The sequence below is a fragment of the Legionella sp. D16C41 genome (assembly GCF_048541585.1).
Lineage (GTDB): Bacteria > Pseudomonadota > Gammaproteobacteria > Legionellales > Legionellaceae > Legionella_C.
The window spans coordinates 57,672-115,342 of record NZ_CP183304.1 but is presented as its reverse complement, the minus strand read 5'-3'; the positions used below and the strand labels follow the sequence as shown (position 1 = coordinate 115,342).

Sequence of the window (57,671 nt, the reverse complement as noted above, 5' to 3'; positions counted from 1 at the left end):
ATATCATGATTCTAGATAGTCTTTTAAATTGAACTAAGATAAATAAATGATGAAAACTAACCGTCTTATTATTCGCCCGCCAAATAAGGTGATGCTAACAGCAAGGATGTATTTTTGGAGAGTGTAGTATTGCACTATTTATATAGTTTTAGACGTTGCCCTTATGCAATCCGGGCGCGTATGGCACTTAAATATGCCAAAGTAGAAATTGGAATACGCGAAGTAAAGCTCAGTAATAAACCTATAGAGTTGATTATGGCATCAGAAAAAGCCACAGTTCCAGTACTAGTAACAGATTTAGGGAGCGTTATTGATGAAAGCCTTGATATTATGCTGTGGGCACTTGAACAATCTGATCGTGATAATTGGCTTAAGCCTGATTTGCAAAAACCAATTCTTAATTTAATTCAACAAAATGACGTTGAGTTTAAGCCTATTTTAGATAGTTACAAATATCCTCACAACTCTGAGGTTGGTGATCCACTTTTTTATAGAAAGCAGTCCTTAACCTTTATTAATGAATTAAATGCAAAATTATTAAATTCTCAATTTCTACTTTCTGACACACCTTGTCTGGCAGACATTGCTATTTTTCCTTTTATCCGCCAATTTTGCATGGTTGATAAAGATTGGTTTATGCAATCAAAATTTAAACAACTAATCTCCTGGCTCGATTTTTTTTTAGAATCTCCTCTTTTTCTAAGTGTGATGAAAAAATATTCGCCGTGGAAAGTAGGAGACAAAGAACCTCTTTTAAACTATTAAAGAGTTTTGTTTTTGGGGCATTTTTTTAATTAGATAAATATTAAGAGTAAACTTTTATAGGTTAATAACATACCTGAAAACAATACTCTCATAGATTATTTTTAAACCCTTCAGTCAGAGCTAATTCAAATCAAATCAATCACATTGAACCCAACCAGAGGGAATTTGCTCGCCGGCCTTTATATATCTTCTTTGTTCACGAATTACATTGTGATTATTATTAACTGGACAATAATAATTTCCTGTTTCTTCATCGGCACCAATGGTTAAACTAGTTGGTTTTTCTTTTTTTTCAAAAATTTATCGAAATCCATAAATACCTCTCCTCTTCCATATCTATAATAATTATAGTTTAGAAGTAGAATTGCTTAGGCCTCTAAATTATATAGGCCTTACTGATCTAATGCTGACATTTTTTACATGTGTTTTTGGGGCAGTTTAAAATATTACTTGATTAAACCTTAGTTATTTTCTTTCATAAAAATACCTTATATCAACTTTTTCTAATGCTAAGTACATTTAACTTAATTAATGTACTACTATAGAAAATTAATTCACCAATAGTAATTATCACTAAATGTATCCAAAGCACCTTGGACTAAGACATATTGCATTAAAAGTAAATAACCTTGAGCAATGTATCGCGTTTTATCAAAACATTCTCGGTATGAAGTTAGAGCTTCAAACAGAAAAGTATGCCTATTTTACTTCAGGAAAAGATAATATTTCGCTTCACGAAATAGACCCAATTGATTTTTACCCAGAACAAAGATTAGAGCATTTCGGATTTGCATGTGAGACTCCAGAGCAAGTTGACGAATGGTATAACTACTGCAAAGCGCATCATGCCGCACTCCAGAGTTTGCCAGTAACATTTGGTATAGGGACTAGAGCGTTTAGCATTTTTGATCCATCGGGTAATGAAATTGAATTTACCTATCATCCTCCAATGGTGAAATAGAACTATTCAATTAGAATGTGTTTTTGGGACGCTTTTAATATCCTTCACCCTTATAGTCGTTTTATGCAATAACTAAGTTTAATGTACAATATAGAAATTAATATTAGAAATGTAGCCTGGGTGAAACAAAGTGAAACCCGGGTTTCGGCCCTGAAAGCCTGCATCAAGGCTATGCTTGTTGATAAGGAAGTAGAGATAGCTTCTATATAATCGGTGTTTTTATTTCTAAGACAGTGCATAAATAAATTACTTAACAAGTGAACAAATCAAAAATGAACAATTTAGGTAGTATAGATGAAAAAGTCGACTTAGTTCCTTCCAATCCTAGATGGTGTCAGATTACATCGGAACTAATACACATTATTACTAAATTTAATAATATTAGCATTACATCTGCTCAGCACTTCCCGCTTTATTGCAGCAAAGTCGCTAAAGGATTTCCTTCACCAGCTAAGGATTATCTCATATTAATGTTTGATTTGAATGAGTACCTAATCAAACGTCCTGCCGCAACATTTATAGTAAGAGCACAATGTGATTCGATGAAAGATGCAGGAATTCTTAACGGCGACTTACTTATTGTTGACCAATTTAACCAATACTTATATGTAAGCATAAGTCTTAGCATTTCAAACTCGTTTTTTGTTTTGTCACAATTACAACGCTATGAGTTTGCTAGTTTATATCAATAGATAGTTTTTAGCTAATCTTATACTTTTTTATAGTTATTTTAACTATTTGTTGCTTAACTTTAATGAAAAGTTATTTACTTTTTCTTAACACTGTCTTCTTTATGAATTGCTTCCTTGCCGGATTTATTGCTTTTGACTTTTACCTTAGGATTATCCTTAGATGCTCTATATGTTTTATTACCTAATTTGGTGTCTTTGGTTAGTTTTTTTTCAACAGTTCCGCTGGTTTTCCCTTGAGGAGAATTCCAAGTTACTTTATCCCCTTCTTTAAGTTTACTCATATTCACCTCTTAATTTATCAGTTAAAGGCAAGCTTTTTTAATAAAATAGTTTTGTTTAAGCGCTAATCTTTTTCTGCTTGTAATTTCTTTTTTGACCATTCATACCCTGGATCACCACCCCATAAAAGCCAAGCAATGTATCCTGCAGACGGATTATCATCATTACCAAAATCTTTTGCTTCTTTATCTATTTCATGTCGTTTAAAATAACGTAACATGCGTTGTACTACATCGTAACTTAACTGTTCTTGATTTTTTAATTGATGTGCTCGTGTAACGCCAATGCGAGTCCCACCACGCTTAAACTGTTCACGAAACTGTAAACCTTTTTCTGCAGCTTTTGACATAGCTTAAGTTGGCGTAAATGTTTTATCCTTTGTCATTATCCATTTCCCAGTTTTATCGATATAGTTAATGATTAATTGAATACCGTTATTTAATGTGCCAAATTTTTTCTTTATAAATTAAGTAAACGTTAAATATTTCACCTTGCATTAATTTTTTAAAATTATTATTTTTAATATCAAGCCCCCCTGTATAACTACCAAAAGACGGCATAATAATTTTATTTTGATTCACTAAAAAACATTTAGCACTAATTTTTTTAATTTTCAACTTAGGATGATAATGGCCTACTATTTGGTAAGGCGTATCAGGTAAGAAGTCATGCGTAAAAGTAATATTTTCTAATTTCCAATTTGTACAAAAAAAAATATTACTTGCAAAGCTAAGTGTAACCTTTTTATCATGATTACCCATCAACCAAATCCATTTATCTAGCTGAGTAGAAATATGTTCAAGTAATTTCCGTGCTGAATTATTTATACGTAAAAAAGCATTTGAATCATGAACATTATCACCTAAAGATAAAAGTATTTTGGGCTTGAAATGATCAACTACATATTCAAGGCGTTTAAGCGTATCCCATGTATCATATAAAGGTAGTGGATTTCCACGCTTAGCATAATAAGAGCCTTTCTCTAAATGCAAATCAGCAACAATCACTAATTGTTGCGCTGGCCAATAGATGACCCCTAAGCTACTGAAAATTACTGGGTGATCAGCAAAAATTATTTGCACTAACTTTTTTTCACTATCATTAATTAACAATTTTTTTAACCTCATTAATTAATTTAACGGCTGTAGCTTCAATTTCAGCATAGGTTAATACTTCTTCTTCCGCCTCACCGCTTAATCTTTCAGTCACATAGGTAGACAAAATAGGAATAGCGAAAGGAGAAGGACGACTAAGTAAATTTATATGAACATTATCATGAAAGCGTTTTAGCAGCTTAGTTAATCGTTCAATATCTAGTAACAATTTATCAACCTCATCACGCGTAATTTTTAGTAAAATATGTTCAGGCTCATAACGCTGTAATACATCATAAATTAAGTCTGTACTAAACGTGACTTGTTTCATTGATTTGTGTGTAGAGGCTATTTGACGTTCTGTTAAGCCACTGATAATAGCAATTTGTCTAAAGGTACGTTTTAATAATGAAGAGTTAGATAACCATACGTCTAACTCTTCATATAAAATCTTGCTAGTAAATAGCTCAGCAATAGTGTGTGATTCAAGTATATTAATTGTGCTGATAGCTAAACCATAATCGATAGCCGTAAAATTAATAGGTTTTAATTTTAAAGCTTCTAGACGTTGAGTTAATAACATCCCCAAGCTATGATTAGCTCGTCGGCCTACAAAACTATAGATAACCAAATAATTTCTTTGTTTATACCTAAATTGCTCAACTAAAACAGCATTGTCATTTGGAATTAATGAAAATTTCTGTTGCAGTTTTAGCCATTCATTAATTTTGGGGGGGAGCTTTGTCCAAGCTTGGGGCTGATTAAGTAACTTAAGTACTTCATCCGCTAAAAAGGTCGATAAAGGCATGACTCCGCCACGATAAGAGGGTAATTTGGGTTCAAGCGCCTTTATTTTACGTGTTTCAACATACATATCATGTATGCGTACATATTCTAAAACTTCACCCGCAAACAGAAATGAATCGCCTGCCTTTAATTCCTGAATAAAAGACTCTTCAATATCTCCTATATATTTATCTTTCCTTTTATTAATAACTTTTACACGTAAACGAGCCGCTTCAATAATTGTTCCAATATTTTGACGATGACGCCTTACCACCTTAGGAGAACTGGGAATATACTGATAGTTTTCTTTTATTAATCTATGATATTGCGGGTAATGCTGTAAGGTATAACCGCCATCAGTAGCAAATTGAAATAACTTTAAAAAAATAGCTTTTTTTAAATAACGGTAAGGATAGGCGCTACGAATTGTTTTAAATAAACTGGTTTTTTGAATAGGCTGACTACAAGCACTATTAATAATGAATTGTACCACTACATCCAAAGCGCCTGGATGCATTTCCTCGTCATCTAATTTACCTTTAGCAACAGCATGAATAGCTGCTATAGATTCTAAGGCATCGAAAAAATTAGTAGGCACAATATACGCTAGACTAGCTTTATTAAATTGATGATTAGAACGACCAATTCGCTGTATTAAACGACTAATACTTTGAGGCGCGCCTACTTGAATGATTGCATCGATATCTCCCCAATCAATTCCAAGTTCTAAAGCTGAAGTTGCTATTATTGCTTTAATTTTACCTTCAATAATAAGTGCCTCTGTTTTTAAGCGTTGTTCTTTACTAAGTGAGCCGTGATAAATTGCAATGGCTAAATTTGCTTCATTACACAGCCAAAGCTGATGAAATAAATACTCAGCCTGAGCGCGAGTATTAACAAAAACAATAGTTAATTTATGTTTAAGTAATAATTCATAAATACTAGGAATAGCATATTTAGCTTTAAAGCCACTATAAGGAATTGTACTAGTGCTTAGTAAATGCACTGAAGGTTTGTGATGTGATTTGATATTTAAGATATCTACTTTACTTCCTACAGGAACAAGCCAATCGGCTAACTTTTGTGGTTTTGCTATTGTGGCTGATAAACCAATGCGCATCGCTTGTGGCGAGTATTGGTGTAATTGAGCTAAAGCTAAGCTAGTAAAATCACCCCGTTTATTAAACGCTAGGCTGTGAATCTCATCGATAACAATTAACTTTATCTTTGCAAAAAAAGTTTGTGCATTAGTATAACTTAATAAAAGCATTAAGGATTCTGGCGTAGTTAACAAAATATTAGGAGGTTTTTTAAGTTGTTTTTGTCGTTGATAAGAAGAGGTATCACCTGTACGAATAGCCACTTCAATAGCAAGGCTCATCTCCTTTATAGGTAAAAGTAAATTGCGATGAATATCTTGTGTTAATGCCTTTAAAGGCGAAATATAAAGCGTATGTAAACCTCGTGGTTGATTTAAGTGTATATCAACCAAAGCTGGTAAAAAACTTGCTAGTGTTTTACCACCGCCTGTTGGTGCAACTAATAAAGTAGACTTATTTTTAGCAAAAGCAGCAAACATTTCTTGTTGAAAAGAGTGCATAGTCCAGTTTTTTTGCTTAAACCACTGTAGCAAAAAGCTTGGAATTAAACGGTTAACATCCGTTAAAGGCATTATTATCCTATTATGCAGGTTGTTATTTCAAATTAAGATCTTATACTTTAAAAAAGTTTAAAAGAAGTAATTAAGGTGCATCCCAAAAAATGGCTAGCAGTTAAAAAAGAAGGCTTATACTGTATTCCCGGTCAATTTTACATTGACCCAGTTTGCCCTGTCGATAAAGCTATCATAACGCATGCTCATGCTGATCACGCCCGCTCAGGTCATCAATTAGTTATTGCGCATACCGCAACAATTGACATTATGAAAGTCCGTTACACTGACAATTGCGCTAATCAATTACATGCATTATCTTATCACGAACGCTTAGTAGTAAATGATGTAGAGCTTTATTTATTACCAGCAGGACATATTCTAGGTAGTTCACAAGTGGTCATTGAATATCAAGGTTCGCGTTTAATCATTTCAGGTGATTATAAACGAGCATTTGATCCTACCTGTGAAAGTTTTATTGTTGAACCTTGTGATGTTTTTATTACAGAAGCAACTTTTAGCTTACCGATATTTAAACATCCTCCTATTGAACTTGAGGTAAATAAATTACTTCATTCTATAGCTATTTTTCCAGAGCGCTGCCACCTTGTAGGTGTTTATGCTTTAGGTAAATGCCAGCGATTAATTAAAACGTTACGTATACTTGGCTATGTTGAAACTATTTATATTCATGGTGCACTTAAAAAATTATGTGATTATTACGAATCGCAAGGTATTAATTTAGGTCTTTTAGAGCTGGCTAATACATTAGATAAACATAACTCACAAGGAAAAATTGTTTTATGTCCGCCTAGTGCTTTACACGATAAATGGAGTCGACGATTTGCTCAAGTCATGACTTGTATGGCTTCTGGATGGATGCAAATTAGAGCACGGGCAAAACAAAAAGGTATAGAATTACCCTTAATCATTTCTGATCATGCTGATTGGTATGAATTAATTCAAACTATTCACGAAATTAATCCTAAAGAAATTTGGGTAACGCATGGACGAGAAGAAGCTCTAGTGCATTATGCTACTCAACAAGGTTATCGGGCTCAAGCTTTACATTTATTAGGCTATGATGATCCTGAGGATTAATAATGAAAAAATTTGCCCATTTACTAAGCACACTTTATTTTACTTACAGTCATCTAGATAAGATGACTGTAATTCAACAGTTTTTTAAGGAGACACCTGATCCTGAGCGTGGTTATGCTTTAGCGATCATGGCTGACACATTGGTCTTTCCAACGTTTAAACGTGCTTTAATCAAAGAGCTAATGCAAGAAAAAGTTGATCCCGTCTTATTTGAACTATCCTATGATTATGTTGGTGATATGTCTGAGACAGTTGCCCTGCTCTGGCCTGATTCTATAAAAGACGATAACAAAGAGGATGAATTACCGCCGCTATCAGTCATTATTTCTAATTTTAACTCATTATCGAAAGAACAAATTAAAACTTATTTAAGTAAGCTACTAAATCAATGCAATGCCACAGAGCGCTGGGCTCTTTTAAAGTTAGGCACCAGTAGCTTACGCATTGGTATTTCAACACGCTTTTTAAAAAAGACCTTAGCCCAATATGGCCAAGTGACTATACAGCAAATAGAAAAAATTTGGCATGGATTAGAACCTCCATACATTGAGTTATTCGCATGGTTAGAAAAGAAAACACCTGAGCCTATAGTTAGCGAAAATATCTTTTTCCATCCGATTATGTTATCTCATCCCCTAGAAGAAAAAGATATTGAATCAATCAATCCGCAAGAATTTTCATTTGAAAGAAAATATGATGGTATTCGTGTACAAGTAGTCTCAACAAAAAAGGGTAAAGCCGTGTTTACTCGTACTGGAGAAAATATTAGTTGTACTTTTCCAGACCTTCTTGAATTAATTCAAGGAGAAGTTGTTTTAGATGGTGAATTAATAGTTCACACTTCTACAGGTATTGGTAGTTTTAATCAATTACAACAGCGCTTAAACAGAAAAACACCTTCAAAAAAGTTACTTATCGAGCTTCCGGCCGGTCTTATTGTATATGATATCTTAGCCTGGAATCAGGCCGACCTCACGCCTTTACCTTTTAAAGAGCGACGAGAAAAATTAAACGAATGGGTAGAGACTTTTCCATCTAATAAAATTTTATTATCAGAACTCTTAACTATGCAAAATAATCAAACTCTACATCAATTAAAAGAGCAGGTTTTAGCTGAAAATCATATAGCAGTTGAGGGTGTTATGATTAAGCGTAATTTAAGTCCTTATATTGTAGGGCGTCCTAAAGGTCATTGGTTTAAATGGAAGCGCAATCCTTATATTGTAGATGCGGTACTTATGTATGCACAACGAGGTCATGGCATACGCTCTTCTTTTTATTCTGATTTTACCTTCGGATTATGGCAGGATGAAAAACTTTTACCTATTGGTAAAGCTTATTCTGGTTTCACAGATAAGGAATTAGTACAACTAGACCGTTGGGTTCGCCATAATACTATTCAACGCTTTGGGCCTGTACGTGAGGTAGAAAAAAAGCTTGTTTTCGAGGTTGCTTTTGATGCTGTTAATTTATCAACACGTCATAAGTCAGGTTTAGCACTACGGTTTCCGCGTATTAACCGTATACGTTGGGATAAGCCAGCTGCTGAAGCTGATCAATTAGATACCTTAATGCAACTCCTTTAGTAAAATTTAGTAATTAATACAATCGTCTGTAAAATAGCTATTATCTTTGCATAGTCAGCTCATCAACGTAACTGGCTTGAATCTGTACTATCAAAAAGATTCTTATACTTGCCGTAATTTAATCCGCTGCTCAAAGCACTTTGCCTCATTTAAATCAATTTCTAACATCAAAAGAGCTTGAGCTGTTGTTGGGTATTTAATAAAACATTGCCCTGCTTCTTATAGATTTTATTAAGAATAAGGCCGTACTTTTATTCTTTTTTGAGAGTCAATATTTTTTAGCTAGCTTTGCGATGAAATTAAGATAACGAGAAACAATTTATTGTGGACTATTTACAATTTAATAAGGTGTCACTTACTGTAATTCCTTTTTTCTCTATAGAAGCATAGGTAGTATTGTGACTAGATTTAAAAAAGGTTAATTCATTAGCTATAGCATTAGAAGTTTCTGTGTTTTTTGGTTTTGATCCATCTACTAAAGGAAGAGATGGCACACAAAAAGTATTTTTAAAATGCTCAAGATATTCAACAAAACCTGGACCACCATAAGTGAAGTCTTTAAAGTACAATAGAGCTTTATCTGAAGTAGGATGCTGCGGCTCGTAAGATGACTTGTCTATGCCCAGGATTTTTTGATAACACTGAAGGGCGGGAGTGCTTTCAAAATAAGTTGATAATTGGTCAAAGTCAGTAGAATATAAATTCAATAATATTGAAGGCAAATAAGCTTGAAGTTGACTTTCTATTTTCTGCCAATCATTAGCTTCAATCGCTGCTATTGGACTATCGTCCTCTACATGAGATATTAAAGATAAGGCTGTATGAGTACCTGCTTTTTCTGTTGGAAATTTCCAATAGCTTCCCAAAAAATTTAATGATGGCAAGTGCGATAAATCATCAGAAAAAGTTACCTCAATCACAGCGCGCCCAGTTGGTCTATAGACATCCTCTTTATATTTAATTTCTTTTGAAGGACAACATTTTTGTAATAGTAAAAAGTGATTTCCCTTTTCTAAAATAATGTGATTCCAGATGGATAGGTCTTTAAAATTGTTTAAAAAGCTGTAATTTATAGCAGAGCCATTTGCAATTGTTTGCAATTTTTTAAAAAACTCAATGACTTTATCTGATGATATAATCTCCACTCCCCTTCCTAAAGACATGTTTGTCGGTTTAATAACATAATGTGAGGATGAATTTACACCTATAAATTGCATAATGTCATTGAGGTTAACATTGTTTAAATCAATCAGCATCGTTGCTGGGCAAAAGCCTGTTGCAGCAGTAAATTGATGAAAAACCACCTTATCTTGACATGCATCAATTAGAACACCTGAGGGGTAATTTAAAATATTTAAAGTATTTTTTTGGCTTTTTAGTAGCTTAGATAGAGGTGAACGAAGCCAAGGTGCAAATCCACTAGTTTGAAGCGAAGCAAGGACAGGCCGGTCAAAAAAGTGTTCTGCACCTAATAGAGCTCGTGAATATAATAAATTTGGAATTAATTCATATCCTTTAAAGTTACATCTCGCTTTAAATCCATTTGAAAAATCATGAAATTGCACTGCAGATGTCCAACTTGTTGATTCATCTTCTAAATAAATTGCAGTAGGGTATCTTTGACGAAGTATATTATTGTATTCATCATGCAAGGTTATTTGATTTTGTTCTTTACGCAGTCTGTTTAGCCCTTCCACACCAGACTTGAAAAAATCACCCATTTCAAGAGCAAATACTTTTTGGCCATCATAAGTAAAATCAAGTACAAAAGCGAATGATTTGGGCATAATTTTTAAACTAAGTGACTTAAAATTATGTAATTTTAATATATAACTACCTTTCTGTATATACAAAATTTACTTAAATTAATTAATAGTTGATTAACTAGAATTGGCTTTTAGATATTACTCTTCACAAAACGACCGTTCATAAGGTTGTATATATATTTCACTTCAGAAATCAATGTTATTAACCCTTTAAAGGAGCGAAGCTAAATCTTAAGCGGTTTTCTGTCAGAAAGCGGGTCTTTGTCTAGCAAGTAGTTAAATTTAAAGACATACAGAATGAATTCATCAGTTTTAATCAATTAGAATATTTCTCGTATCCTATTATTTTTTATATCTTTTTGGCTAATTTAAGCTTTAATTCATTGACAAAATTTTACGATATCAAGGCTCTTTCAATTCAGTTTAATTGTATAAAAAAGTCTTTTTAAGCTACGTAAGCTAGATAAGGCAATAGTCTTATTAAACCCTGAAAAGCAGCTTATCAAACATCCTTGCTGTCATCAGTCAAATTAGTAAGCGCGGTCAATATTTAGGCTAGTCACTGTGAGTAAAGCGGAACAAGCCAACAAGGCTAATCCTTGGGCCGTGTTTTGGCGAATTTCTTTATACGAATCCTTAAATTGGGCCCTCACAAAATTATTAAATCATAATTTGTATAAATTTTATACTATACTGAGTAGTAAATTTAATCAAAAGGAGACAAACACGCATGTTTATTGTTATTACCACAGCAGTTGGTACCGGCCCAACTGAAATTGCAGCTTTCGATCACGCTTTATCGCTAGCTGGAGTTAACAATTATAATCTACTTTGTCTTAGTTCTGTAATCCCTATCAAATCAAAAATTATTAAGCAGGAAGGTATCATTACGGAAAGATTAGGTAGTTGGGGTGATAGATTATATGTTGTGATGGCCAAAGAAATAACTAATTCAGTCAATGAGGAAGTTTATGCTGGAATCGGTTGGATGCAAGCTGAAGATGGCAGAGGGTTATTTGTAGAACATCATGGTAACAGCGAAGCTTCAGTAAAGCTGGACATAAATGACTCTCTGACAGCTTTAAGGAAGCATCGTAGTCACATTATTTTCAATGAAGATCAATTTGTCCTTCAAGGCGCTAGATGTAATGGCTCTTACACTTGTGCTTTAGCAATTGCAATTTACCAAGTCTCTGACTGGGACAACAATTCATTTTATTACAAGTAATTTGCTAAAGAGCACTTGCCCATCTGTAAGTTCAATTTCACTGGGAACTTAGTTAGGAGGTATCATGGCTAAGCAACTCGAAAAAAGTTTACTGAGTCAACAGGAAATCAAATTTCTAAGCCATTTATTCTTTGATGATAAAAAATTTTCTATGCAATATTTCCTTGTTAACAATTACCAATATTTTCTTAAAAAAGCTCTACAATTTGAGCAAAAAATATGGCATCAATGTAAGTATGGCGATTTAGAGGCTGAAGGTTATCGCGATTTAATTGATCAAACAAAATTTATAGGCGGATTTGATAATCATGGCGATTGCCATGCTGTCACATGTTCTTTTATTAAAGGAAAAGAATTGCCGCCCTTTTTAGCACGATTTGAATTTTTTTCTCAGGAATTAAAAAATAAAATAATACAGCAATTTAATTCTGGTCTTATTGACGAAGTTGGTACTGTCGCGGTGGACTACCGCGGAATTAAATCTGGATCTGCACTTAGAATGTGGGCATTAGTCTTTCTCGATGGCAGTCTACGTGGAGTACAAGCCTGGGGAATTATTATGGAGCCTGAGCGGGTTGAAAAAATTATAAATAAATATAATTTACCTTTTAAACAAGTAGGCCCGCCTATAAATTACCAAGGCGCGTATTGCGCACCTCATCTTATTACAATAGATGGAGTAAGACAAAGTAATGTTGCTAGGTTTGTACAAAATATTTAATATTAATTTAGATTATCAAAAGAATCCACTTATAAAAGTAGCTATTTTTTATAGTGCTATTATAAAATAAAACTGGTGCTTATGCTCAAGGCAGATATTATGGAATGGTTTTATTTGGTGTTGGCGGGTGCTTTTGAGGTTATATGGGCAGTAGGATTAAAATATACAGCAGGTTTTACTAGACTTTATCCTTCTTTACTAACACTTGGTGCAATGACTTTAAGTTTTTTATTACTTTCGCAATCATTAAAGGTGTTACCCCTTGGCACAGCTTACGCAATATGGACAGGAATTGGCGCTTTTGGAACAGTAATTTATGGGTTATTTTTTCTTGGTGAGCCTGCTACTTTTGTCCGTCTAACTTGCATTTTGCTAATCATTATTGCAATTATCGGTTTAAAATTAACTCACCATACTTAATTTGGCTGCGTTGCAAAAAATAAAAAGCTAGCAAAAATATGTACAGACTGTAGTTTAGCTATAAACATAAACTAATTTTTTAATTAAAAAACTCTTCTCAATATAAAAATTGGTATCTTTCCAAAGATATAATAAATTTTCCTTCAAAACTCTTATATCAATTATGGAAGCTTTAATTCTTCTTTCAAGAATTCTTCTGCTTTGTTTTTAAGTGTCCGACTTATATTATTTAGACATAATGCAGTATATATCATCTATTTCTCTCTAAATTTTTATGCATTAATCCTAGTAGCTTACGCTAAGTTAAATGCTTTAGTTCTGCATTAATTTTTTTCAAATAATAAAAATCAAGATCATATGGACTAAAAAAATATAAAACATACAATTACCTTTTTAATTTTTAGGCATTTTAATGAGATTTTTAAATAATGTAGGCCAAAAAAGTAGTGTTGAACTAGTGAAAATGATGGCCACTATTCCTAACAGTGCCACTACCCTTGATCTAAGCGTCAATGAACTGGGCCAAAAAAGCGCGACTGAACTAGCCGAAATAATAACGGCTATTCCTAAAACTATCACTACCCTTGATTTAAGTGTCAATGGCCTAGGCCAAAAGAGTGTTACTGAATTAGTTCAAATATTAGCTGCTATTTCCAAAACTATTACTAGCCTTGATTTAAGTAGGAATGGATTGGGTCAAAAGAGCGTCGCCGAGTTAGTCCAAATCATGGCTGCTATTCCTAACAGTGTCACTAACCTTAATTTAGGTTGGGCTGAATTTAGCCAAAAAAGTGTCGCTGAGCTAGTTCAAATCATGGCTGCTATTCCTAACAGTGTCACTAGCCTTAATTTGAGTTGGAATCAACTGGGCCAAAAAAGTAGCGCTGAACTAGTCGAAATAATAGCTGCTATTCCTAAAACTATCACTACCCTTGATTTAAGTGAGTATGGGCTGGGCCAAAAGAGTGGAACTGAATTAGCCCAAATGTTGGCTGCTATTCCTAATAGCGTCACTAGCCTTAATTTGAGTTGGGCGGAATTTAGCCAAAAAAGTGTCGCTGAACTAATCCAAATCATGGCTGCTATTCCTAACAGTGTCACTAGCCTTAATTTGAGTTGGAATCAACTGAGCCAAAAAAGTAGCGCTGAACTAGCCGAAATAATGGCTGCTATTCCAAACCGTGTTACCAGTCTTAATTTGGGTTTTAATAATCTTGGCGAAAAAAGTAGCGCTGAACTAGCTGAAATAATGGCTGCTATTCCTAAAAATATCACTACCCTTGACTTAAGTACAAATGACCTGAGCCAAAAGAGTGGCGCTGAATTAGGCCAAATAATGGCTGCCATTCCTAACAGTGTTACCAGCCTTAATTTGGGTTTTAATAATCTTGGCGAAAAAAGTAGTGCTGAACTAGCCGAAATAATAGCTACTATTCCAAAGACAGTGCGATCTATTAATTTAAGTGAGAATGACTTATTTTATAATAAGACTTCGCTAGAGCGTGATAGATTATTACAGGTATTATCTCCGTTCAATAAGTATGGCCGGCTTAATTTAAACAATAATGGTGAAAGTGATTTTGCACGTGCCCTAACAACTGACCTACCTTCTTATCTGACTAATGTGTTATCTAGAGATGTTGCTAACTATATCTTCTCCTTTTTTACGCCCGGAAAATCTATCCAAGCGGTTAATCAACGCCTAGATAATCATTCTATATTTATTAAAACTCTTAAAGAAAAGCAAAAAAAGTACTTTATTTCACAGGTGACTAACAACAAAGATATTAATGTAGAAGAAGAGAACGATAAGAAAAAATATCGATCAAATGTACCTAGATAATAAGCTAGAGAATCAGTCTCGAAAAACACCTGTTTTCGAGACTCTTTTATCAAAAATTACACCATATTTTTTATGTCAATTTGTATTACATGTAATACGTCTTATACTTATTTTACAATTATATTATCGAGAGGCCCCATGTTAGCTGTACGTTTACCTGAAACACTTGAACAACGATTGCCTGAACTGGCAAAACGAACTCAGCGTTTTAAACGCTACTATGTGAAACAAGCTATTTCAAATTTTCTTAATAATCATGAAGATCATTTATTAGCGCTCGCTCGCCTTGAGGAAAAAAAATCCAAGATTAACACTAAAAGAAATGGAGCGTCCCCTTGGTTTGGAGGATTGAGTTGATGCAGGGGTTGAAAAAGACTTAAGAAAGCTAAGCTACACAGCCTAAAAAAGACATTTAATTATATTAGAGAACACCTTTTAAAGGTAGGTAATTAGATCAGTTGGAAAACCATTATCAGGAAAAGGAGACAGGACTATGCGCAATACATTTACCACTAAAAATGCTGCTATGTTACTAATTGATCACCAGCAAGGCACAATTAAGCTTGCTAAAAACATTAATTATGAAGAATTGTTGCATAATACTCGCGCTCTTTGTCGTCTAGCAGTAGAGACCAACATGCCTCTGGTTCTTACTTCAAGTCAAGAGGAGCGTTTTCAAGGCGCGCTTTTGGAAGATATTCAAAAAATAGCTCCAAGCCATTATGCTAAGCGAATTAAACGTCCGGGTGTTGTGGATGCGTGGATGTATGATGAGTTTAAAGAAGCTGTATTGGCTACAGGTCGTAAGAAATTGATTATGGCTGGACTGACTAATGATGTTTGTATCGTTTATCCTGCTATTAGCGCCACGCAGGACGGATTTGAGGTTCAAGTAGTCGTTGATGCAGGGGGCTCCCCGACTCAAATAGCTGATGAGATTGCTACTCGCCGCATGGAAAAACACGGTGTAATACTTACTTCTACAAATCAGGTAATGGCAGAACTTGCAATAGATTGGGCAAGCGAAGCAGGAAACAACATCCAGAAAATCATGTATGAAGAAAAACTGAAACAACTTATAGACGCTTAAAAGTTTTTATTGGTACTCTGTCATTAACTGAGCGTTAGTTTTAAAAAATTGTTTATAAAATAAGATAGGTAGGTTATACCCGCCCTTTCTGAATTTCAGCTTTATATAAACAGGTATTTAATGAAATATTTTTTGAGCTTATATCTAACGCAAAAGTTGTATAAGTGACAGAGATCAAACTAACGGTAAGTAATTTTTGATAAAAAAGTACATCCTTAACAATCTCATATTGTAAAGATATTTTAGTTAATTAACTTTACAATAAAAATGCAGAGTTTCTCTAAAATAGAAGAATCTTCAAGGCCGCTATAGTTGATTTTTGTAAAATTTCCCATCTTTTAAAATGGCAACTAAATGCTTTCCTTGATTTTGAAGTAGTGTTAAATCTTGAAGAGGATTACCATCCACCACTAATAGGTCGGCAAAAGCATCTGGTGCAATCACGCCCAGCTTGCCAGTAAAGCCCATCATTTCTGCATTTGTAACCGTTGCAGCATATAGACATTCCGCAGCTGATAAAACATTTGCTTTCAAGGTGAACTCTTCACTTTGATAAGGATGCATATCACCTAGCAGATCACTACCATGACCTATTTTTACTCCAGCTTTTTTACACAATGCCAATGCTTTTAGACCGGCGTCTTTCACTTCTGTTAATTTATGAATGCTTTCTGTTGGTAATCCTAGTTGAGTGCCAAAGCGTGAAAGCATTTCATAGGTTGCTAAAGTAGGAATTACGTATGCCCCCTTGTCGGCGACAAGTTGTGCAGTTTTTGCATCAATAAGATTGGCATGTTCAATAGAATGCACGCCGCACATTACAGCTCTTTCAATTGCCTGAGGAGTGTAAGCATGAGCCATAACGTACGTATTCCAGTTACTTGCCTCTTCGACAATAGCGCGTAATTCCTCAAGAGAATATTGAAGTGTTCCAATTGGGTCACTTGGTGAAGCCACACCACCTGATGCCATTACTTTGATTTGATTAGCACCTTGTCTTAATTGTTCTCTTACTGCCTTGCGTACTTCGGAAATACCATCTGCTATTATACCTAAATTTCCACCTCCACAACAAAAAGGACTTTCTGAAGTTGTTCTCGGTCGAAAATCACCATGACCACTTGTTTGACTAATTGCTTTTCCAGAAATAAAAAGACGCGGGCCATTGATATGCCCATGGTTAATAGCTTCTACTAAGCCATAGTCAGCGCCGCCTGCATCGCGTACGCTTGTAAAACCACGCTGAAGCATTTCTTCTAAGATGCGTCCAGCTTTAATAGCAATATAAGATTTTGGTAAATAGGCTATCTTGCTAATATCATTAGTCACCAGAGAAACATGCACATGGGCATCGATAAGACCTGGCATTAAAACCTTTCCTTTTAAATCAAATTTTATGCTCTTAGATGATTGGATAGGTTTAGTACTAACTTCGCGAATGAGGTTGTTTTCAATTAATACATAACAACCACCCTGAACCTCAGATTTATGTAAGTCAAGTAGTTGACAATTTTTAAAAAGAAGTTGTCCCATATAAAGATTTTACTAATGCAGATTGCTAGAATTGTTAAATTATTTCACGTTTGATAGAAAATACCAAATTAGATGTCCTTTAATTTAATAACAGTTTACAAAACTGATTTACAAAGCCCTACTCCAAATCAATAAGCTTTCAATTAGTTAATCCAACTGATGATCTTTGTTTGTCAAACAAGCGTTAAAGCGTCTTTATAAAGAAGGTATACCCTACAAGTAAAGCGGTATTATGCTGGCAGAACTTACGCCTAAATCACACCTACAATGGGATTTATTTTACTAACCAACGGACACCATGATTGCTAAATCTGAAAAAGTCATGTCGCTAAGGAAGAATTCGCAATAGACAGTTAAGCTCTAGCTAAAGATTAGCATTTTCCAAATTCAACGATTCTAGCAACATGGCCTTTTAATCTAACTATTTATTTCAATACTCTTATTACCTAAGTTATTATTTAATATAAGTTTTTTATATATTTCTCCCGAGAGTCTTACTTGATTTATATGGCTTACTCAGAAAGCATTAAGCTTTATTTGTTATAATTTTAATCACATTGATTAAATAAAGTTAAATAAAATGCGTGCTAGAAACGAAAATAAGAAAGCTACTAAACACCTAGATCCTACACTTCACTACCTATGGGTAGGCTCACCAACTCGAGACAATCTTACAAGCATAGCAGGCCATGATATTGCAGGCCCTATACAAATGGCGAAACAACTAAAGAGTCAAAGATCTAGTGGCAATATAGGTACAAATAATCCCGTAAAATTTTGGTGTTTAAAGGAACATTTAGAAGCCTATCAGAACGAATTTAAAAAAGAAGACGTAGACATAGAGGTCTGCGCTATAGAAGATTTACTTGAAAAAGAAAGTACAGATATTACGTTCGCAACTCATACCGCATTTATTACTGAGCTTTTAAAAACGGCTTTGCAAGAAAATAATAAAAAAGGTTTTGTTGCATTGAAAGACTGTTTCTCACTCTTTTTGCTAGCCACTCAAGGAGGTTATTTTTTAGATACCAATGTGTTTCCTGTGGCTGATAAAGTAGTAAACTTACCCCAACTTGATGAAGTTAAAACAGCACGCTCTGGTTTTCAGAAGAGCAATGACTTTTTTATGATGTTTTCACCAAAGAGAGGGCATTATAAAGTATTAAATCTCTTTGAGGCTTGGAAACAATCACCTGGTATCAATGGTCTTTACATATTTGGTTACGAAAGAATTCCTTTATTTGATGAAATAGACCAAATAGATAGAAGCATGGGTGTGGCAAAGCAAAGTTACAAATCCTATTATAGAGATGATACATGTGGTTTATTTTATTGGACGGAGCAAATAAGGCTTTCTTCAAAGGAGTATGACACCTATCTTAACTACGGTGATAAGGATTTACAAACATCTTATCCTAATAGTAAAAAAATATTGGAAGAATGTAGTTTATGTTATGATAAAAACCCAGCAGAAAATTGGAAAACAATCAATTTTAAAACAGATAAAGCCTTTATCTCTGACCGTAAAGCTATTTATTTTGTTGATAAAAAAACAGATACTTGTGTTAAAATATACGACAATACTACTATTATTCATGATAAGTTCCCTCACCCATTATGGTCTAATAGAATTAAAATAGGGTATGAAAAAGACTTAGAGTATATAATAAATATAACAGGGACTAATTTTGCTCCATCTCATATTGTCAATATTGATAGGTGCACTATTTTACATCAGGCTGTTTTGCTTCAAGATATACCCAAGATTAAATCGTTGTTAAAAGCAGGCGCTGATTTAACGCTAAAAGCAACTTATCAAGTCAATCAATTTCCAGATACACCTATTGTTTTAGATTTAACAGCAGAAGAGCTTGCACATTATGTAGGTCATACAGAAATTGTTGAATTATTTAAACAACAGGCACTAATCCAACAAATACATGATCATATTCATGATTTTCTTATAAATTTTAAACAGAAAAGTGTCCGTTTTGCTAATAATTTGACGGAAAAAGCAATGCTAATTGAGCAAGCGTTGCAACGCGCTAAAGAAGAAGGTGGGCTAGTTGCTTATAATTCAGTTGCTGAATTTCTAACTTATAAACCGTCTAATCCAGATCCAGGAGGGTTAAGCGAGGTTATGAGTATAGCTGAGGCTCTCAGCTCTTGGCAGTTAGCTAAAGAAGAAGCATTACAAACAATAGGAAATAATGAAGAAAATATTGCCTTCCCCAAGGATATTGTTGGTGATTTTTTACAAGAAAATAATATTAGTGAGGAAAGCATTGAGGCATTTAAGAATATGCTTCAAATAGATACTGCTCAAGAAAGTCATATATTTAAAGTTAAGCTCTTGAAAATAAGAAACAGCATATTAGAGTTTAACTTTAAAGCCCATGGTCGTGGAATAAAAATCAATCAAAAAGAGTATGCGCCTGACCTTTGTTTAAATGAGAAAGAGAATGAAAAAACTATTTCTCATGGAGCACAATATGTCTTAGATGTGATTAAGAAAGTATTGGAAAAAGAAACAATAACTGAGCAAGATATGCACCATGTTGGTCAAGATATTTATAATCACCTTAAGAGTAAAAAAGAGACAACTTATAAATTTTTTGGTTACGGCGCACGCGATACAGAAACCGTAAGTTTATATGAAGATATTTTATCGAATTTAGAAGGCTTTTTTACTAGAGATAAAATAACGAATATTGAAGCATTGAGCTCCTACAATAGTCTTTATTTACACCCACGCTTTTAAAACTAGGTGTTTGGATGCTTTGCTCTTTTTTAAAATGTTAGTTCTTTCTAAAGTATTTACTCATCACGGCTAATCTATAAATAAAGTAATTTTTTGTTTGCTGCTCTTTTCCCAAAAAAGACTATCTTTAAATTTCACATAAATGTTCTTAGCCAACGTGCCTTGCTTAATATCTACATTACTTTATTTTTCAAGCTTACAGTCCCCAATTTTGAAATAGCGACTAAATAGTTCTATAATTGTACATATTTTCTTCTTTTTAAACCTATCAATTATGTTTACAATAAAATTTCCTAAAAACTCGCTTATTGTAAAAATTAAAGTTAATGGGCCATTTGTTAGTATTTACGTTCCTGCAGAAGCAGTAGAAAACTTTCAAAACAACTATGAAAACCTCTTAAATAACTATTCTACTTTATCGATGGGTGAGGGGCCGCTGCATGATTTTGCGCATGCTGCTCATAATAAACATTTGTCGAATTTTTTTAAAAAATCAAGTCATCAACACTTTCATTTTCTGTTACCTAAAACAGCTAGTGAATCGAACTTAGCAACATTTTTAAATTTTTTAGACGATAAGGATTTAAGCAAAGAGCAAAAGCAACAAGTTTTAGAAAAGTTTAGGGAATCTAATAAAATAAATTTAGAATCCTTACTAAGTAAAATAAAAGCTTACCATTACCTATTGCATTCATTAGATATGCGTGAGGCCGAGTCTCTAAAAAGAATGCCCTTATTTACTGAATTTATTGATAAATTAACCCCGTATTTAAGGGAGGATTTGGCTAATCCAGCTCATATCTCTTTAACAAGCATGATTACGATTGGCCATCAGTCTGTGTCTACACTTAAGGCTTATGATAACTTAATTTCTTTTTTTACCCATGTTAAATTGTTACTTAATTTTCAAACCATCCTAGAAAAGCTACCTAAAGATAGAGAAATAGCTGCTGATGCAAGTATTATAACTGAGTTAAATGAACTTTTTAATTCTGCCTCGAAAGCCCCGCTTCCTAACTTTAGTAAACTATCGCCAGCTCTACACAAGGAATTAAAAAGGCAATTTCCTTTTATAGATGAAAATTTTCATAGTTTGTACGAGATGCTTAAGCAACAATTAGTAGATTTATTAAAAACTGATGAACTCATTTTTATGTTACCAACAAATCATTCTTGCGAAGTTGGTAGTACTTCTGAGAATCTCAAGCAAGTAGAGGCATTGCAAAAAACATCTCAAGCTGAAGAAATTCATGATGCTGATATTGAACAAGAAATAAATTCAGATAGAATGGGTAATTTTAAAACCTAGTATTGTTCAACTAACTAGGTCACCCAATTCCTTATCTTAGCTCCAACTTTAAACGGCCATCTACCTTAGTGATACTATACATTTACCGAGAAAAACAGTACTAGCTATATTTTTCAACTCAATCGATTATTTGATAATGACTCAACTTGACTATTATTATAAAGTTGGCTGGTAGTAATTGTGGCCGCGTTGCAAATACTATTAAAGATAAGAAAAGTTAAATTTTAGGTAGCTCTCAATTGTAAATTCCGAACTGTTCATTGATAAAGGATACTTCAGTTCTAGTGCCGCCTAGCCAGACATTGGTTTATCTTTTCCTAAAGAGGTGCATGATTTAAATCACCTCTTAGTATTATCTAAAGTTTTTTAAAGTTTTCTTATGAATATACATATTTTGGTCAGCTTGTTTCATTAAATCATTTAATGAAAGCTCTTGTATACCTGGCTTCATATAAGTTAAACCAATACTATACCGAAGTTGATAAGGTTTACCGCTAATCTGATTATATTGGTCAATGGCATCTTGTAATCGTTGTTGAATGACAGAAGTTTCTTCAGGAGTTACGTTAGAGGTCAATACAATAAATTCATCACCGCCTGTTCTTGCTATCACATCTGATTTACGGAAAGTATCTAGTAATATAGTTGAAAAACACCTTAAAGCATCATCGCCGGCATCATGCCCATAGGTATCATTAATTAATTTAAAATCATTTAAATCCATTGTAAATAAACACAGGGGCTTATTAAGACGTTGGCACAAATTTAGGCTATGTTGACCTAGCTGATTAAATCCCCGTCGATTACTTAATTTAGTTAATTCATCAGTGCTTGATAACAGTAAATTTGCAATCTCATCCTCAATCATGCTGGACAAATCTTCTAATAAATTAATATCCTCATAATTTAACTTTCTTGGATTGCTATCGATGATACATAGTGTGCCTATCGCATATTTATCTGGACTTTTAATCGGCTGACCAGCATAAAATCGTATTTCTGGTGCACCTAATACTAACGGATTATCTTCAAATCGTTTATCATTAAGAGCATTTTCAATAATTAAAGTCGTATCTTTGAAAATGGCATGCCCACAAAAGGAAATCTCTCGAGGTGTCTCGGTAGCTTCTAAACCTTGCTTAGACTTAAACCACTGACGTTTCGAATCAACAATGCTAACTAAGGCAATAGGTACACTAAATAAACGTTTTGCAAGCCTTGTAACTCTATCAAAACGTTCTTCAGCGCCCGTATCTAGAATATTGAGTTTATAGAGACTTTCTAAACGTAGTTCTTCGTTTTTTGGAATTAATGGTGCTTCCATGGCTGTTTCTCGTTATATTAAATTAAATTATTTGACTTTATTTAACATTAATTAACTTATGTATATTAATAAAAAAGCTAAAAATATGGGTAATTTTCTATTATTATAGTATAGAAGTCTAAATTATCGTCAAAACTGGCCTATGACAAAATAAATTACATAGCCTTGAGACATAAAACTTGTCGCAGTCCATCATCGTTATGAAAATGGCGCTATTAGGTGCTATTGTTCGGGCCGTATTGCAAATATTATCAAAGCTAAGAAATATTAACTTGTAGGTCTAGCTATAATCCTAATTCATTTAATTCTAATATAGGTTTTACATTTTCTCTGGTAATCTTCGTTGAGTAGATTTAATAAGTACTTTTTGTATTAAGCTATGTAGAGGCAGGTTTTTATTTAACAAATTAAAAAATTAGTTTTTCTATGAGATATAGTTTTGGGATATTGTTATGTTATCACCTTAAACATATTTTATGTTCTGCGTAAATTTAATTTGTAATATATTAGAAATTTAGCCTGAGCGAAACAAAGTGAAAACTGGGCTTGGCCGTTCAGCGCTGCACACCCAGACTATACTTGCTGTTTCAACCAAGTAATTATTTATATTTAGGCAAGGTAATCGCATTCGAAACTGATTTAATCATAGCTAAGATTTTATTTGAACGTTCTTCGGCAATTTCCTTAGAAACTTCATCTTCTACAAGAAATGATTTACTCACCCAAGCACCAAATTCTTGATTAACATCAACAAAGGGACGTAGTAGTTCATTATAACGGGTAAAAGCTTGTATATAATTTCCAGTAGCAGCTTTTAATTCACCCGCTAGGATATAGGCTCCAACAAATGCCAAATTATTACCTTGGCCAGATAATGGAGAAGGACAATATCCTGCATCGCCAACAAGCGCTATTCGACCTTTAGTCCAACTATTCATTTTTACTTGCATAATAGCATCAAAATAAAAATCATTGCTTTCTGGCATGCGATTTAAAATATTTTTTGTTTCCCAGCCAAAATCGTGAAAAGTATCACGCAGGAATTGTTTTTGCTCCCGCTCATCACGGATATCTTTCAAGGTATGCTGTGATCGGAACATAAATCCAGCTCGTGCTATTTCAGGATCATTATCGCTATTGATTGAAATCAGCTTATGATTAGCTTCACACTCTAAATCCATGTGACGCAAGCCAAGGTAGTTTGGAATGGTAAATGTACTAAGATATGATCCCAGATGAATTAACTGATATTCATTTTTGTCGAAAATCATGCGTCTTGTAGCCGAGTGAATGCCATCTGCCGCGATTACGATATCATACTTTTCAACCTTACCATCCTTGAAAGTGACCATAACAGCATTAGCATTCTGCTGCATGTTAATAATGGATTGATTGAAATAACAAGGTACATCAGCAATTGTTTCCATCAGGATTTCAACCAAATCACCACGAAGGATTTCGACTTCGTCATCTTGCCTGAACCCAAATTTCTCACCGTGCTCCTCATGAAGCACCTTACCAGTCGTATCTACAAAGCGGCCACATTCTATTCGCGTGCGCATAGCGCATATTTTATCATAGATGCTCATTTCTCTAGCAACTTGCGTTGCTATGCCACGGATATCTAGCGCTTGCCCCCCTTTTCTAATAGAAGCAGATTTTTCAATCAAAACAGGAGAAAAACCAAATTTTTTTAGCCAATAACAAACTGCAGGACCTGCTATACCTGCGCCAATGACGAGAATTTTGATATTTTTAGACATTGATAATTACCTTTCTAGATTCACTTTACTGCTTTAAATTTGTCTCATCATTACTTTATTTAATCGCAATAGCTTTGGTGTCCTTAAAATAAGTAAATCCTTTTAATCAAAATTTTGCTTGATTTTATAAGAGCTACGTTTAGTTGACATGATCTTGTATATTCTTCTTTATTTCAAGTAAGTCTATAAGCCCGAGAAATAATAGAAAATAATCTTTAGCAACGACAGTTTTAAGAATCAGAATAATGCAACTTTATACTCTATAGCTTAGCGCCGGTGTTTTTAGGATAGTTTAAAATATTACTTAATTAAACTTTAGTTATTTTTTTCATAAATGCTAAGTACATCATTTCTAGTAAGGCTTGCTATGGCACTACTTAAATAAATTAATTAATAAATCAATGCTTATTTGTTTTTTAACAAATCACCCCTTTTAAATAATTTAAACCAAGCTCAGTATTTACTTTAAAATGAAGTAAAGGTAGTATCTTGAAATATGAAACAAAAATCAAGAAGGTCTTCATGACACATGGTGGTAAGCGACCGGGCGCTGGCCGTCCTAAAGGCAGTGGACAATATGGTGAAAGTACTTGTATTGTTCGTATCCCCCGTTCGCAGCTAAATGCTGTGAAAGCTTCTTTGTCAACAAGATCATTAAAGGTAGGTCTTCCCTTTTTTTCAACTACCATTCGTGCAGGATGTCCTACACCGATTGATGATAGTAGAGAAGAATACATTGATTTAAATACCCATCTTGCTGCTCAACCTGAATCAACATTTTTAGTCACAGCCTCTGGTGACTCCATGATAGATGCAGATATTTATGAGGGTGACATGCTTGTCGTTGACAGCAAATTAGAAGCTTGCTCAGGTGATATTGTCATTGCAGTCATACATGGGGATGCAACGGTTAAACGCTTAGCTATTTTAGACCATGAAATTCAATTATTACCTGAAAATCCTCATTATCAGCCTATTATATTGAATGCTGATGTGGAATTTAAGCTGTTAGGTGTGGTGACTCATGTCATTCATCGCGTTAAATAAAGGAGCATTGTTATGAAAAGTTTATTTAATTCTCTCTTTAACTCAAAACATAAGTTAAAAATAAAAACGCTTGCCATTCTTGCCCAAGATAGGAAGGTTATTAATCCTACTATCGACTGTAAAAAAGTAAAAAATCAAAATAAACCTTAGACAGTTGATGTGAAATGTTATCTTTTCTAAAGAATAAAGTAATAAATAAAATAAATAGCATTTGTTCTTTAACTTATTACACTTAGTGAACTGGAAATTAAGTATAAGGGCATGTCTTTTGTCTATTGAAAGAAGTGTCTTAGTAATAGGGTTTGTTACTTATTTAGAAAGCCACTATTTGGTAATAAATAAGGCTTAGTTGCAAATAATATAAAATGTAGCAACTATCTAAAATTTAATTTTAAGACAATTGCTACATTTAACTTTAAATAGATGTTTTCTAAAAATGAGTTAATTCATTTTAGGTTTGACTTCTGATGATACTCTAGGTGCGCCATCTCCATATAAATAAGAATTAATCAAAACTAAGGCGCTTTCAGTTAATGCCAAAGCCATTCCAGCCATTCCCAAAACTTTCAATAAAGGGCTGGCTTCGCCAGAATCAGTATATGTTTCAAATGCCTCAATTGCCAATAACATAAATCCGGCTGTAAATTGCACCCCTCCAACTATTTGGCCCATATAAGTATAAGCCGAATCATCACCTTTATTTTTATAATACCGGTTACCAAAAAATCCAAATGCACCCATAACCATACTACCAATACCAGTAACTGTATTTCCTTTAGTCAAAGGTTCACTTGCTTTACTTAAGGCATACAGTACTGCAGGCCCTCTAGTAGCAATTTGAGTATTAAATTTTCTTGCGTTTTCATAAACATCAGGACTTATCTTACTTTTACCTGCTGAATTATTATCAACCGTTTCTTGCTCCGTTATCTCTTGTGGCATCACTTCTCCTTGTCGACTTTTAGAAAGTATACGATAGCATCGTTTTTTCAACATCACAGTAAGTTTATCAATAAAGGGAATATCACTTTGCATTAATTTAAGAGTATTTTTGAACTTCTCTTTACATGGTCAACTATCATATAGTTTTTTTTGTTTTTGATTAACTCAATTAATTAGGGTGTAATCTGTCTGACTGCTCCCGGTTGAAGCTTCTACTATTAATTTATCTTATATATTCCAACAGCTAACAATAACCAGCCAAGGATAAAGCAAGCTCCACCAAATGGGGTGATTATTCCAAGTGCTTTTATTTGCATCAAGCTCATTAAATACAAGCTTCCTGAAAAAAGCAGGATACCAGTAAAAAAAGACCAACCCGCTACTTGTAGTATTCGTGTGTTAAATTGCCAAAGAATTATCCCAACAAACAACAAGGAAAAACTATGGATAAATTGATACATAATACCTGTTTGAAAAATTTGCATCTGATAGCCACTAAATTTTGTCTTTAAGACATGCGCTGCAAAAGCACCTAATATTAGAGCAGTCATTGCTGAAAGCGCCCCTATTAACATAAAAATTTTAAACATTTTTAATTGAGAAGTGGAACGAAGCATTGTTTATCCTGGAACAATTTTAAAGGTAGAATATCGGTTGATTATTAAAATATCAAATACACCTATCATTTTGTATATGTATTATTTATTTTTATGCAGAATTTATTGTGTCTGATATAACATTTCAGCTCAATAGAGATATGAATGCAAGTAATACCCCACATTTAAAAGAACACAAGGGATAGAAGAGAATTAATTCAATAAGCTTGATTAAAATTTATCATAATTAATAGTAATTTTTGCAAATACGTTAGCTTTTATTATAACTTTATTTTTATACTTCTTAACTTAAATAGTTAAGTTTTATTATTCCATCAGAAGCATCAATTATTTAAGATAGTTAGGCCAATCCAAATGGGTAGATTATTTAAATTTATAAGTTGGATAAAATTTCTGAGTTAGGAAAAGAAAATAAAGTTTAATTTCTTTAATTTTCTAGGAATGAATAACAGTAATTTGCCGCTATAATACAATTTTTGATAAGTAATGTCTTTATTGAGCTCAGTCTTAAAGAGAGATTAAGCAATGTACTATTAAAAAAACATATTATTAATTATTTAAAGTAGTTAAATTGAGGAGTTGTTGTATGTATATGTTTAAACAAGTTGAAAAACCAGTGCAAAAAGTTTTTCCTCTCGAAGCCTTTCAGGCACTTGCAAAGTATTTTCTAAATCAATTAATCGTTGCAGTGCCAGTTATAAATTCCAATGGCATAACGGAGGCTTCTTGGAGCGTCGGTGAACAAATTACTCAAGAGCAGATGAAAGAGTTTGTAAATAATTTAAGCCAAAGTTTATTTGATGAAATGAAGGATATTAAAATAGTTCCAGGGGTAACGCGCCCGCAACCAATTTTAATTTGTGATATTATTTCATACATAGAGAAAGCGCAATTTCCTAAGGTATGTATACCTGATAGTAACTTAATAAAACCTATGGTATCTCTAATACCCGATGGACGAATTACATTTGATGATGGTTATACAGTTGGTGATGTATATAATCCCAGTAAAAATATTAATTATACTACCCCTTTTCTTGAAGATTCTGATAATCAATTTGATTTAACAATTTAAGGTTATTTTATTTATAAAAGATTATCAAATTGGCGTAGTACTCTATGCCAATTTTGATAAATAATTTTTTTAAAATATCATTTTTAATGATCGCTGTTCTAAACTCTCTTTAAAGTTTAGATTTATGAAGACCCAAGCCTTTTTGTTTGCACTTAAAAAATGTCTTTAGTAAAGTAGATGATTAATTAATGGATATTACTTAATTATCTGTTTTGACTCTGAGCTAGATTCCAGTCCATGCGTTGATAGATGTTCCAATAGTCTTTCTGTATGCTCCTTTTGCTTGTGCACGCCTCCAAAAAGATAAAGATTAACAGTTCTATCTTTTACATCAAGTTCTGCATGACAATAGCCAACATTATTATCAAATTTTGTACTTGTTTTCACGCAACAAAAATCATTGGCTATATCTAGATGCATATTACCTATTAATCCATAGACTGTTGTAATATTTTTATGTTCATTTAGATAATTTAATAAGTTTTCATAAGAGCGTTGATTAGCGAGATGAACCATCTTTTTTTCTAATTTATCCTTAATATCTGTTATTCCCTCGTTAAAAAAAAACCTTTTTAGAATATTAAAAACACCTAATGTTTCACGGGCGGTTTTAAAAAAACTACTTTTAAATTTATTCATATCATGAGTTTTAATTAAATCATCAGCCCAGGGTGGAAGAGCAGCAAAAATATTAAGATCACTACATTTTTGCAGAATAGGTTCTATAAAATGTTCTATAATATATAGACTTGTATGCTTTTCTTCTACTTCCTCGTCCCACCAACTTCGTAACTCTGCTTCATAAAAGGCAATCAAGAAATATAAATAAGCTTTTTGCTCAAATTCAGTAGCTTTTTTAAATAACTCAGGATAAAGCTCGACTGTATAACCACCTACAACAGCATCAAAAACCCTACACTCATTATCTCTAGCTAGTTTAACAATAGAATATTCCCCAGGAAAATTATCTGGGTTTTCTTCAGCAATCTTAGCTCCTTCAATTAAGAAAGCTAAATTATCACTATAATCAAATCGCTCGATTTTTTTAAACATAGTTAGAATTCAGTCGATTTAGAAAATTTATAAGCATAATATCATTGGCTAGAAATTCTGCAATAGCAATTTCAATACTACCTTTATAGAGAAAAACTGGCGTAAAGATATCTCTAATTTAATTATTGATTCGTTTATTAAAAAGATAACCCATTGAAAGTCTTAAGCCATCATGGACAACACTAAGCAGATTTCCTTTATATATCACTCTATCATATAGATTTGCACTGTCTATTTGCACAAATACAAAAATTAAAATTTAATTACATAATTTACCTTTGGCTCAACATTGGATTTTTGGTTTATTAATGTTAAACAGGATAAAATCTCTTGAGCTAATCTTCTTTGATTAAAATTAGGGGTAATCATTGTGATTATTAAGTGAGCTAATGGGCTTTCTTTTTCAGAGTTTAATCTTTCTAATACGCCTTTATAATAAGCTTTATATCTTTTGACAAAGTCATCAAGTGTACTATCTAATGTATAGTCATAATAATCTTCATAAAATAATTCATAAAAAGTCATACCTAGTGCATATACATCGGAAAATTTTCCATATATACATGGTTTGCAGGTTTCATGGGCCTCAATAATTTCTGGTGGAATATGCGAGCCCTTTAATTTACTTGTAAAGGTTTGATTTAATAATTTTGCGCCGCATCCATAATCATGAAGTATCGCCTTTTGGCCATCAAATAAGATATTTTCGCGCCATATGTCTAAATGTAGATAATTATTATTATGTAAAAATTGTACTTGTTCTGCTTAACTCAATAAAGGCGTGAATTTTTTCTTGGAAAGTAAAAGTAGAGAAAATATCTTTTAAGGGAGATCCTTCAATATATTTCATTATCGTATAATGTTTTTCTTGGTTTTTTAAATTCCTTCTTCTCATTGAAGCTATATATTGATTAGTTAATTTAAGTAGCGCCTCCTCTATCTCTATTTGATTGATTACATAATCTGTTGCTTGTTCTATATTACCGGTGGTCTTAAATTGATATTTAATTTGTTCTGTTATATTTTGGATCTTAATGGCAACTTTTGTATCTTTTTTTAATATTCTTCCTTGCCTAACAGTTCCAAAAGCTCCTTTCCCTAGTAATTTTTTCAGCTCATATGCATTATCTGTATTATCAAATATATATGACGAAGATATTTCAGAATGAGAAGAGTGGAATTCAAATTTATTATTGAAAAAATTTAATCCATCTCTATATCTATGTATTTTTAATAAAGCAGGGTTTCTACTTTTTGATTAATTCAACTTCTCTTTCTACTTTTTCCGTTGTCACTGCTGTATCCCTAGTATTTTAATACTTTAAAGTCTTAATCTAATGTTTCAAATGTTTTAATTAAATATCTAGTACTAGGATTAATCTTCAGCAATATAACGATTTTCTTCCGGCCAGCATATCTAGCCATAAACTTTAAGCCTAATTTATTGTTTTAGAATCAATAGCAAACTGCGATAGTTAACACTAACAAACCAAGTGCCCGGCGAAAATAATTTACTCCACTTGTTATCTCAAGCCATGCCCAAGTAAAGATAAAACCAAAACTAAGCATGTGTAAAAGATAGTGAATTCTTGGTTGATTATTGCTCCAAAGAAAATTCAATAGTGCGAATATAAACCAAAAGATCAATGGCCAATTAGGAGTCTGGAATACTACGATTCGGTTTTGTTTGTCTTTAAAAAAATCAAGGAATTTGTACATATCTATTTTTCTTATTAAATAAACTATATGCAGGAGCCAGGCAAGTTATGTATTTTTAAATCTAGCCACTTAACCAAATGCTAGAATTTATCAGATTTAACTAAGGAACTTATTCTTCAAATTCAACATAATAACACAGCCCTGCTACCTTTAATAAATAAGTTAAATAAACTTTTTATATGGCGTTATATTAAAGCCACCCTTATTTAAGTTCTATTTTGAGATATCGTGCTAAATATACTAGCTAAGGAACAAATCGCTGTAGAGTCCAAGTGTTATTAATACATACTGCAGCTATTGAGTCTGACAATCGATGTTCATTTAATTGGTAAAATCTTATTTTTTCTGGAGCAATTGTATAACCAATATACTCTTGAGGTCTTTCTGGAAGCGTTTTTTTGTATTGATTCCTTAAAGTAATTAGTTCCTTATCTAGCTCCTGCTGTTTTTTTATCCGCTGCCCAGACTTTGTGCCATAGACTAAAAAACGTAATCTTCGTTCTTGATCATAAGTCTCCCAATGTCTTAAACTTTCGCTTTCACTAAGTAGTCTTACTCTACCTAAAACTGTAATTTGTCGTTGTGTATTAGGTAACATAAAAGTAAAAGAAACATAGGGATTAACTGAAATATGGGCTACTTTCGCACTACCTATCTGGGTAAAGAAAAGTAAACCATGTTCGTTTATTTCACGGATGGCTACTGTACGGCTTATTGGATGCCCATTTTCATCTACTGTTGCTAGAACACCCATTTTAAATGGTAGCGATTCTATTTCTACCCAAATCTTCATTAATTGGAGTAACCAGCTATAATCAACTTGTTCGGGTAACTCTTCTAGAAACCAATCTCTGTCTGTAAATAGCATTTTTATATCACTTTTTTCTAACCAGATGAGTGAGATTATATTACCAAATTAATAATCATCATAATTGGCTATAACTGATTACCTCTTTTAAAACTTTGGTTTATTTGAATAAAACAGGTTAGCAATGACTTTATTAAAATTTGTGTTATTGGGATATTTAAAAATTCAATATGAATGGTAATTAAATTAATAGTTTTTTATATCGATTAATAAGTCTAATTTTGTTTACCTTCTACTTTTTTACTTCAGAAATTTGCTTCTCAATAAATTTTTGCATTTCTTCTTTTTTAGGAAGTTCTAATAAGTATTTAGAAACGAATAACTGATTATCCATACCTGCTAGTGCATACTCCGCTAAGGCATGATTCTTATCGGTACATAGTAAAATTCCAACAGGTGGGTTATCGCCTTCACTCATCATATTTTGTTTGTACCAGCTAACATAGGTATTTAATTGCCCTATATTTTCATGAGTAAATTTTTCAAGCTTTAATTCAACTAAAACATGACATTTTAATAGACGATTATAAAAAACTAAATCAACGAAAAAATGCTCCCCGCCAATTAAAATTCTTTTCTGCCGTGCTTCAAAGCAAAATCCATGGCCTAATTCGAGTAAAAAGTGCTCTATTTTCTCTATTAATTGCGCTTCTAAGTGAGATTCACTCATCACTTCTTGAGAGGTTAAACCAAGAAATTCAAAAATATACGGATCACGAATTGCTAGATTATTTTCTTTATTTAATTTAGATGTATGTGCTAATTCAGATAATTTTATTTTATTATGAGAAAGGCCTATTCTTTCAAAATACAAGCTATCAATTTGTCGCTTTAATTCACGTACAGACCAACCGCCTTTAATACATTCTACTGCATAAAAATACCGCTTTAAGTCATCATCAATATCAACTAACAATTTAAACAGACTATAGGATAGATTATTAAAGAGCATCTCTGGTGGAAGCTCAAATTGTGCCGACGCTGTCGGCATTTTTATTTCCGCTTGATTAATTGGAAAAGCAAGAAGAGTATTAAATTGTGCCGACAGTGTCGACGCGATTTGCGGATAGCAGCGATAAAATTTCATATAATCATAGAGCTGCCGCTTGTTGCAATTGCTAACTTGAAGTTTCTCTAACTGCTTTGCCAACCTTGCCAACAATTTTTCACCATAACCTGCCCTATCCTCGCCTCGAAGCTCATATTCTGAAATGTAATAACCAATTAACCAGTTTCTTGCAGTAAGACAATGGTTAATAGCTTTACTTGCTCGTTTAGATAATTCTACATGCGTTATTTGTATAGAATTAATTAAATTACTGAAGTTCCATTCTGGAAAAGACATGTTTTTTATTAAGTCAAAAAATTGTTGTTTATTATATAAGAAACAAGCTTAACTAGTTAAGTGGCTCTCAAAAAAGGATTAGTTATCGCAGATGCAATAAAAATGTATTTATAATTGTTAATTTGATTTAACTTAATACTTATAAATGTTAAAATTCTTACTATTATTCTCAGGGTATGATCAATATGTGTCTTATTAAAGCTCAAGATAAAATAAAAAAGACAAGTGAGCTTTCTTCTTTCTCGTTGTTACCATTACGAAAAGAATTATTAACTAATCTGGTTTCTTTAAATTACAAGGACATGACAGCTGTTCAAAAACAAAGTTTGCCAATTATGCTGCAAGGCTTTGATGTTATTACGCAAGCCAAGACTGGTAGCGGCAAAACAGCTGCTTTTGGCTTGGCTTTGTTAAATTTTCTTAATATAAACTGGTATGCTATTCAAGCATTAGTTATCTGCCCTACGCGTGAATTAGCAGAACAAGTAACACAAGTTTTACGAAAATTAGCAAGAACTTTACCTAATATCAAAATTCTTAATTTATCAGGTGGCATGCCAATGACACCTCAGTCAGAGTCGCTAAAATATGGGGCTCATATTGTCGTAGGTACCCCAGGGCGACTACAAAAGCATTTGGCTAAAGGATCATTGTCTTTACAAAATTTAAAATTATTGGTTTTAGATGAAGCTGATCGAATGCTAGACATGGGTTTTTTTGATCCCATACAACAAATTATTTCGCTTACCCCTCTTAAACGACAAACATTGCTATTTTCTGCAACCTATCCCGCGCAAATTAAAGAGCTTGCTAGCAAATTCCTCTCTAATCCAAAAACAATTATCATTGAAGAAGAAAAAACAGACGTAACTATTGAACAATGTTTTTATGAGGTTGCACGGCAAGCTGATAAACTTACCTTATTAAAAACTTTATTATTACATCACCAACCCAGTTCGACCCTTATTTTTTGTAATACTAAAGAGCACGTGACCCAACTTACATCATGGCTGCTTAAAGAGGGCTTTTATGCTATGGCTCTTCATGGTGATATGGAGCAATCCCTGCGTGATTTAACATTAATTCGCTTTGCTAATTATAGCTGTCCCATTTTAGTTGCAACTGATGTGGCCGCTCGAGGTTTAGATATCGAAGAGCTCGCTGCAGTCATTAATTATGATTTGGCATTTGAACCAGAGGTTCATATTCATCGTATAGGCCGCACAGGTCGAGCGGAAAAAAGTGGGAAAGCAATTAGTATTACCATACCGGCTGATGCCTCTCGACTATTGCTCATCGAGCAGCAATTAGGCTTTCCGCTACCTTGGGGAGAAATTAATAAATTAAGCCAAAAAAGTGACTCGCTTAACCCACCTCAGATGGTAACTTTAAATCTTACTCTTGGAAAAAAAGATAAAATTCGCCCTTCAGATATAGTAGGTACTTTGACAAAAGGAGCGGGGCTTGCCTATGACAGCATTGGTAAAATTAACATTACAACATTTAATTCCTATGTAGCCGTTGTGCGAGAGCAGGCAGATAGAGCTTGTCATTATTTATGCACAGGTAAATTAAAGGGTCGGAAAGTAGGGGTAAGGAAATTAAAATAATAAGATAAAAAGGAGAACTGATGCAAAAAGAAACCGGCACGGTGGAACGTTTTAATAAAATCAAAGGCTATGGTTTTATTACCTCTGATCGCGATAATAGAGAAATATTTATTCATTTTTCTGAAGTACAAACGCAAGGTTATAAAGAGTTAAAACCCGGGCAACGGGTTAGCTTCCTGCTAGCACAAGGTGAAAAAGGCGAGTTTGCTAGGCAAGTTCAAGTTATTGACTAAAGATGCCTATTTAATGCCTATAAATTTATCAGATAATGTTACTAAAGTCCTTTAAGGTGTATGTATTATGAACGGAGTCTCTCTTATTCGCTATGGTAGCGGCTCATCCCAAGCACGCAAATATTTTATAAAAATTTGCGCGTTATTGCAGAGAAAAAAGGTTTTAATTTTAGATAATGATCCTGAGCTTTGTGCAGCAATCTTAGCATGCTCTGATACAAAAGGCACTTTTGTAGAGCACCTTTTTGCGATTCCTGCATGGCAACCAATTTATTCTATAGAATCTGAAGATGGGATGCGTTGGAAAGCACTTTCAATGAATTGTTGTCAGGTTTTTCGTACCTTGCGCTGGAAGGAGGTTACTCCCCTACTTGTAAATTCAGCTATTCAAATACTAGCAAATGAAGTGCAACTTAATCCATCATTGATTATTAATGCAGAGCAGATATCACGTATTGTATTAAGGGTTTTATATGAGATTCTATTTGAAACAAAAATTAAGTCAGAGGATGAAATACTTTTTTATAATGCGTCTATTGAGTGGCGTAAAGAAATTGCTTTAAAGGGATCTGGAGATATAGAAGTAAAACAAGCCTTTTGCCAACGCTTAACTGAGATTATTAGAAATTCAAAGTATGGTGAGGGCCTTGTAGATGAGGATATTAACGATCCTACTTTGTGGTTATCTGTATTTGCCCAGCCATTTATTTTGTCACCACAAATAAATGTTAGCGATATTATGGTCTCTGTTTTTACATTTCTAAGAGAAGATCCGGTATTGTATGCAGCCACACGTAAAAAAGCTGCCGAAGGAGATAATACCTTTCTATTAGCATTACTTATGGAGTCTATTCGCCTACAGCACCCCTTCCCCATCTTAGAAAGAGAGCTTTTAGTCGATATGATGATTGAAGGTAAAAATATCTTAGCTGGCACCCAAGTTCTAATTATCCTTGACCAATTTATACAGAGTCCTATTTTTAATCCACAATCTTGGCTAAATACAGGTTTAAAACATCCCTTCGAGGGACTCGTATTTGGAGCAGGAAAACGCATCTGTTTAGGTAAGTCACTAGCTAAAAGTATAATGGTAGAACTCTTAAAATCACTATTAATTTATATTCCCGATACAAGCATTCAGCCTCATCTTAATCACTACTACAGTGGTCGTGATAATGATGCTAAGACCTCAACTAGAGAATCTCTATATCAAATTAAGATATTTGGTAAAGCATTTTGGCGAAGCTTTAAAATAGGACTTAACAAGACATTACGATGATAACGGTGGCGCAGCAAACACAATCTAATTATAAAGCTGGTTAAATAGGCCCTTGATTAACATTAAAAAGCTGTAACCCTTCTTTAAATTAAGAAAATTTCTTTAGCTATCTTTAACTCTACGAATGTTTTTTGCTATGTATTATTTTTGTAGTTTGTGACTCCTCTCGAGCTAATTTGCTGTCTTCTTTGAGAGGATTAAAGAAATTTTTTTTGGGGAGAGAGGTCAATAACAGAAAGGTTAAAAGTTTTGAGAAGTTAGGGTCATCTTTTGATAGGTGGTCTAGAGGCGATTTACCTCGTTTGGTAGTCATACTTAAAGCAGCACGCACGGCTTTATCAACATCACTATTAACCTTTGCTAAATTTAATAAAGACTCTATGATGGGAGCCGATTGAGCAGCTATCATATGCAATGGATTCCAATGTTGATCATTTTTTATGGTTAAAGCTTTCGCAATGGCTAGGGCAAGTGGGGTATTTTCCTGTGCTAAAATAAATAATTTTTCTAATTCGTTGGATGCATAACGAGCCATAACTAATAAACAACATCGCTGAATTTGATTTTCTTGAGATAAGGCTAAACTTAATGTTCTTATCAATTCAGGGGAGTTAAAAGCGAGCTCAACAATTTTTTGCAGTTGTTGGGGCGCATGGTGAGCAATAACATTTAAGCCACCTCTTTCTAGAAGTTGTATGCTATCTGGGATAGTTAATTTATCAAAAAGATCAAACTTAACGTGTGTGTTTGCTCTAAATGAGGCAAGCTCTAAAGCCATTGCTTCACTTTTTAAGCATAATTTAATTTCTTCTACACATGCCTCTGTCGTATCAAAAGATTTAGTCATTGTTTTAATAGATTCATGTGAATAATTAGAATCATAAACAACCCATTTCCCTTCCTCAAATTGTATAGTTACCACATGATTTTCTGCATGCGCAAGACAAATATTACCTGGCAACTGTTCTTGATTATCTTTTAATAAGGAAGCGAGCTTTGAGGTTTTAAAATAACCACCAATGACTGCTTTACTTTGAGCTTGAAAGAGCTCGCCATTAATCATCATCTCAAAAAACTTTTTATCAGGCTCAAAGTAATGAACTTGTCTAATTTCCTCTGGTAAAAAAGATTGTACGGCTTCTTTAACTTGAGCCTGTTCGGTTGCAACAATGTTTAATACAAATTCAAATACATTTTCTAAAGTCCAAGTTCGAGCTGGTTCTTTATGGCTTGTAGGTAAAAAAGATTGTAAATCGATGCTCTGATTTAATGCATCAAAATTTCCTGGTGACCAAGTAGCTACTTGAGCAAGTATGGTTTTCCACCAATTGCCATAGCCTGTTGCTGAAAAAGCGCCTTCGGCAACAGAAAAAGCAAAGCACTTACCTCCTGAGGTAAGATAACTCCTTAATTGTTTTGCATGTTTTCTAATTTCTTCTTGTTTAGCGAAAGATACCTCTTGTGGTAAATTTTGCTCCGCGACCTCTTTGCACCATTGTTCTGCCTTATAATCGACAAAAAGAGCGAGATGTTCTTTAATAATTCTCTGTGTCATCGTTTATCTATGGTCATAATTTAATCTAATTATAGACCTTCATTTAAAAAATCCGACTTAATTAGCCTAGCACTTGCCTCCTTAGTCATAATTCAATTAGTGGTCCAAAGCATAAATAAGATTTTAAATCACTGTTACCAAAACATCATGCTCTCTCTTTTCTGACCAAGTAAGCGAAATAGAGCTACTTTGAGAGATAACTTTTTAGGGATGCTCAGTAGCGGCTCTGTTAATCTCTTGAAAATTATTTTTCGATGATAAGTAATTATATAAGTACTAAAATAAAGATAGAGAAATTAATTTTTAAATTATTTTTAGGATAGTTAATTGACTCTTTTTTCAAAAATTTAAGGCTAAAAGTTTTAACTAGTCTTTTATAAATTCAAGTAGTGAAACACATAGAATTAAACAAGGCTTGTCAACAGGTAACAATTTAATTTCTAGCTTATTGATGCAGTAAAGGGAGATTTTATGGCTAAATATAAGCAAAAAGAAGAAGAGAGACTCGCTGCTCTTTATGAGCTTGAAATCCTTGATACGCCTCCTGAAGAGCGTTTTGACCGTATCGTACGATTAGCTATTGGTATATTGCGAGTTTCGGTAGGTTATATTGCTTTTTTAGATAGCAAGCGGCAGTGGTTTAAAGCTAAATGTGGTTTTACTGTTAAAGAAACTTCACGGCGTACTTCAATTTGTCAGTTTACTATAAAAAAAAATGAGCCTCTTATTATTCCTGATATTTCTTTAGACGAAAAGTTTGCTAGTAAAGCAACCGCCCTTGGTAAGGCATTTCCAATGCGATTTTATGCAGGGATTCCGTTAAGCTTTGCTGGCCTTAAAGTAGGAACGTTATGTGTAGCTGACCAAAAGCCCAGGGAATTGCAAGATAAAGAAATAGAACTTTTAAACGAATTAGCAAAACAAGTTGAAGATCAACTTGCATTAGTTGCAATTACTAAATTAAAAAGATCATTACGAGAGACGAACATAGCTTTAAACCAAGCAAAAGAACAGCTTGAAATGCGGAATAAGCTAATTATCAAAATTTTTCGCTCGTATATGTCTGATGAAGTCGTCAACAAAATTTTGACTGCTCCTAATCAAATTAAGCTGGGTGGAGAGAAGCGTAAAGTTACCATTTTGTTTAGTGATCTACGTGATTTTACCTCAATAGCAGCTTCTATAGCGCCTGAAAAATTAGTTGAATTGTTAAATTATTATTTTAGTTGCATGGTATCAATTATTGAAAAACATAATGGTGTAATTAATGCTTTTATTGGCGATGCAATAATGGTTATTTTTGGCGCGCCTTATGAAAGTAAAAATGATGCGTTATCAGCAATAGCCTGTGCGATTGAAATGCAATTAGCGTTAAAGAAAATAAACACGCATAACATGAAAAAATCTTTACCTAATCTAACTATGGGCATTGGAATTAATACCGGGATTGCTGTAATAGGAAATATTGGCTCAGAAAAACGTAAACAATATACAGCAATAGGCTCAGCAGTTAATTTATCTTCGCGAATCCAGGCACTTACCTTAGGTGGTCAAGTACTTATTTCAGAAACAACTCGTTATGAGGGCGGTAACTTAGTAAAAATTAGTGGCCATCTACGTGTTAAAATAAAAGGATTTAATACGCCAATTAAAATTTATGAGGTAGTAGGCGTTAGTTTTATGGATAAACAAGGGCAATTGAGAACCTTAGTAAATAAAGTTTTATAATAGCAACGTTTCAAAAGCAGTGGTTGATAAAGCGAAAAGACGAATCTGATTATACAACTTGTTGGCCCGCATAGCTTTTTGTTAGCGTAAAAGAAAGAAGTAAGTATAACTTAGTGTCATAATCTAAAATCTAATATTTGCCTAAAACTAATCAATTAGTAGGTTTTTTCATACTTAGTATATAAAAAATTAATATGGATATTAATGAAGTAATTAAAAACGCTATGGCAATAGGTAATTGACTTTTATGATGAACAAGAGCTATGGTGCTACTTGATAATGCGCCACCTAAAATTTGCATAAAACCAAAAATCGCTCCAGCTGTCTCAGCTATTTTAGGAAATGGAGTTAAAGCACCTGCTGAGGAATTAGGATATACAAGACTTGAACCGCACATAAAAATAGCAATAGGGGTAACAATAACATAAACATTCATATACCCTAGTAAATAAAATAACAACATTAATAAGCCGGCGCTAAACTGGCATAAAAAACCAAAATTTATCATAGTATTAATACCAAATTTTGTAACATAATTGGCATTTATAATACCGCCTAAAGCAAAACCAAGCCCAGAAAAAATATATATCCAACCAAATTGTACTGGAGTTAGACCTACTTTTTCTTGTAAGACTATGGGAGCAGCAGTTAACCAAGCTAAAATTCCAGCATAAGTTAATACAAGGCATAATGAAAATTTTAAAAAAACAGGTGATTTAAATAAGCAACCTATATTATTAATAATTTTAGATAATTTTAAATTATCCCTACAGTGATGTTGGTTTGTTTCTGAAACTTTTGCATAAAAAAAACAAAGGGTAATAAAACTATATAGACTCAAAAACAGAAAATTATAACGCCAACCTAGAAATTGTTCTATATAGCCACCAAGTACCGGTGCTGCCGACAAAATAAAAACGCTGGATATTGCTAAATAGGAGTTATATACAGCTAATTTTTCCTTTTCAAATAAATCCCTGAGTATTGGACGAGCTAATGATGTTCCAGCCCCTGCCCCAAGTCCTTGTAGAAATCTACCAATTAATAAATAATGAATTTCTAATGATAAATAACAAACCATCCCTCCAATAAACGCAATAGATAAACCAATAATTAACGGAATTCTTCTACCTATAGCATCTGATAAAGGCCCATAAATCAGCTGTGATAAACTATATCCTGCCATATAAATTGCCAGAGTCATTTGAATCCAACTTGTGTTTATATTCAATTTTATTGCTATGCTGGGTAACGAAGGTAGATACAGGTCTGAAGCAACTTGGCCTAATGTTGCAACTAAAAGGATTATCACCACTATTGATATGCTTTGGTCATTTTTCATAAAGCAATTTTAAAGAACCTACTCAAATATTAAATCTATTATAAATATTAGAAAATAAATATGTTCTATATTAATAAATCCTTAATAAAAATACTTTATACTTTGCAAAAATTAATCAACTAAACAGATTTATAAACTATGTTAAGTGACACTCCTGAAAATAATGTAGACGAACGTAGCCAATTCAACCAATGTTTACCACTTTTAACTTATGTTAGTAGTATAGGTGGAGTATTATTTAGTACTATAGGCAGTGTTATAGTAACGCCTGTAACAATAATAACGGCTGGCACCAGTAGCTGTTTAACATTTACTACTCTATGTCATAATAGCCTGGGATTCTTTTCAACTACGCCTGCTTCAGAACGTAGTAAAAACGTTAATAATCATTCGGTTTCAGAACCACTGCTTATGAACATAAATTAAAATTAATGACTAAAGGATTCAGGAAATGCGGTTAAACGGGCGAAACAAAGCCCGCTCTAGAAGCTTAAATGGCTTTATTAGAATAATGAATGTATTCATTAAGATAGATGGGTTGTGGGTAAACTCTAATTAATCTAATTTGCCAAAGACCTAGGCAAAATTTAAAATCGCTAAATCAAAGCTAAACTTTTAAGCATCAGGAAGATAAATATATGAAGCAATTAGGATTATTGAGCTTATCATTTACGCTGGGTATCTTTTTTAATGCTGGCACTTATGTAGTTCAGCCTAGCTATGGTATGACGGCTGGCAGTTTCCCCTCTCAAACCACAGTATTACCAGAACCTCTGGATCCAACATTTTTTGCCAACTCATCTTTCCAGGATCTTTTTCCTGGAGCTTCGGTGTTACATATAGAGTCTAGAAATTTCCTTGAAGAGTCTTTGTTAACTACCTATGCTCAAGGTGATGTTTTGATCGCTGCTATTCAAGGTGAGCCAGGTCTGGCAGACTTAATAGTCAATTTTCCAAAACTTAATGAATTAGAGCGCATTCAAGTAATGCAGCGTGTCTTTAAATTACAAGTCAAAACTTCAGGATTGCCTGCTCCAGAGTTATTTTTAGATAGCACTGCAAAAAAGTCGACATTCTTTCAGTTCGACCCAGCCCAACCAGGACCTGGCAAAGTCATATTAAATCCTATTAAACTCTTCGCGGATGCAAATCCTCATGCTGCACTACTCTTTCTGATTCATGAAACGCGCCACTCTTATCAATTTCAGCTAGGTTTTGGCGGTATAAATTCGGTCGATGCAACAGCCTACCAATTAGGATTTTTTGCACAAAAACAGCTATTTGATCAAAAAATTAAAGTGTCATTTTGTGACTTCCTAACATTGAATCAAGAATATGAAGCCTTTCTTTTTGGAAATTATGTATTAGCAGTTCTAACAAATGGTGTTGTCAAAACGGCAGACATGGGTACTTTCGCAAGTCAGTATCTCATTCACTCAGGTTTGAGATTGGATCTACCAAAATTAGCCCGAGAGACTGATTCTCAAAACCTTCTCAACGCATTCAATGAATTGGAAAAAGCACAATATGAAGAGAGTCGTAAAGCTCTAGTTAGGTTTTACCTAGCTAATGACTTATAGAGTTAGTGACAAAATTAGACTTTAATTTATACTTTCGCAGTATTATAAAGAAATAATGTATCTCTTAAATAAGAACGCATGAGTTACTTGTTTGTTGCTGTTGTTGCTGTTGTTGCTGTTGTTGCTGTTGTTGCTGTTGTTGAGCTATGGGTATAGCCACTTGATTTGGCACTACGTTATTATTTACTTGTGCTGCTACTGCTGCCTGTTTTGCTTTCTCTACATGGGCCTTTATCTCACTCTCGCTCCATCCAATTGATAAAATACCTGCATACAAAGCCTCTAATAAGAAAATAGCATGGCAAAAGGAATCAGCATCATTTCCTTGACAATTTTTATCTTGAGTAACAAGCATAATGGCTAAGACTAATTGTGCTATAGCAAGTAACCCTAAGGCGCCATTTTGTATTCGATCCTTTGTTTCTATATCGGAGCGAAAAGCTGTATAAACGCCTGTAATAGTTTGTATAATTTTTTGTGGGATTTGAACAATAGGCGTAATATTCTTGTTAAAGATATCAATTAAATTACTGGCTATCTGTGTAAAGGCAGCTACTTTCTTAGCACCTAAACCTGATGGTTTTGCTTGATGGTTTTGTTCAATAGCCGCTGCAATTTCACCAACGCACCATCCTAATAATAAAAGACTAGAATAGAAAGTTTCTAATATCAAAGCACTTTGGCACATGGAATTAGAAGAGTTAGTTTCGCAGGCTTGATTTTGAAATAATAAGGTTGTAGCTACGCCTAATTGTGCTGTAGCGAGCAGAGCTAATATACCATTTTGCACTTTTTCATGTATCTCCACATCTGAACGTAAGACGGTTGAGAACTCAATGAGTGCTTGAATAATTTTTTGGGGAATTTGTGCGGTTGGGTTAAATTTACTTCCTGGTATAGTAGAAGCAAGTTTAGCAACTATCTGAGTCAACGCGCTAGATTTATGAGCATTTAGGCCTGCTGTCGAGCTTTTAAAAAAGTCAAAAAACTTATTTGCCATATCTTATTTTAATCAGTTAGAAGACTTATTGTATCAATTTTTAATTAACTTGTCTAAAAAATATTCATTAATTTTAAAACCAACACAAATAACTATTTATATATAGTAGATTTTAGAGCTAGATTAATACTTAGATAAATTCTAAACGAGAAACTATACTAAAAATGTTAAGGTTAAATGATTAATTAACAAAGGTGAGGCGGACTATGAAAGTAATAAATGGATTAGACGTAGTAGTGTTAATTATATTAATTATTGGTGGTATTAATTGGGGACTTGTTGGTTTGGCTAAATTTGATTTAGTGGCTTTCCTTTTTGGCCCAATGAGTATCTTGTCACGTATTGTATATTGCTTAGTAGGGTTATCAGCTTTATATACAATTTATCTAATAGTCAAATGGTTAAAATAATTTGACACTATGTAAGTTCAGTGTTTTGCACTCTATGGTGGTAGAAATTAGAGATACTGAGCTATAGCTACATAGTAGTAACGAAATTGCAAGGGTTTGCTGCAGTATTTAATTAATTAGCAAGCCCTCTTTTAGTTTTCACGAAATAATTTAATTTCACCTGAGTAGTAATATATTGACGGTACGTAATTTTCATGAGGAAGTAACCTTGTAATATAGTGCTATTGCAGCTATACCATTATATAACACTTTGAATCTATATAATAAAAGTTATATTTATCAGATTGATTTATATATTTTTTTCAATTAAATTTATAATTATTGCGTATTGTCGTCAATCCTCAGCAAGGATTCTTCGGCTTTTATATAAACTCCTAAAATAGTTCATATCGGACAAGCTTTTATTTAAAAGGTATAAATAGCCACTATTATTCATCCCACCAATATTGAAAATCACCATTTAAACAATAAGTTTTATATTTAAACAATTTATTAACTATAATTGTAAAATTAGATTTAAAATAATGTTGCGGGATTTAGTTATGTTAAAAAACATCATTTTTTTTGATCTAGATGAAACTCTTTTTGATCATAAAGATCCTTCTCACTATTGGTTTCATGAGTTAGAACTATACTTAAAATTTCTAAAAACGAATCATGCTGTTGTATTTGGTATAGTTACAGGGTGTAATATAGCTGAAGCTAGAGCAAAAATTGATGCATTGGATATCAAGGTATGGCCTGATTTCATTGGAGTAGGTTTTGGTACCGATATTTATTATCGAGAAAAACAAAATTACATTGTTGATTCTTCCTGGCGACGTTTACAACTGTCTACCTATAGCAAACAATCTATCAATAATATTGTTTCTACTTTAAAAAAATATGAAATTTTTTTAGTAAAAGAAGAACGAAGTGATAATAATTTAAAAGATAGTTATTACTATTTTAATGCTTTTGCAGAAAATCATAATTTATCTCTTACAATGCAATTAAAAGTAATAAAGCTTTTAGCAAAAAGGAACAAGATAAAAGTCATTATTAGCCAATGTAATCATAATATTGGTGACCCTGAAGATGCATTTGATGTTGATTTTATTCCGTTAGCTTGCGGAAAAGAAAATGTCGCCCGCTATTTGCTAAAAAAGTATCATCTGACTAAAGAGCAAGCCTTTGCTTTTGGCGACAGTGAAAATGACTTAGCCTTACTTAAAAGTATGCGCCATGGCTATGCGGTTGCTAATGCCACCCCTAATTTAAAAAGATATATTAAAAATTGTTGTCCTTATAGTTATGGGCAAGGAATTATAGCAAGTCTTAAAGCTCATTTTAGGGAGTAGAAATGAAAAGGAACAAACCAATTCGCAATCAACCTCTGCCTTGGGAATTACCAGGGGCCCACTACATTGACGAAGAAGAGATAAATGCAACACTTGAAGTACTCTACTCTAAAAGTTTATTTCGCTTTTATGGTGAAAACTTACTAAATAAGGTTGATAATTTAGAAAAAGAATTTAAAAAACTAACTCACCGGGAACATGCTCTGGCGGTTAATAGTGGTACTGCCGCCCTCTATATTGCTCTTAGTGCCTTTAAAATAGGACCTGGTGATGAAGTGTTAGTTCCTGGTTATTTATGGGTTAGCTGCATTAGCGCAATTGTTAGAACAGGTGCCATTCCTAGGCTCGTTGATATTGATGAGTCCTTTTGTATGTCAGAAAGTGATCTCCTGCAGAAAATTAATATTCGCAGTAAAGTCATCTTATATATTCATATGAGTGGAGCAATGGGCAATATTCAACCTATTATGGATATTGCTAAAAAAAATAATTTATATGTCTTAGAAGATTGTGCACAAGCTGTGGGCGCTACATTAGACAATAAACCGGCTGGCTTCTTCGGTGATATTGCTATTTATAGTTTTCAATTAAATAAAAACATGACTTCTGGTGAAGGAGGTATGTTAGTTTGTGATGACAAAAACTTATACGATAGGTGTTTTGCAATTCATGATTTAGGTTATGCGCGTAATGCCAATGGACGCCTTGATACTACAAATCCGCAAATTCAACTATGGGGAATTGGTGCAAGAATGTCAGAGTTAACTGGAGCTGTGGCCTTGATTCAGTTAGCTAAATTACAAAAAATCGTAAGCGCAATGCATCATTCTAAATATCGCATTTTAGAAAACATTAAGCACCTTCCTGGATATACCTTCCGCACTGTTTTTGATGCTAGTGGCGACAGTGGCGCTTTCTTAATAATTTCTTTTCCCAGTGAAGAAATATGTCGCTTTTATGTTAGGCGTTTAAAAGAAGAAGGAATCGACGGCCCTCCCGGCAGTGTTGCCTGTGTTGTATTAGGAGATGTTGATTTTTATTGGTATTACAATACACCAGGCTTGGTTAATAAAACATCTAATACAGCAGATGGTTTTCCCTGGAGTCATCCAGATAATCAATTTGCAAAAGATATTTCTTATCAACATGGCGCCCTTCCTTCTTGCGATGATTTGGCTGCCCGAAGTTTAAAATTAGCTATTGCGTCTAATTTAACTGAACAAGATGAAAACGATATCGTAGCGGCTTTTGAGAAAATAGCTAAGGAAATCACTTGACTCTCTCACTGAAAGAAGTGTTAACCCTTGATATTGAAGATTGCACTGCTATTACATTTGATATAATTATTGTTGGCTCAGGCGCTTGTGGTGGTGCAGCGGCGATAAGTTTAGCTGAAAAAAATCTAAATATACTTATTATTGAAGCTGGTCCTTTATTATTAACAGAGCATGTTGGTTCACTTTCTTTAAGATATAATCCGCCTTTAATTAAAAAACTTTCTGAAAAAAGCTCTAGCCAAGCTTTATGGCAGGACAATACACAGCGCTTAAACCGAGAACAAGTATGGACTGTTGCTGGTGGTAAAACCCTATTTTGGGGCGGGCATTCTCCGCGCTTTAGAGAGGAAGAGTTTAATAAATGGCCGATAGAAAAGGATTTATTGCAAGATTGTTATTGCTGGGCTGAGGATTTCCTACATATAAATAAAAACTTTTTTGCCAATCAAACTCAGAGTGAGTTAATTAAGAGCTCTCAAGAACAAGGTCTAACTATTGAGCCTGCCTCATTAGCCTTAGAAGATAATGGTAATCCCTCCACGCTACCTAATATGATTTACAGTAGTATCCATACTATTCTCGCCCATTCCCAATACACAGTGAATCTTAATCAAACTGGAATTCATCTAGCTTGCGATGCTAAGGCTTTAAAAATTCAGCATCAAAATAAAAGAATAAAAGGCATTGAGGTTAAAAATATGGTTAATGGTGAAAAATGTCTTATTAAAGCAAGACATTATATTTTAGCCTGTGGTGCAATGCGTTCCAACCAATTAGTGCTTCATAGCTTATTAGAAACCCCTGCTTTCTTAACGGGTCAATATTTAAGTGAGCACTTATTCTGTAAGGGATTAATTCGTTTAAGTACGCCTTTAACGGAGCCAGTTTATCTTCATGTACCAGCCCAACGAGAAAAGCCCTATCTATTTGAAATTCATGGGCCCTTAAACCAAACTTGGTATGATAATAATCATGCGACCATCTGGCTTGACTGGATTAAAAATCAATCCTACCTTTTACTTTATGGTTTTGGTGTAGCAGAAATAATTCAAGAAAATAAAGTAACGCTACACAGCGAGGAGCCTGGTTATAAAGTGTATTATAATCATACAATTACTGATCACAATACTATGAAAGAAATGCATGACTCTGCTAAAAAGATAGCAAAAAGTCTCAATGGGTCTTTAGAAAAAATTGAGTTTCAACCCCCTGGCTCCAGCTATCATGAACGTGGAGGATTATTAATGGGTAGTCATCCTAAGCATAGTGTCGTTAATGATAAGGGTCGATTTTGGAATTATGAAAATCTTTATTGCATGGATTCAGCAATATGGCCCTCACAAGATGCTGCTAATTCATGCCTTACAATTACAGCGCTAACACGTTATTTAACCTGTAGGTTTATGAATTTTTAAAAGGAATTAATAAAATGAATAAAGAGTCATTAAAAACTTCTCCTAAAAAATTCATTAATTGTGAAACTTTTACGGCTGATAATCGTGAATCTTATCTTATTGTTGTAGGAGGAACCTATTATGATATTGGTTTTTTACTCGGAAAAACTCTTGGTAAGCTCTTCGTAGAGGAACTGGTATCTACCTATATAAGCCTTAGAAGAAAAATTGCTTTATTTCTTAAAAAAGAAAAAACTATAGATAAAGACATAGAAAAAGCGCCAGAAGCTTTTCTGCCTTTCTTTCCTAGTGAATGTAAAGAAGAACTTTTAGGCTTTTATGAAGGATGTAAAGAAGCCGGCCATCCTTTACCAGACAACCAAATCTTAGAAAAATTTACCGTTCTTATTGAAATTGGTGAACAAGAATGCACTTTATTCGCAGCCCAACCTCCTTTTTCTAAAACGAATACTTTCCAAATGCGAGATTTAGATTATTACAAAAATTTCAATATGCGCTATATTCCTACTGCAGTGATTCGTATTCCGCAAGATGAGCAAGGCTCTTCAATCGATTACCCGTATGCGTCTTTTGACTTTATTTCCAACCTACCTGGGGGCGTACTGACCGGTATTAATGAGCATGGTGTCGTTATCAGTCAAAGTCGCGCTCCTTTTCCTACACGATTTAGTTTTAAAGGTATACCTCTTAAACCACTTATTCAGCAGGTCCTTAGTAAAGCCCGAACTGCCCTAGAAGCTATTGAAATAATTAAGCAAACACCACCTGCAACGGCACATTTTGTTATTATTTCAGACCCCCTACAAACTAAAGATTCATTGCAATTAGTATTTATGGGCCCAAGTTTATTAGAAAGTTATCGTTATGATCAAATGCCTAATCTAGATTTAATTCAATACCCAAAAGATATTGTATTTTATCGACCTATAGATGGTTTAGTGTATTGGACTGATATGGTAGATAGGCGAATAGATAACTTACCGAAAGATCTTTTTATGAAAGATTTTTATAACCTTATTGATAAATATAAATCGGATTTTCAAAAAGAACAAGGAATAGAGGTTGCTAAAAAAGTGGGCAATGACATTACTTTTATAACTGCTTTATTCAATAGTAGTGAACGAAAAGCATGGGTTGCTTATTCTTTAAGAAAAACGGCTGCTTACAAAAATGAATTTATTGAATTTGATTTAAAAAAATATTTTGCCATGAAATGAATATGAGCTCGCTTAGGAGAATCCCATAAATTCTACAGAAAAAGCATTTTACATATATTGTCCATTATTGGTTGTTTTTTTTAATTTTACCGGAAGCCTTTCAAACGACATTTATTTGCCGGGTTTAATTACTATAGCAAAAAGTTTTTATACGTCTGAGTTTATGAGTCAGTTGACTGTATCTATGTGGTTCTTAGGAGCTGCTTTACCTCAGCCCTATTTTGGAATATTAGCCAATAGATATGGACCTAGGAAACTAATGATTGGAGGAAGCATATTATTTATTTTAGCTACCGCAGGTTGTGGTCTTGCTTGGAATATTTATTCTTTATTGACTTTTCGTTTCGGACAAGGAGCCGCGGTTGCAAGCGCAGCCATTGCAAGCTTAGCCATAGTTCAAGATCCCAATTATAGTTCTTTAGCGCGATTAAGGTTTATCACTTGGATTTATATTTCTGACGCTTTAACGCCGTTGTTAGGACCACTAGTCGGTAGTTTTCTAATTAGTGAATGGGGTTGGCGTAGCTCTTTTGCTTTATTGTTGATTTTAGGCATTATTTGTGCCAGTGGTCTCTATTATTTTTTACCTAGAAACAAGGATGGCTACACAAAAACTACCTGGAAAAGCTTTTATCAGCCTTCTTTTGGTCATCCCTATCTTTGGAAGCTAATAATACTTTTCATTAGCTTCTATGGCTCTGTGGTTGCTTATATTACAACAGCTCCTTTTATTATTATGGGTCAATTAAAGATTCCTATAAAATATTTTGGTATTACTCAGATTTTCCCATTCTTATTTTTTGTAGCTGGTGGTCTAACCCTTAGCTTACTCATGACACCTCAACGACAGAAAAAATTCTCTCACTTAGGTGTAGTAATTATGTTTATTAGTGTTTTAATTTTTTTAGCGATGAATATTTTTACTCAATACTTTACTCTTTCTTATTTTTTATTAGCTATCTCAACTTACCTATATGGGTTCTCTTTGACTAGCAATATCTTAGCTGCCAGTATTTTATCTATTAATTTAAATAAGGCGATGATTGCTGCTATATTCGGGGTTAGTCTCCCTTTAATTGCTGTCTTATCAAGCTTATTAACAGCCACTTTTTATAATAATAACTTATGGGGATTTAGTACTATTTTCATTGCTTTTTTCTTCATTGCTCTAATATTGTACATATACATTCTAAAATCTAAGCCAACTTTTCTTATACCAAACAATGATCCCCATTAGGTTAATTAATAACTTAGAAGTGATAATAATAGAATTACAACGATTATATTTTTCCGAAAGAGGATGCCAAATTATGTTAGATTTTAAGTAAATCAATCAAATTTTCTTTAAGGTTAATTGGGTGGCGTGGCTATTTCCTTAATAATTTTAACTTTTCTTCATTTTTTCTTAATTTTATTGTGCGATAATTTATCTATAGTAATATTAATTGCAGACTTGATATGCCTTTATCATTATCACAAAGAAATAAACTAGATGAAGATTATGATCTTTTAGAAAACCTTGTACTACCTGAAAATAAAACTTCCTGGCAAAACAATAAAGATAAAATCCTTGATTTTTGTGTTGCTGAGGATATTTATTTTTTAGACATTGGCTCTTTCCGTTCAGATAAGGCAGTTGCTCTCTTTAATAAGTTAATTAAATATATCTCTTTCTCTGAATCGCCTCCTAAAGAAAAATTACAACGCTGGAAAAGTAGATTCCAAGAAGAAAAAGAAAAAGCAGACTATGAATTCAGGCAGCTCCATGCTAGCGCTTATCTAAGTGTTGCCGATCAATATCATAAAAACAATCATGTTGTTAATCCTCAAACGCTACTAACCATTGAGGATATGTCTGATCTTTTAAAAAATCCTGACTTTATATCAGAAGAACTTAAGGTATCTCAACCTTTTTCGCTAACGCAGTCATCTGAGGCACAAGATGAGGAATTAAAAAAACTACTTCAGCAAAAGGTTAATATTTTTCTACCTGTTACCCATGACGGGCATTGGTTTTATCTTCTAAGAGATGAGGGCAGCTGGACTTTACACGACTCTCAACCTATCGCTTTACTTGACGATATTGAGAGTTTAACGCCACGGCAAGAATCAATGTTAACTGAGAGTAAAGTGTTGCTGACTCATTTGACAGGGGAAAAAGAGGTAGACATTCTTCTAGAAACTAGTGAACTGCAACCAGAAGATAATGACTATGAATGTGGTACACATGTCATTAATGCTTATCGCAAAGAAGTAGATGAACATTATGAAGCCCTTACGCATTCTGAAATTTTATGGGAATTACTTGAAACACAGCTTACAATTCAAGACTTTGAAGAAGTTCCTGAGAATGTACTAAATAAATCGACTTTAAATGAATTTTATGAATCAAGTGAAGAGCTAACAGTTGAAGAACAACACGTTGTTAATATTACGGTTTCCTCCCAAGGTATAGAACAAAAAGCTCAAGTATACGGCGATAATTTAAAAGAACTAATTAATCGCGTCAAAAAACTAGGGTTATTTAATCATATTGAAAATCCAATTGATATTTCACTAATTGATGCAGTTGAAGCCGATAATGGTGAAACAGACGAAGAGTTTGCAACAAGATTACAAGAAGCTGAGTATAGAAAAGCAGGCCTTAAGTAATTATTAAGGCTTTAACCACTCAAACTTAATCTGCTATATAGGAAACAATATTATCAGATTTAGTACGATGAACACCTAATAATTTTAGAATTTAGTTAAACTTATTCTTACTTTTATTCAAGACATAGTTTATAAAGTGTTTTGTTTCTTCTAAGTAATTAAACGAATGCTCTGGCTGCCAACTAAGCGCTTTTTTAATCAGCTCCTGCCAAGGGCCTGAAGTATTTTTTATTGCCCAGTTTGCGGAATCTGGTTTTGAAGATATCTTGTTCACTTCTAAAGTGTAAAGCGTCCTGCACATCGTTAAAATAGCAAATACTTGATAGTCATGTCTATTTAGCTTTTCTACATCAGCTAGCATAGGTTGCCAGTATTCAATTAAATTATGTTTAATAGCAAACTGTAAATCATTGCTTGTGATTTCTTTTATTAATTGTTTTATCTTAGGGCCAAAAATTGTAATTCCTTGTTCCCGCAAAATATATAACTCAATGATAAAATTGTTATTATATGCGGCTATGTACAGTTTTCCTTCGTTAAAGTAGGGCCTTGTCTCTTTGGGGTTAAAATTCATCAGTAAGGGCTTGGGAATATAAGAGGCTTCAATTTTTTGTGCATAAGGAATTTGACTTAAATATAATTGTTTATGCATGTTTTTAAGTTGTTGAATTATATTCTTAGGCAATGCGTTTTCAGTTATTACGTAACAATCAATATCGCTTGTTTTTTCGTTAAAATAATTAGTTGCAACTGAGCCACCTACGCATAATCCAACTAATTGATTGGCTAAAATTGATTGTAGGTTTAAGAGCAATAATTGTAAAAGATTGTTTATCATCGATTATACATTTTAAATTATTAGTTTTTCCTAATTTTAATAATAAAGGCATTATTGACCAATAAAAAATTTTTGTAACTTCAATTACATAAAAGAGTATAGATGTATAACTGAGTATCTCTTTATAATTAAAATTACTACTTATTCTCAATATATTGTCTATAATTAATACAATTAGTCTCAAATTAGTAATAAAAAATGGTAGATGTAGAGTCTTATAAAAAACAGTTAGATAAATTATTTAGTCATTACAAAAATACACGCACGAAAGAAAAAAAAGGGATTATTGATTATCTTCTAACCCAGCCAAAACCAAATAGCAAAACAATTCTTTTAAATCATAATGATTATCTGGCGCTTGCCTTCCATCCCAAGGTAATTGAAGCTCAGATAAATTCAATTAATACTCAAAAAAATAATATTATGATGTCTGGAGTATTTCTAAGTGTAGGAAGCTATCAATTTAATCTAGAGCACAGGCTTGCTGAGTATCTTGGAAAAGCGAAGGGATGTATATTACAGTCAGGCCTCTGCGCTAATATTAGTGTAGTTGAGGCGCTCACAGACATTAATACGACGGTATACATTGATCAAAGAGCACATGCTTCATTATGGTTTGGCTTGCGCCTCACTAGAGCAAAAGTAGTTCCCTTTCGTCATAATAATGTCACCGATTTGGAAAATAAAATTTTAAAATATGGAGCAGGTCCCATCTTTATTGATTCTATTTATAGTGCGCAAGGAACTATTGCTCCGATTGAGCGGATAGTCCAAATAAAAAAAGCTCATAATTGTTTTTTAGTAGTAGATGAATCGCATAGCTTAGGGTTATTTGGAGATAAAGGTTCCGGCCTTGTATCGCACCTTAATCTAACAGCAGAAGTAGACTGTATTACGGCAAGTTTATCAAAATCTTTTTGTACTCGTGCCGGAATAGTTTGCGGAAGTGACGATTTTATTCTTTTTATGAAAGAAAAATCAACCTCGATGATTTTTAGCTCGGCTATACCTAATTATGACATTGCCAGAATTGAGGCAATGTTAAATTTGATAATTTCATCGGAAGGAGATGTATTAAGAAACAAACTAAGATCATTGAGTACAAGTTTAAGGCAGTTATGCATTAAAGAAAAATACAAAATTTATAGCCAGGATATTCGCTCACCTATTGTTAGTGTTTTTTGTGGAGAAGAAAAGGATTGCCGTTCTTTACGAATGCAGTTTGATAAAAAAAATATATACCTTTCTCCTTTTTTTCAACCTGCTACTCCTCCCAAAGAAACATTGCTACGAATGACAGTTAATAGTGGAATATCCAGTATACAATTTGAGTATATTGCTGAAACGTTACATGCTATAAAGAGTTATTTTTCACAACGAAAAATAACTCACCCGGCTTTTTATTAGAGCAAACTAACTTTAAGAGGAATGTTAGTAAAGTTAGGGGAATATCTTTCTTCTTACGTGTAGAATTTTGAGCAGATTATATTGTTAGGTAAACAGACAGTATTTGATTTATACTAATATAGTATAGTTCCTGAAAATAAAGGAGAATGGAATGAATAAAGGATATATTGTAGGAATAACCCTGTTAAGTACTAGTGTGGCTTTTGCTGCAAGCACCACTACTACAACCGTTGATCCCACGACTGGAACTACTGTTCAATCGACTACTACCGATATTGATGGCTCTACAACCTCCGTAACCACGCCTACTACTACCATTGTTGAGCCCACCACTACTACTATTCAATCCACTACTACTAACGTTGATGGCACTACAACTTCCGTAACTACACCTGCTGATACTCAAGTAGTAGATACAACGGTTAATCCAAATGTGCAGGTAATTACTCCAGTAGATAATAATGTACAAGTTGTTGATGATAGAGTTAGCATTACCGGCCTTACTACGGCTCCTACGTTCTCGACAGTGGAGCTTCGTGACGGTGTGTATTATTTACCGCAAACTATTACGCCCGTAAATGGGTTTTATTTCCTAACTGTTGGCGAAACAGAACAAGTTTGTACTGTCAAAAAAATTAAAAAAATAAAAGTTCATAAAATATCGCCAATTACGACTAAGGTCTTGATAAGAAATAAGAGAGTTACTTTATATTGTTATGATAGAAATTATTTTAATTTTTAAGCTGAAAATACAAAGGTTAAGCACGTGTCGGGCTATGGCTATAGGCCCGACCTAAATAAACTAGCTAAGAGGTTTCTTTTTTCATTTCTAGCCCTGTGATGCTTACTGTAACTAGGAGTATTAACACCAAATGCTTAAGAAATAGTCAAAGAAAATTCTGCAAACCTACTATAATTGATTTCAATAAAGTTAAATAGCCCTTAATAAATGATTAACTATTTATTTTAATAAAAGGAATAACATGAAGCCTAAAGGAATAATATTATTAATTGGTGGAGCTGAGCAGAGAGTTGATGAAGCACCTTCTATTGAAGAAGACGAATCCAATTTTAATCCTTACGAAATATTTAAAGAAATATTAAAAGTAACCCCTTCTAAACACATCGTGTTTATTACTTCTGGTAAAGATTTACATAAAGAAACGAGAAAAAACTATACTAACGCTTTTAAGAAAATGGGTTTTAAAACCATTGACTTTATGTTTTTTGAAAATCGTGAGGAGGCAGAAAATAAAAAACACTTACAGAAAATAGAAAAGGCTGGGGTTGTTTTTTTTACAGGCGGTGATCAATTTTATCATGCAACCCTTTTAGGGGGTACAACTCTCATTAAAACAATCAAAGAAAAATATTTTAACACTAAAAATTTCATTATAGCCGGAACGAGTGCAGGTGCGATGGTTATACCCTCAGTCATGATAGCCTCAGGTGGACAGACAGAAGCTTTACTTCATGAAAATTTAGCTATTTCGTCCGGGTTTAGTTTGTTACCTGAGGCTATAGTCGATACCCATTTTATCAAGAGAGGACGATTTAGCCGTCTAGCACATGCTATTTTATTAAATCCAGAGAAATTAGGAATAGGGTTAGGCGAAGACAGCGCCGTACTAATCCGGCAAGGTAATGAGGCAGAATGTGTTGGCTCAGGCATGGTTATTATCATTGATGGGTCTGAAATAAGGCAAACCAATATAACTGAAGTTAAAGAGGGAGAGCCTATCTACTTAGCTAATGTTAGAGCCTATTTTATGGTTAGAAAGTGTAAGTTTTTATTAAAAGAGCATGAATTTATACCACCTAAATCATAGGCTTTTTAAGATATTAAAAACGAACTTTAAAAACTGTAAAACGCACTGATCGCCATGTTTTTCTATAAGCGGTAGTTGACTTGACCTATAAGCATTAAGAATGCACCTAATATTAATTAAACTCAGGTAATTTTGAAAAATAATTTTTTGCTTCTTGGTCAGTTTTGCATAGTACAATATAAAAACTTTCTATTTTAGACTGAATAAGATATACACATACTTTATAATTACCAGGCTCAATGTTAATGCACAGTCGGTTATTTTTTACATCTAGAAAACATGGATCGGCAACAGCTAGAGTTCCTGTAGGAATGCTAATAATGCCAATTTCGGTAGCATTCCAAATGTATTTATATTCTTTATCCAACAAAACAGGCTCAACTGAATTAATTATTCTAATTTGAATATTCAGTAGACCATCATAACCTGTACTGAAGACATATGATTGTGCTTCATTAATTAAAGCTAGGATATTCTTTTCAGAGTAATGATTGTAGGCCTTAATTATATTAGTTAAATAGTAAGGATCGCCAATAGCAACAGTGCTAGTTTCAGTATTTATTGTTCCTGATTTTTTTTTGCTGATTTTAGCGCTTGTAAAACCTTTCAAATCTAACCATTTTGCTATCATTTTTGATAAAGTACGTTTAAAACGAGGAACATCATGTATTAGATTGACTTGCTTTAATACATCTATATAAAATTCTAGCTGATGCAATTCAGTAATATTTTTTTTAAACAGTTCGCAAATATTATGTGCTAATGTTCGCATTAACTTAAATCGAATTTTTATACCTAATGATTGGAGGCTTTCCCACTCTTGTTTAATTTCATTATAATTTTGTTTTTTAACTGACCTATCTAGTGTCATTTTATTTAGACTTAATATAGTAACGTTGCTGGCAATTTCACTTCTCTTTAGGCTTGACTCATAATTGGCGTAATAAGCCCATTCTCTTTAAAAATATATCGTATCAAATTTTGTCTAAAATTAAACAATTAAAACCTTAGTCCCAGGGTTGGCCTTTATCCAATTAGCCAAATATTCAATGTAGTTATTTTTGCCAACAGCAATACATCCAAGCGTTGAGCTTGGTAAATTATTTAACCAATTAAACCTACTAGATAATTGAGCTGGTCCATGAATCCCTACATCTCTACCCGTATACCCTGCAGCAACTTGTTTTGGAGTTGGATAAAGAATTGGAATAAAAATTTTAAATTGATTAGATTTTCTTGGATAAGCTAGCCCATATAAACCAAGTGGCGTTTTATTATCACCTGCCTGTTTTTTACCGACTCCCTTATATCCTAAAGCCACTTTAAAAGATTTAATGACGGTACCTTTTTTACAAATATTTAAAATTTGCTCTCTGGTATTTACATTGATTCCGTTTAGTAAGGGACAAGTTATAGTGCTAGCAAATAAAGTAGCAGGAAAAAATATCAAAATTAGTAAAATTGCCTTTATTCTCATAAAACAGACAAATATTATTATAAGTAGTCAATAATTATTCCATAATATGGCTTCTATGCAAACTAAATTCTTTTTAAAAATAGAGTTATTATTAAACAATTTAAGTTACCTAAGTACCCCTTTACAAAAAAACCTTTAATCTA

Annotated in this window: 51 protein-coding genes and 1 pseudogene; 32 read left to right on the top strand and 20 right to left on the bottom strand. The window is 33.4% G+C overall.

Annotated elements, in window-relative coordinates:
• Positions 1–114 precede the first annotated feature (114 nt).
• From ACNVED_RS15215 to ACNVED_RS15205, 3 genes are all read left to right on the top strand, one after another.
• Complete coding sequence (locus tag ACNVED_RS15215) at positions 115–765, top strand: glutathione S-transferase (RefSeq protein WP_419421217.1); 651 nt, start codon at positions 115–117, stop codon at positions 763–765.
• 577 nt (positions 766–1,342) lie between these two features.
• Positions 1,343–1,726: a VOC family protein gene (locus tag ACNVED_RS15210; RefSeq protein ID WP_419421216.1), complete on the top strand. Its 384-nt coding sequence runs from the start codon at positions 1,343–1,345 to the stop codon at positions 1,724–1,726.
• 272 nt (positions 1,727–1,998) lie between these two features.
• Complete coding sequence (locus ACNVED_RS15205) at positions 1,999–2,418, top strand: S24 family peptidase (protein WP_419421215.1); 420 nt, start codon at positions 1,999–2,001, stop codon at positions 2,416–2,418.
• 74 nt (positions 2,419–2,492) lie between these two features.
• Here ACNVED_RS15205 and ACNVED_RS15200 read toward each other — a convergent pair whose 3' ends face one another.
• The 4 genes from ACNVED_RS15200 to ACNVED_RS15185 all read right to left on the bottom strand — a co-directional run bounded on the left by ACNVED_RS15200 (position 2,493) and on the right by ACNVED_RS15185 (position 6,249).
• Entirely contained in the window at positions 2,493–2,699 is a 207-nt protein-coding gene (locus ACNVED_RS15200) for a DUF2945 domain-containing protein (RefSeq protein WP_419421214.1), read from the bottom strand.
• Positions 2,700–2,761: 62 nt separating this feature from the next.
• Positions 2,762–3,046 carry a hypothetical protein gene (locus ACNVED_RS15195; RefSeq protein ID WP_419421406.1) on the bottom strand — a complete coding sequence of 95 codons (285 nt, stop codon included), beginning with the start codon at positions 3,044–3,046 and terminating at the stop codon, positions 2,762–2,764.
• A gap of 85 nt (positions 3,047–3,131) precedes the next feature.
• Complete coding sequence (gene pdeM / locus ACNVED_RS15190; RefSeq protein ID WP_419421405.1) at positions 3,132–3,809, bottom strand: ligase-associated DNA damage response endonuclease PdeM; 678 nt, start codon at positions 3,807–3,809, stop codon at positions 3,132–3,134.
• Positions 3,799–6,249 carry a ligase-associated DNA damage response DEXH box helicase gene (locus ACNVED_RS15185; RefSeq protein WP_419421404.1) on the bottom strand — a complete coding sequence of 817 codons (2,451 nt, stop codon included), beginning with the start codon at positions 6,247–6,249 and terminating at the stop codon, positions 3,799–3,801. The genes pdeM and ACNVED_RS15185 overlap by 11 nt, the downstream gene beginning before the upstream one ends.
• A gap of 75 nt (positions 6,250–6,324) precedes the next feature.
• Here ACNVED_RS15185 and ACNVED_RS15180 point away from each other — a divergent pair, with 75 nt between their 5' ends.
• Together ACNVED_RS15180 and ACNVED_RS15175 are read left to right on the top strand one after the other, a co-directional pair.
• Positions 6,325–7,329 carry a ligase-associated DNA damage response exonuclease gene (locus ACNVED_RS15180; protein WP_419421403.1) on the top strand — a complete coding sequence of 335 codons (1,005 nt, stop codon included), beginning with the start codon at positions 6,325–6,327 and terminating at the stop codon, positions 7,327–7,329.
• A gap of 2 nt (positions 7,330–7,331) precedes the next feature.
• Positions 7,332–8,915 (top strand): cisplatin damage response ATP-dependent DNA ligase, encoded by a 1,584-nt coding sequence (locus tag ACNVED_RS15175; RefSeq protein ID WP_419421402.1) that lies wholly within the window; start codon positions 7,332–7,334, stop codon positions 8,913–8,915.
• A gap of 329 nt (positions 8,916–9,244) precedes the next feature.
• Here the strand turns inward: ACNVED_RS15175 and ACNVED_RS15170 are convergent, their stop codons facing one another.
• Positions 9,245–10,702, bottom strand: coding sequence for a hypothetical protein (locus tag ACNVED_RS15170; protein ID WP_419421401.1), 1,458 nt, complete (start codon positions 10,700–10,702; stop codon positions 9,245–9,247).
• Between the two features lie 709 nt (positions 10,703–11,411).
• Here ACNVED_RS15170 and ACNVED_RS15165 point away from each other — a divergent pair.
• The 6 genes from ACNVED_RS15165 to ACNVED_RS15140 all read left to right on the top strand — a co-directional run bounded on the left by ACNVED_RS15165 (position 11,412) and on the right by ACNVED_RS15140 (position 15,983).
• Positions 11,412–11,909 (top strand): pyruvoyl-dependent arginine decarboxylase, encoded by a 498-nt coding sequence (locus ACNVED_RS15165; protein ID WP_419421400.1) that lies wholly within the window; start codon positions 11,412–11,414, stop codon positions 11,907–11,909.
• Positions 11,910–11,973: 64 nt separating this feature from the next.
• Complete coding sequence (locus ACNVED_RS15160) at positions 11,974–12,630, top strand: hypothetical protein (RefSeq protein WP_419421399.1); 657 nt, start codon at positions 11,974–11,976, stop codon at positions 12,628–12,630.
• Positions 12,631–12,729: 99 nt separating this feature from the next.
• Positions 12,730–13,050, top strand: a complete 321-nt coding sequence (gene sugE / locus ACNVED_RS15155; protein ID WP_419421398.1) for a quaternary ammonium compound efflux SMR transporter SugE — start codon at positions 12,730–12,732, stop codon at positions 13,048–13,050.
• 412 nt (positions 13,051–13,462) lie between these two features.
• Positions 13,463–14,893, top strand: coding sequence for a hypothetical protein (locus ACNVED_RS15150; protein ID WP_419421397.1), 1,431 nt, complete (start codon positions 13,463–13,465; stop codon positions 14,891–14,893).
• Positions 14,894–15,031: 138 nt separating this feature from the next.
• Positions 15,032–15,250, top strand: coding sequence for an anti-toxin (locus ACNVED_RS15145; RefSeq protein WP_419421396.1), 219 nt, complete (start codon positions 15,032–15,034; stop codon positions 15,248–15,250).
• Between the two features lie 136 nt (positions 15,251–15,386).
• Complete coding sequence (locus tag ACNVED_RS15140; RefSeq protein ID WP_419421395.1) at positions 15,387–15,983, top strand: isochorismatase family protein; 597 nt, start codon at positions 15,387–15,389, stop codon at positions 15,981–15,983.
• A 306-nt stretch (positions 15,984–16,289) separates the two neighbouring features.
• Here ACNVED_RS15140 and ACNVED_RS15135 read toward each other — a convergent pair whose 3' ends face one another.
• Positions 16,290–17,516 carry an amidohydrolase family protein gene (locus tag ACNVED_RS15135; RefSeq protein ID WP_419421394.1) on the bottom strand — a complete coding sequence of 409 codons (1,227 nt, stop codon included), beginning with the start codon at positions 17,514–17,516 and terminating at the stop codon, positions 16,290–16,292.
• A 580-nt stretch (positions 17,517–18,096) separates the two neighbouring features.
• Between ACNVED_RS15135 and ACNVED_RS15130 the strand changes: the two genes are divergently transcribed.
• Positions 18,097–20,277, top strand: coding sequence for a hypothetical protein (locus ACNVED_RS15130; RefSeq protein WP_419421393.1), 2,181 nt, complete (start codon positions 18,097–18,099; stop codon positions 20,275–20,277).
• Between the two features lie 274 nt (positions 20,278–20,551).
• The gene (locus ACNVED_RS15125) at positions 20,552–21,586 is read left to right on the top strand and encodes a hypothetical protein (protein WP_419421392.1); all 1,035 of its coding nucleotides are present in this window, start codon (positions 20,552–20,554) and stop codon (positions 21,584–21,586) included.
• Positions 21,587–21,938: 352 nt separating this feature from the next.
• Here the strand turns inward: ACNVED_RS15125 and ACNVED_RS15120 are convergent, their stop codons facing one another.
• Both ACNVED_RS15120 and ACNVED_RS15115 read right to left on the bottom strand, forming a co-directional pair.
• Entirely contained in the window at positions 21,939–22,910 is a 972-nt protein-coding gene (locus ACNVED_RS15120) for a sensor domain-containing diguanylate cyclase (protein WP_419421391.1), read from the bottom strand.
• 599 nt (positions 22,911–23,509) lie between these two features.
• Positions 23,510–24,673, bottom strand: coding sequence for a tetracycline destructase (locus ACNVED_RS15115; RefSeq protein WP_419421390.1), 1,164 nt, complete (start codon positions 24,671–24,673; stop codon positions 23,510–23,512).
• A 522-nt stretch (positions 24,674–25,195) separates the two neighbouring features.
• On the opposite strand from ACNVED_RS15115, the gene ACNVED_RS15110 reads away from it, so the two are divergent.
• Positions 25,196–25,720 carry a LexA family protein gene (locus ACNVED_RS15110; RefSeq protein ID WP_419421389.1) on the top strand — a complete coding sequence of 175 codons (525 nt, stop codon included), beginning with the start codon at positions 25,196–25,198 and terminating at the stop codon, positions 25,718–25,720.
• 12 nt (positions 25,721–25,732) lie between these two features.
• A complete protein-coding gene (locus ACNVED_RS15105) occupies positions 25,733–25,870 on the top strand; it encodes a hypothetical protein (protein WP_419421388.1) in 138 nt (45 codons plus the stop codon).
• Positions 25,871–26,161: 291 nt separating this feature from the next.
• Here ACNVED_RS15105 and ACNVED_RS15100 read toward each other — a convergent pair whose 3' ends face one another.
• Together ACNVED_RS15100 and ACNVED_RS15095 are read right to left on the bottom strand one after the other, a co-directional pair.
• The gene (locus tag ACNVED_RS15100; RefSeq protein WP_419421387.1) at positions 26,162–26,662 is read right to left on the bottom strand and encodes a hypothetical protein; all 501 of its coding nucleotides are present in this window, start codon (positions 26,660–26,662) and stop codon (positions 26,162–26,164) included.
• Positions 26,663–26,880: 218 nt separating this feature from the next.
• The gene (locus ACNVED_RS15095; RefSeq protein WP_419421386.1) at positions 26,881–27,279 is read right to left on the bottom strand and encodes a DUF423 domain-containing protein; all 399 of its coding nucleotides are present in this window, start codon (positions 27,277–27,279) and stop codon (positions 26,881–26,883) included.
• 586 nt (positions 27,280–27,865) lie between these two features.
• Between ACNVED_RS15095 and ACNVED_RS15090 the strand changes: the two genes are divergently transcribed.
• Positions 27,866–28,354, top strand: coding sequence for a hypothetical protein (locus ACNVED_RS15090; RefSeq protein ID WP_419421385.1), 489 nt, complete (start codon positions 27,866–27,868; stop codon positions 28,352–28,354).
• Positions 28,355–28,549: 195 nt separating this feature from the next.
• Here the strand turns inward: ACNVED_RS15090 and ACNVED_RS15085 are convergent, their stop codons facing one another.
• From ACNVED_RS15085 to ACNVED_RS15070, 4 genes and pseudogenes are all read right to left on the bottom strand, one after another.
• Positions 28,550–29,407 (bottom strand): hypothetical protein, encoded by an 858-nt coding sequence (locus ACNVED_RS15085; protein WP_419421384.1) that lies wholly within the window; start codon positions 29,405–29,407, stop codon positions 28,550–28,552.
• Between the two features lie 252 nt (positions 29,408–29,659).
• A pseudogene (locus ACNVED_RS15080) lies at positions 29,660–30,160 on the bottom strand (protein kinase domain-containing protein); the annotation flags it as partial.
• 1,210 nt (positions 30,161–31,370) lie between these two features.
• Complete coding sequence (locus ACNVED_RS15075; RefSeq protein WP_419421383.1) at positions 31,371–31,994, bottom strand: pyridoxamine 5'-phosphate oxidase family protein; 624 nt, start codon at positions 31,992–31,994, stop codon at positions 31,371–31,373.
• Between the two features lie 232 nt (positions 31,995–32,226).
• Complete coding sequence (locus ACNVED_RS15070) at positions 32,227–33,339, bottom strand: PDDEXK nuclease domain-containing protein (RefSeq protein ID WP_419421382.1); 1,113 nt, start codon at positions 33,337–33,339, stop codon at positions 32,227–32,229.
• A gap of 185 nt (positions 33,340–33,524) precedes the next feature.
• Between ACNVED_RS15070 and dbpA the strand changes: the two genes are divergently transcribed.
• The 3 genes from dbpA (at position 33,525) to ACNVED_RS15055 (ending at position 36,461) form a co-directional block, all read left to right on the top strand.
• Positions 33,525–34,949, top strand: a complete 1,425-nt coding sequence (gene dbpA / locus ACNVED_RS15065) for an ATP-dependent RNA helicase DbpA (RefSeq protein WP_419421381.1) — start codon at positions 33,525–33,527, stop codon at positions 34,947–34,949.
• Positions 34,950–34,969: 20 nt separating this feature from the next.
• A complete protein-coding gene (locus ACNVED_RS15060) occupies positions 34,970–35,182 on the top strand; it encodes a cold-shock protein (RefSeq protein ID WP_419421380.1) in 213 nt (70 codons plus the stop codon).
• A gap of 67 nt (positions 35,183–35,249) precedes the next feature.
• Complete coding sequence (locus ACNVED_RS15055; RefSeq protein WP_419421379.1) at positions 35,250–36,461, top strand: cytochrome P450; 1,212 nt, start codon at positions 35,250–35,252, stop codon at positions 36,459–36,461.
• 118 nt (positions 36,462–36,579) lie between these two features.
• Here ACNVED_RS15055 and ACNVED_RS15050 read toward each other — a convergent pair whose 3' ends face one another.
• Entirely contained in the window at positions 36,580–38,016 is a 1,437-nt protein-coding gene (locus tag ACNVED_RS15050) for a hypothetical protein (RefSeq protein WP_419421378.1), read from the bottom strand.
• A 471-nt stretch (positions 38,017–38,487) separates the two neighbouring features.
• On the opposite strand from ACNVED_RS15050, the gene ACNVED_RS15045 reads away from it, so the two are divergent.
• Positions 38,488–39,744 carry an adenylate/guanylate cyclase domain-containing protein gene (locus ACNVED_RS15045; protein ID WP_419421377.1) on the top strand — a complete coding sequence of 419 codons (1,257 nt, stop codon included), beginning with the start codon at positions 38,488–38,490 and terminating at the stop codon, positions 39,742–39,744.
• 151 nt (positions 39,745–39,895) lie between these two features.
• On the opposite strand, the gene ACNVED_RS15040 is transcribed toward ACNVED_RS15045, so the two are convergent.
• Positions 39,896–41,086, bottom strand: coding sequence for a multidrug effflux MFS transporter (locus tag ACNVED_RS15040; RefSeq protein ID WP_419421376.1), 1,191 nt, complete (start codon positions 41,084–41,086; stop codon positions 39,896–39,898).
• A gap of 138 nt (positions 41,087–41,224) precedes the next feature.
• Between ACNVED_RS15040 and ACNVED_RS15035 the strand changes: the two genes are divergently transcribed.
• Positions 41,225–41,512: a hypothetical protein gene (locus tag ACNVED_RS15035; protein WP_419421375.1), complete on the top strand. Its 288-nt coding sequence runs from the start codon at positions 41,225–41,227 to the stop codon at positions 41,510–41,512.
• A gap of 212 nt (positions 41,513–41,724) precedes the next feature.
• A complete protein-coding gene (locus ACNVED_RS15030) occupies positions 41,725–42,666 on the top strand; it encodes a hypothetical protein (RefSeq protein WP_419421374.1) in 942 nt (313 codons plus the stop codon).
• Positions 42,667–42,730: 64 nt separating this feature from the next.
• On the opposite strand, the gene ACNVED_RS15025 is transcribed toward ACNVED_RS15030, so the two are convergent.
• On the bottom strand, positions 42,731–43,666 hold the full coding sequence (locus ACNVED_RS15025; protein WP_419421373.1) for a hypothetical protein: 936 nt from the start codon (positions 43,664–43,666) through the stop codon (positions 42,731–42,733).
• A 206-nt stretch (positions 43,667–43,872) separates the two neighbouring features.
• Between ACNVED_RS15025 and ACNVED_RS15020 the strand changes: the two genes are divergently transcribed.
• From ACNVED_RS15020 to ACNVED_RS14990, 7 genes are all read left to right on the top strand, one after another.
• On the top strand, positions 43,873–44,076 hold the full coding sequence (locus ACNVED_RS15020; protein ID WP_419421372.1) for a DUF378 domain-containing protein: 204 nt from the start codon (positions 43,873–43,875) through the stop codon (positions 44,074–44,076).
• Between the two features lie 542 nt (positions 44,077–44,618).
• Complete coding sequence (locus tag ACNVED_RS15015) at positions 44,619–45,416, top strand: HAD-IIB family hydrolase (RefSeq protein ID WP_419421371.1); 798 nt, start codon at positions 44,619–44,621, stop codon at positions 45,414–45,416.
• A 2-nt stretch (positions 45,417–45,418) separates the two neighbouring features.
• Positions 45,419–46,693: a DegT/DnrJ/EryC1/StrS family aminotransferase gene (locus ACNVED_RS15010; protein ID WP_419421370.1), complete on the top strand. Its 1,275-nt coding sequence runs from the start codon at positions 45,419–45,421 to the stop codon at positions 46,691–46,693.
• Positions 46,690–48,108, top strand: coding sequence for a GMC oxidoreductase (locus tag ACNVED_RS15005; protein ID WP_419421369.1), 1,419 nt, complete (start codon positions 46,690–46,692; stop codon positions 48,106–48,108). The genes ACNVED_RS15010 and ACNVED_RS15005 overlap by 4 nt, the downstream gene beginning before the upstream one ends.
• A 14-nt stretch (positions 48,109–48,122) precedes the next feature.
• On the top strand, positions 48,123–49,325 hold the full coding sequence (locus ACNVED_RS15000) for a hypothetical protein (RefSeq protein WP_419421368.1): 1,203 nt from the start codon (positions 48,123–48,125) through the stop codon (positions 49,323–49,325).
• Between the two features lie 67 nt (positions 49,326–49,392).
• A complete protein-coding gene (locus ACNVED_RS14995) occupies positions 49,393–50,562 on the top strand; it encodes an MFS transporter (protein ID WP_419421367.1) in 1,170 nt (389 codons plus the stop codon).
• A gap of 221 nt (positions 50,563–50,783) precedes the next feature.
• Positions 50,784–51,977, top strand: coding sequence for a hypothetical protein (locus ACNVED_RS14990; protein WP_419421366.1), 1,194 nt, complete (start codon positions 50,784–50,786; stop codon positions 51,975–51,977).
• A 91-nt stretch (positions 51,978–52,068) separates the two neighbouring features.
• Here the strand turns inward: ACNVED_RS14990 and ACNVED_RS14985 are convergent, their stop codons facing one another.
• Positions 52,069–52,815 (bottom strand): aminoglycoside adenylyltransferase domain-containing protein, encoded by a 747-nt coding sequence (locus ACNVED_RS14985; RefSeq protein WP_419421365.1) that lies wholly within the window; start codon positions 52,813–52,815, stop codon positions 52,069–52,071.
• A 198-nt stretch (positions 52,816–53,013) separates the two neighbouring features.
• On the opposite strand from ACNVED_RS14985, the gene ACNVED_RS14980 reads away from it, so the two are divergent.
• The 3 genes from ACNVED_RS14980 (at position 53,014) to ACNVED_RS14970 (ending at position 56,051) form a co-directional block, all read left to right on the top strand.
• On the top strand, positions 53,014–54,222 hold the full coding sequence (locus ACNVED_RS14980) for an aminotransferase class I/II-fold pyridoxal phosphate-dependent enzyme (RefSeq protein WP_419421364.1): 1,209 nt from the start codon (positions 53,014–53,016) through the stop codon (positions 54,220–54,222).
• Between the two features lie 151 nt (positions 54,223–54,373).
• Positions 54,374–54,964, top strand: a complete 591-nt coding sequence (locus tag ACNVED_RS14975; protein WP_419421363.1) for a hypothetical protein — start codon at positions 54,374–54,376, stop codon at positions 54,962–54,964.
• 241 nt (positions 54,965–55,205) lie between these two features.
• A complete protein-coding gene (locus ACNVED_RS14970; protein WP_419421362.1) occupies positions 55,206–56,051 on the top strand; it encodes a cyanophycinase in 846 nt (281 codons plus the stop codon).
• 112 nt (positions 56,052–56,163) lie between these two features.
• Here ACNVED_RS14970 and ACNVED_RS14965 read toward each other — a convergent pair whose 3' ends face one another.
• Both ACNVED_RS14965 and ACNVED_RS14960 read right to left on the bottom strand, forming a co-directional pair.
• Complete coding sequence (locus tag ACNVED_RS14965; protein ID WP_419421361.1) at positions 56,164–56,922, bottom strand: hypothetical protein; 759 nt, start codon at positions 56,920–56,922, stop codon at positions 56,164–56,166.
• Between the two features lie 120 nt (positions 56,923–57,042).
• Positions 57,043–57,528, bottom strand: coding sequence for a L,D-transpeptidase family protein (locus ACNVED_RS14960; RefSeq protein ID WP_419421360.1), 486 nt, complete (start codon positions 57,526–57,528; stop codon positions 57,043–57,045).
• Positions 57,529–57,671 lie beyond the last annotated feature (143 nt).

What these genes read in the sequence shown, in the direction of transcription:
- ACNVED_RS15045 (WP_419421377.1), top strand. Translation starts at nt 38,488, where the DNA reads ATGGCTAAATATAAGCAAAAAGAAGAAGAGAGACTCGCTGCTCTTTAT.
- ACNVED_RS15070 (WP_419421382.1), bottom strand. Translation starts at nt 33,339, where the DNA reads ATGTCTTTTCCAGAATGGAACTTCAGTAATTTAATTAATTCTATACAA.
- ACNVED_RS14990 (WP_419421366.1), top strand. Translation starts at nt 50,784, where the DNA reads ATGCCTTTATCATTATCACAAAGAAATAAACTAGATGAAGATTATGAT.
- ACNVED_RS14975 (WP_419421363.1), top strand. Translation starts at nt 54,374, where the DNA reads ATGAATAAAGGATATATTGTAGGAATAACCCTGTTAAGTACTAGTGTG.
- ACNVED_RS14960 (WP_419421360.1), bottom strand. Translation starts at nt 57,528, where the DNA reads ATGAGAATAAAGGCAATTTTACTAATTTTGATATTTTTTCCTGCTACT.
- ACNVED_RS15120 (WP_419421391.1), bottom strand. Translation starts at nt 22,910, where the DNA reads ATGGAAGCACCATTAATTCCAAAAAACGAAGAACTACGTTTAGAAAGT.
- ACNVED_RS15195 (WP_419421406.1), bottom strand. Translation starts at nt 3,046, where the DNA reads ATGTCAAAAGCTGCAGAAAAAGGTTTACAGTTTCGTGAACAGTTTAAG.
- ACNVED_RS15090 (WP_419421385.1), top strand. Translation starts at nt 27,866, where the DNA reads ATGTATATGTTTAAACAAGTTGAAAAACCAGTGCAAAAAGTTTTTCCT.
- ACNVED_RS15205 (WP_419421215.1), top strand. Translation starts at nt 1,999, where the DNA reads ATGAACAATTTAGGTAGTATAGATGAAAAAGTCGACTTAGTTCCTTCC.
- ACNVED_RS15150 (WP_419421397.1), top strand. Translation starts at nt 13,463, where the DNA reads ATGAGATTTTTAAATAATGTAGGCCAAAAAAGTAGTGTTGAACTAGTG.
- ACNVED_RS15185 (WP_419421404.1), bottom strand. Translation starts at nt 6,249, where the DNA reads ATGCCTTTAACGGATGTTAACCGTTTAATTCCAAGCTTTTTGCTACAG.
- ACNVED_RS14965 (WP_419421361.1), bottom strand. Translation starts at nt 56,922, where the DNA reads ATGACACTAGATAGGTCAGTTAAAAAACAAAATTATAATGAAATTAAA.
- ACNVED_RS15040 (WP_419421376.1), bottom strand. Translation starts at nt 41,086, where the DNA reads ATGAAAAATGACCAAAGCATATCAATAGTGGTGATAATCCTTTTAGTT.
- ACNVED_RS15030 (WP_419421374.1), top strand. Translation starts at nt 41,725, where the DNA reads ATGAAGCAATTAGGATTATTGAGCTTATCATTTACGCTGGGTATCTTT.
- ACNVED_RS14980 (WP_419421364.1), top strand. Translation starts at nt 53,014, where the DNA reads ATGGTAGATGTAGAGTCTTATAAAAAACAGTTAGATAAATTATTTAGT.
- ACNVED_RS15145 (WP_419421396.1), top strand. Translation starts at nt 15,032, where the DNA reads ATGTTAGCTGTACGTTTACCTGAAACACTTGAACAACGATTGCCTGAA.
- ACNVED_RS15035 (WP_419421375.1), top strand. Translation starts at nt 41,225, where the DNA reads ATGTTAAGTGACACTCCTGAAAATAATGTAGACGAACGTAGCCAATTC.
- ACNVED_RS15170 (WP_419421401.1), bottom strand. Translation starts at nt 10,702, where the DNA reads ATGCCCAAATCATTCGCTTTTGTACTTGATTTTACTTATGATGGCCAA.
- ACNVED_RS15125 (WP_419421392.1), top strand. Translation starts at nt 20,552, where the DNA reads ATGTTTACAATAAAATTTCCTAAAAACTCGCTTATTGTAAAAATTAAA.
- ACNVED_RS15015 (WP_419421371.1), top strand. Translation starts at nt 44,619, where the DNA reads ATGTTAAAAAACATCATTTTTTTTGATCTAGATGAAACTCTTTTTGAT.
- ACNVED_RS15085 (WP_419421384.1), bottom strand. Translation starts at nt 29,407, where the DNA reads ATGTTTAAAAAAATCGAGCGATTTGATTATAGTGATAATTTAGCTTTC.
- ACNVED_RS15055 (WP_419421379.1), top strand. Translation starts at nt 35,250, where the DNA reads ATGAACGGAGTCTCTCTTATTCGCTATGGTAGCGGCTCATCCCAAGCA.
- ACNVED_RS15130 (WP_419421393.1), top strand. Translation starts at nt 18,097, where the DNA reads ATGCGTGCTAGAAACGAAAATAAGAAAGCTACTAAACACCTAGATCCT.
- ACNVED_RS15115 (WP_419421390.1), bottom strand. Translation starts at nt 24,673, where the DNA reads ATGTCTAAAAATATCAAAATTCTCGTCATTGGCGCAGGTATAGCAGGT.
- ACNVED_RS15140 (WP_419421395.1), top strand. Translation starts at nt 15,387, where the DNA reads ATGCGCAATACATTTACCACTAAAAATGCTGCTATGTTACTAATTGAT.
- ACNVED_RS15010 (WP_419421370.1), top strand. Translation starts at nt 45,419, where the DNA reads ATGAAAAGGAACAAACCAATTCGCAATCAACCTCTGCCTTGGGAATTA.
- ACNVED_RS14985 (WP_419421365.1), bottom strand. Translation starts at nt 52,815, where the DNA reads ATGATAAACAATCTTTTACAATTATTGCTCTTAAACCTACAATCAATT.
- ACNVED_RS15175 (WP_419421402.1), top strand. Translation starts at nt 7,332, where the DNA reads ATGAAAAAATTTGCCCATTTACTAAGCACACTTTATTTTACTTACAGT.
- ACNVED_RS15025 (WP_419421373.1), bottom strand. Translation starts at nt 43,666, where the DNA reads ATGGCAAATAAGTTTTTTGACTTTTTTAAAAGCTCGACAGCAGGCCTA.
- ACNVED_RS15210 (WP_419421216.1), top strand. Translation starts at nt 1,343, where the DNA reads ATGTATCCAAAGCACCTTGGACTAAGACATATTGCATTAAAAGTAAAT.
- sugE (WP_419421398.1), top strand. Translation starts at nt 12,730, where the DNA reads ATGGAATGGTTTTATTTGGTGTTGGCGGGTGCTTTTGAGGTTATATGG.
- ACNVED_RS15100 (WP_419421387.1), bottom strand. Translation starts at nt 26,662, where the DNA reads ATGCCACAAGAGATAACGGAGCAAGAAACGGTTGATAATAATTCAGCA.
- dbpA (WP_419421381.1), top strand. Translation starts at nt 33,525, where the DNA reads ATGTGTCTTATTAAAGCTCAAGATAAAATAAAAAAGACAAGTGAGCTT.
- ACNVED_RS15160 (WP_419421399.1), top strand. Translation starts at nt 11,974, where the DNA reads ATGGCTAAGCAACTCGAAAAAAGTTTACTGAGTCAACAGGAAATCAAA.
- ACNVED_RS15110 (WP_419421389.1), top strand. Translation starts at nt 25,196, where the DNA reads ATGACACATGGTGGTAAGCGACCGGGCGCTGGCCGTCCTAAAGGCAGT.
- ACNVED_RS15105 (WP_419421388.1), top strand. Translation starts at nt 25,733, where the DNA reads ATGAAAAGTTTATTTAATTCTCTCTTTAACTCAAAACATAAGTTAAAA.
- ACNVED_RS15060 (WP_419421380.1), top strand. Translation starts at nt 34,970, where the DNA reads ATGCAAAAAGAAACCGGCACGGTGGAACGTTTTAATAAAATCAAAGGC.
- ACNVED_RS14970 (WP_419421362.1), top strand. Translation starts at nt 55,206, where the DNA reads ATGAAGCCTAAAGGAATAATATTATTAATTGGTGGAGCTGAGCAGAGA.
- ACNVED_RS15200 (WP_419421214.1), bottom strand. Translation starts at nt 2,699, where the DNA reads ATGAGTAAACTTAAAGAAGGGGATAAAGTAACTTGGAATTCTCCTCAA.
- ACNVED_RS15095 (WP_419421386.1), bottom strand. Translation starts at nt 27,279, where the DNA reads ATGCTTCGTTCCACTTCTCAATTAAAAATGTTTAAAATTTTTATGTTA.
- ACNVED_RS15075 (WP_419421383.1), bottom strand. Translation starts at nt 31,994, where the DNA reads ATGCTATTTACAGACAGAGATTGGTTTCTAGAAGAGTTACCCGAACAA.
- ACNVED_RS15000 (WP_419421368.1), top strand. Translation starts at nt 48,123, where the DNA reads ATGAATAAAGAGTCATTAAAAACTTCTCCTAAAAAATTCATTAATTGT.
- ACNVED_RS15165 (WP_419421400.1), top strand. Translation starts at nt 11,412, where the DNA reads ATGTTTATTGTTATTACCACAGCAGTTGGTACCGGCCCAACTGAAATT.
- ACNVED_RS15020 (WP_419421372.1), top strand. Translation starts at nt 43,873, where the DNA reads ATGAAAGTAATAAATGGATTAGACGTAGTAGTGTTAATTATATTAATT.
- ACNVED_RS15050 (WP_419421378.1), bottom strand. Translation starts at nt 38,016, where the DNA reads ATGACACAGAGAATTATTAAAGAACATCTCGCTCTTTTTGTCGATTAT.
- ACNVED_RS15135 (WP_419421394.1), bottom strand. Translation starts at nt 17,516, where the DNA reads ATGGGACAACTTCTTTTTAAAAATTGTCAACTACTTGACTTACATAAA.